The sequence below is a fragment of the Sorangium sp. So ce128 genome, assembly GCF_051525245.1.
Classification (GTDB): domain Bacteria; phylum Myxococcota_A; class Polyangia; order Polyangiales; family Polyangiaceae; genus Sorangium; species Sorangium cellulosum_B.
On sequence record NZ_CP150313.1, the window covers coordinates 11,305,535 to 11,363,205 of the forward strand.

General features: G+C 72.6%; 45 protein-coding genes (1 of these 45 cut by a window edge). 19 read left to right on the forward strand and 26 right to left on the reverse strand.

The window, feature by feature from the left end; all coding sequences use genetic code 11:
- Positions 1 to 299 precede the first annotated feature (299 nt).
- The 3 genes from WME82_RS42885 to WME82_RS42895 form a co-directional block, all read right to left on the reverse strand.
- Positions 300 to 659, reverse strand: coding sequence for a hypothetical protein (locus tag WME82_RS42885; protein WP_438040014.1), 360 nt, complete (start codon positions 657 to 659; stop codon positions 300 to 302).
- 249 nt (positions 660 to 908) lie between these two features.
- Entirely contained in the window at positions 909 to 1,205 is a 297-nt protein-coding gene (locus WME82_RS42890) for a hypothetical protein (RefSeq protein WP_438040015.1), read from the reverse strand.
- A gap of 759 nt (positions 1,206 to 1,964) precedes the next feature.
- Positions 1,965 to 2,555 carry a hypothetical protein gene (locus tag WME82_RS42895; RefSeq protein ID WP_438040016.1) on the reverse strand — a complete coding sequence of 197 codons (591 nt, stop codon included), beginning with the start codon at positions 2,553 to 2,555 and terminating at the stop codon, positions 1,965 to 1,967.
- 199 nt (positions 2,556 to 2,754) lie between these two features.
- Here WME82_RS42895 and WME82_RS42900 point away from each other — a divergent pair, with 199 nt between their 5' ends.
- Entirely contained in the window at positions 2,755 to 4,395 is a 1,641-nt protein-coding gene (locus WME82_RS42900; RefSeq protein ID WP_438040017.1) for a cyclic nucleotide-binding domain-containing protein, read from the forward strand.
- A 97-nt stretch (positions 4,396 to 4,492) separates the two neighbouring features.
- Here WME82_RS42900 and WME82_RS42905 read toward each other — a convergent pair whose 3' ends face one another.
- The 4 genes from WME82_RS42905 to WME82_RS42920 form a co-directional block, all read right to left on the reverse strand.
- A complete protein-coding gene (locus tag WME82_RS42905; protein ID WP_438040018.1) occupies positions 4,493 to 5,212 on the reverse strand; it encodes a hypothetical protein in 720 nt (239 codons plus the stop codon).
- A 108-nt stretch (positions 5,213 to 5,320) separates the two neighbouring features.
- The gene (locus tag WME82_RS42910; RefSeq protein ID WP_438040019.1) at positions 5,321 to 6,325 is read right to left on the reverse strand and encodes a hypothetical protein; all 1,005 of its coding nucleotides are present in this window, start codon (positions 6,323 to 6,325) and stop codon (positions 5,321 to 5,323) included.
- A 10-nt stretch (positions 6,326 to 6,335) separates the two neighbouring features.
- Entirely contained in the window at positions 6,336 to 7,439 is a 1,104-nt protein-coding gene (locus WME82_RS42915; RefSeq protein ID WP_437854236.1) for a M50 family metallopeptidase, read from the reverse strand.
- Between the two features lie 196 nt (positions 7,440 to 7,635).
- Complete coding sequence (locus tag WME82_RS42920) at positions 7,636 to 8,202, reverse strand: hypothetical protein (protein ID WP_438040020.1); 567 nt, start codon at positions 8,200 to 8,202, stop codon at positions 7,636 to 7,638.
- A gap of 255 nt (positions 8,203 to 8,457) precedes the next feature.
- Here WME82_RS42920 and WME82_RS42925 point away from each other — a divergent pair, with 255 nt between their 5' ends.
- A complete protein-coding gene (locus WME82_RS42925; RefSeq protein ID WP_438040021.1) occupies positions 8,458 to 10,278 on the forward strand; it encodes a right-handed parallel beta-helix repeat-containing protein in 1,821 nt (606 codons plus the stop codon).
- A 1,037-nt stretch (positions 10,279 to 11,315) separates the two neighbouring features.
- Here the strand turns inward: WME82_RS42925 and WME82_RS42930 are convergent.
- Positions 11,316 to 12,929, reverse strand: coding sequence for an SBBP repeat-containing protein (locus WME82_RS42930; RefSeq protein WP_438040022.1), 1,614 nt, complete (start codon positions 12,927 to 12,929; stop codon positions 11,316 to 11,318).
- 356 nt (positions 12,930 to 13,285) lie between these two features.
- On the opposite strand from WME82_RS42930, the gene WME82_RS42935 reads away from it, so the two are divergent.
- Together WME82_RS42935 and WME82_RS42940 are read left to right on the forward strand one after the other, a co-directional pair.
- A complete protein-coding gene (locus tag WME82_RS42935) occupies positions 13,286 to 14,365 on the forward strand; it encodes an SUMF1/EgtB/PvdO family nonheme iron enzyme (RefSeq protein ID WP_438040023.1) in 1,080 nt (359 codons plus the stop codon).
- Positions 14,366 to 14,573: 208 nt separating this feature from the next.
- Complete coding sequence (locus WME82_RS42940; RefSeq protein WP_438040024.1) at positions 14,574 to 15,611, forward strand: M28 family peptidase; 1,038 nt, start codon at positions 14,574 to 14,576, stop codon at positions 15,609 to 15,611.
- A 21-nt stretch (positions 15,612 to 15,632) separates the two neighbouring features.
- Here WME82_RS42940 and WME82_RS42945 read toward each other — a convergent pair whose 3' ends face one another.
- From WME82_RS42945 to gloB, 3 genes are all read right to left on the reverse strand, one after another.
- Complete coding sequence (locus WME82_RS42945) at positions 15,633 to 16,541, reverse strand: NAD(P)-binding domain-containing protein (protein ID WP_438040025.1); 909 nt, start codon at positions 16,539 to 16,541, stop codon at positions 15,633 to 15,635.
- A 32-nt stretch (positions 16,542 to 16,573) separates the two neighbouring features.
- Positions 16,574 to 18,364 (reverse strand): 1-acyl-sn-glycerol-3-phosphate acyltransferase, encoded by a 1,791-nt coding sequence (locus tag WME82_RS42950; protein ID WP_437913506.1) that lies wholly within the window; start codon positions 18,362 to 18,364, stop codon positions 16,574 to 16,576.
- A 66-nt stretch (positions 18,365 to 18,430) separates the two neighbouring features.
- Positions 18,431 to 19,186: a hydroxyacylglutathione hydrolase gene (gloB, locus tag WME82_RS42955; protein WP_437742305.1), complete on the reverse strand. Its 756-nt coding sequence runs from the start codon at positions 19,184 to 19,186 to the stop codon at positions 18,431 to 18,433.
- 195 nt (positions 19,187 to 19,381) lie between these two features.
- Here gloB and WME82_RS42960 point away from each other — a divergent pair, with 195 nt between their 5' ends.
- Positions 19,382 to 20,386, forward strand: a complete 1,005-nt coding sequence (locus WME82_RS42960) for a hypothetical protein (protein WP_438040026.1) — start codon at positions 19,382 to 19,384, stop codon at positions 20,384 to 20,386.
- A 103-nt stretch (positions 20,387 to 20,489) separates the two neighbouring features.
- The gene (locus tag WME82_RS42965; protein WP_437748112.1) at positions 20,490 to 21,644 is read left to right on the forward strand and encodes a bifunctional methionine sulfoxide reductase B/A protein; all 1,155 of its coding nucleotides are present in this window, start codon (positions 20,490 to 20,492) and stop codon (positions 21,642 to 21,644) included.
- 76 nt (positions 21,645 to 21,720) lie between these two features.
- On the opposite strand, the gene lpdA is transcribed toward WME82_RS42965, so the two are convergent.
- The 6 genes from lpdA to WME82_RS42995 form a co-directional block, all read right to left on the reverse strand.
- A complete protein-coding gene (gene lpdA / locus WME82_RS42970; protein ID WP_437742307.1) occupies positions 21,721 to 23,127 on the reverse strand; it encodes a dihydrolipoyl dehydrogenase in 1,407 nt (468 codons plus the stop codon).
- Positions 23,128 to 23,288: 161 nt separating this feature from the next.
- A complete protein-coding gene (locus tag WME82_RS42975; RefSeq protein WP_438040027.1) occupies positions 23,289 to 24,482 on the reverse strand; it encodes a thiamine pyrophosphate-dependent dehydrogenase E1 component subunit alpha in 1,194 nt (397 codons plus the stop codon).
- Positions 24,483 to 24,596: 114 nt separating this feature from the next.
- The gene (locus WME82_RS42980) at positions 24,597 to 24,872 is read right to left on the reverse strand and encodes a hypothetical protein (RefSeq protein ID WP_012240611.1); all 276 of its coding nucleotides are present in this window, start codon (positions 24,870 to 24,872) and stop codon (positions 24,597 to 24,599) included.
- 129 nt (positions 24,873 to 25,001) lie between these two features.
- Complete coding sequence (locus WME82_RS42985) at positions 25,002 to 25,613, reverse strand: DUF4149 domain-containing protein (RefSeq protein ID WP_438040028.1); 612 nt, start codon at positions 25,611 to 25,613, stop codon at positions 25,002 to 25,004.
- Complete coding sequence (locus tag WME82_RS42990; RefSeq protein WP_438040029.1) at positions 25,610 to 26,566, reverse strand: HEAT repeat domain-containing protein; 957 nt, start codon at positions 26,564 to 26,566, stop codon at positions 25,610 to 25,612. Before WME82_RS42990 ends, WME82_RS42985 begins: the two co-directional genes overlap by 4 nt.
- A 125-nt stretch (positions 26,567 to 26,691) precedes the next feature.
- The gene (locus WME82_RS42995; protein WP_438040030.1) at positions 26,692 to 27,444 is read right to left on the reverse strand and encodes a hypothetical protein; all 753 of its coding nucleotides are present in this window, start codon (positions 27,442 to 27,444) and stop codon (positions 26,692 to 26,694) included.
- 168 nt (positions 27,445 to 27,612) lie between these two features.
- Here WME82_RS42995 and WME82_RS43000 point away from each other — a divergent pair, with 168 nt between their 5' ends.
- The 4 genes from WME82_RS43000 to WME82_RS43015 all read left to right on the forward strand — a co-directional run bounded on the left by WME82_RS43000 (position 27,613) and on the right by WME82_RS43015 (position 32,068).
- Positions 27,613 to 27,918, forward strand: coding sequence for a YfhL family 4Fe-4S dicluster ferredoxin (locus tag WME82_RS43000; RefSeq protein WP_012240614.1), 306 nt, complete (start codon positions 27,613 to 27,615; stop codon positions 27,916 to 27,918).
- Positions 27,919 to 28,033: 115 nt separating this feature from the next.
- Positions 28,034 to 28,780, forward strand: a complete 747-nt coding sequence (locus WME82_RS43005; RefSeq protein ID WP_438040031.1) for a hypothetical protein — start codon at positions 28,034 to 28,036, stop codon at positions 28,778 to 28,780.
- A 218-nt stretch (positions 28,781 to 28,998) separates the two neighbouring features.
- Entirely contained in the window at positions 28,999 to 29,979 is a 981-nt protein-coding gene (locus WME82_RS43010; protein ID WP_438040032.1) for a hypothetical protein, read from the forward strand.
- 22 nt (positions 29,980 to 30,001) lie between these two features.
- Positions 30,002 to 32,068, forward strand: a complete 2,067-nt coding sequence (locus WME82_RS43015; RefSeq protein WP_437854260.1) for a protein kinase domain-containing protein — start codon at positions 30,002 to 30,004, stop codon at positions 32,066 to 32,068.
- Between the two features lie 78 nt (positions 32,069 to 32,146).
- On the opposite strand, the gene WME82_RS43020 is transcribed toward WME82_RS43015, so the two are convergent.
- Positions 32,147 to 32,482 (reverse strand): hypothetical protein, encoded by a 336-nt coding sequence (locus WME82_RS43020; RefSeq protein WP_437742315.1) that lies wholly within the window; start codon positions 32,480 to 32,482, stop codon positions 32,147 to 32,149.
- A gap of 188 nt (positions 32,483 to 32,670) precedes the next feature.
- On the opposite strand from WME82_RS43020, the gene hutU reads away from it, so the two are divergent.
- Positions 32,671 to 34,344 (forward strand): urocanate hydratase, encoded by a 1,674-nt coding sequence (hutU, locus tag WME82_RS43025; RefSeq protein ID WP_437854262.1) that lies wholly within the window; start codon positions 32,671 to 32,673, stop codon positions 34,342 to 34,344.
- On the opposite strand, the gene WME82_RS43030 is transcribed toward hutU, so the two are convergent.
- A complete protein-coding gene (locus WME82_RS43030) occupies positions 34,259 to 35,209 on the reverse strand; it encodes a deoxyribonuclease IV (protein ID WP_438040033.1) in 951 nt (316 codons plus the stop codon). The genes hutU and WME82_RS43030 overlap by 86 nt on opposite strands.
- Positions 35,210 to 35,511: 302 nt before the next feature.
- Here WME82_RS43030 and WME82_RS43035 point away from each other — a divergent pair, with 302 nt between their 5' ends.
- Together WME82_RS43035 and WME82_RS43040 are read left to right on the forward strand one after the other, a co-directional pair.
- The gene (locus WME82_RS43035) at positions 35,512 to 40,086 is read left to right on the forward strand and encodes an AMP-binding protein (RefSeq protein ID WP_438040034.1); all 4,575 of its coding nucleotides are present in this window, start codon (positions 35,512 to 35,514) and stop codon (positions 40,084 to 40,086) included.
- A complete protein-coding gene (locus tag WME82_RS43040) occupies positions 40,083 to 41,084 on the forward strand; it encodes an NAD-dependent epimerase/dehydratase family protein (protein WP_438040035.1) in 1,002 nt (333 codons plus the stop codon). The genes WME82_RS43035 and WME82_RS43040 overlap by 4 nt, the downstream gene beginning before the upstream one ends.
- Positions 41,085 to 41,135: 51 nt before the next feature.
- Here the strand turns inward: WME82_RS43040 and WME82_RS43045 are convergent, their stop codons facing one another.
- Positions 41,136 to 42,056: a DUF2267 domain-containing protein gene (locus WME82_RS43045; RefSeq protein WP_438040036.1), complete on the reverse strand. Its 921-nt coding sequence runs from the start codon at positions 42,054 to 42,056 to the stop codon at positions 41,136 to 41,138.
- Between the two features lie 193 nt (positions 42,057 to 42,249).
- Positions 42,250 to 46,359, reverse strand: coding sequence for a transglutaminase domain-containing protein (locus WME82_RS43050; RefSeq protein ID WP_438040037.1), 4,110 nt, complete (start codon positions 46,357 to 46,359; stop codon positions 42,250 to 42,252).
- A gap of 150 nt (positions 46,360 to 46,509) precedes the next feature.
- On the opposite strand from WME82_RS43050, the gene WME82_RS43055 reads away from it, so the two are divergent.
- From WME82_RS43055 to WME82_RS43080, 6 genes are all read left to right on the forward strand, one after another.
- Positions 46,510 to 46,953, forward strand: a complete 444-nt coding sequence (locus WME82_RS43055) for a hypothetical protein (protein WP_438040038.1) — start codon at positions 46,510 to 46,512, stop codon at positions 46,951 to 46,953.
- Positions 46,954 to 47,045: 92 nt separating this feature from the next.
- Entirely contained in the window at positions 47,046 to 47,477 is a 432-nt protein-coding gene (locus tag WME82_RS43060) for a hemerythrin domain-containing protein (RefSeq protein WP_438040039.1), read from the forward strand.
- 55 nt (positions 47,478 to 47,532) lie between these two features.
- On the forward strand, positions 47,533 to 50,241 hold the full coding sequence (locus WME82_RS43065; protein WP_438040040.1) for a protein kinase domain-containing protein: 2,709 nt from the start codon (positions 47,533 to 47,535) through the stop codon (positions 50,239 to 50,241).
- A gap of 3 nt (positions 50,242 to 50,244) precedes the next feature.
- A complete protein-coding gene (locus WME82_RS43070) occupies positions 50,245 to 50,988 on the forward strand; it encodes a class I SAM-dependent methyltransferase (RefSeq protein ID WP_437546645.1) in 744 nt (247 codons plus the stop codon).
- Positions 50,985 to 52,034 carry a lysylphosphatidylglycerol synthase domain-containing protein gene (locus WME82_RS43075; protein ID WP_438040041.1) on the forward strand — a complete coding sequence of 350 codons (1,050 nt, stop codon included), beginning with the start codon at positions 50,985 to 50,987 and terminating at the stop codon, positions 52,032 to 52,034. The genes WME82_RS43070 and WME82_RS43075 overlap by 4 nt, the downstream gene beginning before the upstream one ends.
- Positions 52,035 to 52,049: 15 nt before the next feature.
- The gene (locus WME82_RS43080; RefSeq protein WP_438040042.1) at positions 52,050 to 54,617 is read left to right on the forward strand and encodes a hypothetical protein; all 2,568 of its coding nucleotides are present in this window, start codon (positions 52,050 to 52,052) and stop codon (positions 54,615 to 54,617) included.
- Between the two features lie 61 nt (positions 54,618 to 54,678).
- Here the strand turns inward: WME82_RS43080 and WME82_RS43085 are convergent, their stop codons facing one another.
- The 5 genes from WME82_RS43085 to WME82_RS43105 form a co-directional block, all read right to left on the reverse strand.
- Positions 54,679 to 55,722 (reverse strand): glycosyltransferase family 2 protein, encoded by a 1,044-nt coding sequence (locus WME82_RS43085; protein WP_437742327.1) that lies wholly within the window; start codon positions 55,720 to 55,722, stop codon positions 54,679 to 54,681.
- A gap of 257 nt (positions 55,723 to 55,979) precedes the next feature.
- Positions 55,980 to 56,225, reverse strand: a complete 246-nt coding sequence (locus tag WME82_RS43090; protein WP_044967022.1) for a hypothetical protein — start codon at positions 56,223 to 56,225, stop codon at positions 55,980 to 55,982.
- A gap of 285 nt (positions 56,226 to 56,510) precedes the next feature.
- Positions 56,511 to 56,819: an NADH-quinone oxidoreductase subunit NuoK gene (gene nuoK / locus WME82_RS43095; RefSeq protein WP_012240633.1), complete on the reverse strand. Its 309-nt coding sequence runs from the start codon at positions 56,817 to 56,819 to the stop codon at positions 56,511 to 56,513.
- A gap of 3 nt (positions 56,820 to 56,822) precedes the next feature.
- On the reverse strand, positions 56,823 to 57,338 hold the full coding sequence (locus WME82_RS43100) for an NADH-quinone oxidoreductase subunit J family protein (RefSeq protein WP_012240634.1): 516 nt from the start codon (positions 57,336 to 57,338) through the stop codon (positions 56,823 to 56,825).
- A gap of 144 nt (positions 57,339 to 57,482) precedes the next feature.
- Positions 57,483 to 57,671 carry the end of a NuoI/complex I 23 kDa subunit family protein gene (locus tag WME82_RS43105; protein WP_437854284.1) on the reverse strand. The gene runs 444 nt beyond the window's last position, so 189 of the gene's 633 nt are visible here — the last part of the coding sequence; its start codon lies off the right edge, out of view; its stop codon occupies positions 57,483 to 57,485.

Below are 57,671 nucleotides of genomic sequence, written 5' to 3' on the forward strand. Positions count from 1 at the left end.
TGGATCCGCGTTCGCGTCGCGAATGTGTGCCAGCACCGGGTTCTGACGGGCACCTGACGGGCACCTGACGGGCAACGATGGCGAGGTGAGCGCTAAAAGCGACATCCGTACCGTAATTTGTACGTGCCGTAGCGAGCGCGGCTAAGCTCCTGGGTGGCGCGGCTTTCCGCGCCGCGGGGCTCGCGCGACGCCCGATCCGGGACGTCGGCTCGCTCGGTACCATGGGGTAAACGGCCGCAGTGGGGCCTGTGATAGGTGGTGTTGCTCATGGCGAACCGCGTGGTCGCCCTCCCCGAACCTCACCCGAATGACGATGAAGATGTCGTGTGGGGGATCTCCACGGCAAGCGCGCTGTGGGCGCGCGGCGAGCGGCGCGACGCTATCGTGTGGCTGCGACGCGCGGCCGACGCCGCCGGGTCGGCCGGGCAGCCGTTCCGCGCCTCGGAGCTCGGGCTGTGCGTGACGGCGCTCGAGGAGGTCATGGCCTCGGAGGTCGGGCAGCCGAGCGATCCCGATCTCCTGGAGACCATCGACAGCGAAGGCGACGCGCCGCCCCCGTCCTCTGACGAGGCGCCGCCGTCGGACGAGCAGACCTGGCGCCGCCGCATGTCGCTCACCCAGGAGCTGCGCGCCTCGATGCCCTCGATCGAGATCGACATGTTCGAACCGCTCTCGCAGCCGGAGCTGGCGGCCGAAGCAGAGCGACTGACGGGGTCGTCCCGGCCGTCGCCGCCGCTCAGCCCGGGCGCAGAGGGCGGGCAGGGCGCCGGAGCACGACCGATCGCGCCGTTCCCCCCCGCGCCGCCCGGCCATGCGCAAGGCAGCACGTCGCCCCCCACGCCGCCGATGGCGCAGCGGCCGACGCAGCAGCCTCCCGGCGGTGCCTTCCCGCAGGCTGCGCCGCCCGTTCAGCCGCCGTCGCCGCCCTTCGCGCCGGCGGCTCCACCTGCCGTGTCGCGCTCGCAGCCGCCGCCCTTCGCGCCGGCGGCTCCGCCCGTGTCGCGCTCGCAGCCGCCGCCCTTCGCGCCGGCGGCTCCGCCTGCCGTGTCGCGCTCGCAGCCGCCGCCCTTCGCGCCGGCGGCTCCGCCTGCCGTGTCGCGCTCACAGCCGCCGCCCGCCGCGTACCCGCAGCGGCTCGACCCACCGCACGCGCAACCGCTGGCGCCGTCGGCCGCGCCCTCCGCACCGCCGACGGCTGCGCCCAACGTCCAGGCCGGCGCGATGTACCGGAGTCAGCCACCGCCGGCGGCTGCGCTGCCCGCCCCCATGGCGAACGCCATTCCGCCGCTGCCTCCCGCGCCGGGGGTTCCGTCGTTCCGGCAGCAGCTCACCACGGACCCGCTTCTGGTGACAGCGCAGGTGAAGACACCGAGCGCGCGACCGCCCGCCCCGATACCACCGCCGGCCGTACCGCGGGGAGCATCGCGGCGGCCGTCATCGATCCCCCCTCGCCCTGCCTCCGTGCCCACGCCGCAGGAGCTGCAGTCTGCCCTACCTCCATCGCCGGAGCGCGGCCGGTCCGACCCCGCGATGAGCCCCCTGCAGCCCCCGCGCCCCGCCGGGATACGCTCCATGAGCGAGCCACCGCCCGCGGCACCGCGACCTCCGTCGGCGCTTCCGGCGGTACCTCTACCTGCTCCACCGCTGCCGAGCCTCATCGCGGAGCCGCAGCCGCCGGCGACAGGAGGCGCCGCGCCCGCGTCGCGCCCGCCGTCGTTCAGACCTCCGCCAGCGCCGCATCCGGCGTCCCTCGGACTTCCGCCAGCGCCGCCCCCGCCGTCGTTCGGGCCTCCACCCGCGTCGCACCCGCCGTCGTTCGGACCTCCGCCAGCGCCGCCTCCGCCGTCGTTCGGGCCTCCACCCGCGCCGCCTCCGCCCACGTTCGGGTCTCCACCCGCGTCGCACCCGCCGCCTTTTGCGCCCCCGCGCCCGCAGCCTGCGGCAGTTCCGCATCCGCCGTCTTTTCAACCTCCGCGCCCGCAGCCTCCGCCTCCGCCCGCCGTGCCGACACCCGCTGCGCCGTCAGCTGGCGTGCTTGCACACCCGCAGGTGCTCCCCCCGCCGGTGTCGCCGCCGTCTTTCGCGCCGCCGCAGCCGCCGATCAGCACGCCGCCACACCCGCAGGCTCTGCCTCCCCCGACGCCGCCGCCGCCCACGCTGACCTCCGCGACACCGCCGCCCGGCGCGCTTCCGCCGCCCGCTGCGCCGCCGCTGGCCTCGTCGATGCCGGTCGCGCCGCCTGCTGCGCCTCCCGATGCGCCCTCGGGGGCCGCCGCGCCACCGCCATCACCTGCCGTGCCGCCGCTCGCCGCGCCGCCGCCATCGCCTGCTGCGCCACCGCTGTCTGTCTCGGCGTCCGCCACGCCATCACCCGCCGGCCCGCCGCCCGCCGCGCCATCGCCGGCGTCCGTGCCGCCGCCCGCGCAGCCCGCCGCGCCATCGTTGCCGGTATCCGCCGCACCTCTGGCCGCAGCGGCTTCGCTCCAGACATCGGCGTCGCACCAGGCCCCGAGCCCTCCAGCCCCCGCCGACGAGCACGCGCCCAGCGACGACATCGGCGAGATCGTCGTCGAGGCTGAGGCCCCGACGCCCACCCCTGCCCGCACAGGCACGGCCGCGCCCGCACAGGGAGCGATCAGCTCCAAACGCAGGCCGCGCGAGCCGATCCTCGACCCCTGGTCCGAGGACGCGGAGCCAGCCGCGCCGCCGCGGCCTCCCCAGGAGATCATCACGTCGAACGGCGACACGTACCTCGTGGCCCGCAGGCATCCCTCGACGCCACAGCCGGGCGACGAAGAGGAAGACGAGGTCATCACCTCGGCAGCGCCGCTCGATCTGACGCTCAAGCGGAAGCCGATCTCCGCGCGACCTCCCGCGCCCCCGACGCCTGCGGCGGCGCGCGCCCGCCCGGCGACGCCCACCGGAAACGAACCCCCAGGACACCTCGGGGCCTCGGCCGACAGCGTTCCCGCGAAGGGCACCGCAAATTCCGCGAGCGACGGCGCAAACATCGAGCCCCCTGCGAGCGCAGACGCGTCGCCCGCGGAGTCGACGATCGAGGGGACGATCGTCATCGAGCTCTCTGACAGCGACCTCGAAGCGCCGATGTCGAGCCGGCTCGCCACCCCTCCGCCTTCGCCACAGGCAGCGGAGCAGGACGACGACCTGCAGACGACGGCCACCCCGTCCCGCGGCGAGCCCGCGCCCCACGGCGCCGAGGTCCAGGCGCCGCGCCCGCGCGCGCTCGATGAAGCCTCGGGCGAGCCCGCGCCGGAACCCGTGGAAGAGCTGCTCGACGACGCGGACCTCGCGCTCGTCGAGGAGCCCCCGGCCCAGGCGCCCGCCGCCGCGCCGCGGCCTGCGTCCGCCACCGACGCCCGCGCGCCGGCCTCGGTCGAGGCCCTCCCCGATCTCGGCGCGGCGCCGCGCGTGGATGCGCCCGCAGTCGAGGGGCGGCGGTCGGCCGCAGGCGAGAGCGCCGACCTCGCCGCGATGGCGCTCGACGCGCCGCCCAGCGCGCCACCGGAGACGGAGGCGCTCGCGGCCCTCGACCTCGCACCGGAGATCGCGCCGGATCTGCCGCGGCCCGGCGCGGCCAGCGCCGCGCCAGCCGCCAACGCCGCGGCCCTCACCGGCCGCGACCTGGAGCAGATCGAGGCGTTCGCGGACCTGCCCGAGGAGATGCACGACGAGCTCGCGCTCGCAGCGCGCGTGGAAGACCTCTCGTCCGACGAGGAGCTCACCGTCGACGGGGCGGCGCTGGTCCTGCGCGGGAACCCCGCCGTGTGCGCGAACATCGTCGATATCCCCGCCGAGCGCGCCGCGACGCGGACGCTCGTGCCGTCCCGAGGGACGCTCGAGGAAGGCATCCCCCTGCGCGTCGTCGCCGGCGCGGACGGCGCGCGGGTGGCGATCTGGGACCAGGCGACCATCGATCACGCGCTCCGCAGCTGCCCCTGGGTGCTCGACGAGCTGCGCACCGTCGCAGACCGGATCCAGTCGCTCGCAGGCGCCACGATGGGGCCGCTGGGCGAGCTCGAAGATGCGCTGCTGCGCCGCGTCCTCGGTCGGCTCCGGCTGCGCGGCCTGGCGCCCGGCGAGCACCTCGTCCACGCCGGCAACCCCATCCCCGGGCTCGTGATCATCGGCGCCGGCGCGCTGGAGCTGGTCGCGGAGCGATCGCAGGAGATCGCAGGCACCGCGAGGCCCGGCGAGCTCCTGTTCGCCTCGGAGCTGCTCGGAGGCCAGCCGGCGCCGTCGATCGCTCGCGCCGCCGGGGGCGGCGCGCTCGTGCTCCTCGCCGACCACCCCACGCTGCGCGAGCTGTTCGAGAGCACGCCCGAGCTGCTCTCCATCCTGGCGCAGTCGGTCTCGATGAACGCTCAGCGCGGCTGAGGCGGCGCGCGGAGCCAAGGCCGCGCGGGGCTCGGCTGGCTCCGCGCGTCAGCGAGCCCTGGCGGAATGCCCGGCGGGCGGAGCTAGAGCTGGCCGCCTAGAGCTCGCCGCTCTTCGGCCGCAGCGGCCGCGCGGCCCCCTGCTCCAGCTCGGCAGGATCGATGGGCTCCGCTTCCTCGTTGACCTGCCAGACGAGCTCGCTGTTGCCCTGCGCCCCGGCGAAGCGGAGCCCGAACCACCTCGCGCTCGGCGAGATCGTCGGCTTCCCGTCCGCGGTCGCGCGCGGGAAGCGGATGCGGAACGCCTGGCGCCACACCGTGTTGTACGGGAAGTAGGTCCGCTCGAGCGCGTTCGGCTTGGCGATCGCGACGATCTCCTCGGGCGCCGTCTCGTTCCCGGTGTCGTCGATCAGCCGCACGATCCACGCGCTGTTCGGCGTCGAGAGGTCGTTGTACTTGCGCTCGCCCCCGAAGATCGCGACGAAGAACTGATGGCGCTGGCGCGTCTCCTCGAGCGTCTTCTCGAGCAGCTTCTGCCGCTGCTCGATCGTGAGCCGGTAGTCCTGCGCGTAGCGGACCACGTAGGCCCAGCGGAAGTCCCACGACTCGAAGGTCGCGGTGGCGGTGAGGAAGTTGTCGAGCTCGGAGAGCGCGAACAGGTGCTCCGTGCGCGTCCAGCTGCGCAGCACGTTCTCGTAGTCCGTCGCGACGTACTCGCGAGGCCCCTCGTTCAGGCTCACGAGCTGGGTCGAGCAGCCGGCCGGGCCGAGTAGCGCCGCGAGAACCAGACCGCGCCGGAGCCATCCTGCGTTGACCACGCGGCCAGGGTACCGAGCGCCCGCGCTGGATGCACGCACACTCGAAGCCGATCCCGCGCCTTCGGCGCCTTCGGCCAGAAGCGCGCCCGGCGAGCGCGCCCGCCGCGCTCACGGGGGAGCCCGTGGAGCGCCTGTCGGGAAGGTGAACCCGACGCTGAACCGCGCGGCGTAATACGAGGCGACGTCGCCGCGCAGCGGGGTCGTGACCGGCAAGAGCACGCTCAGCGCCGGCTGCACGTTCGACAGGATGAAGCGGACGCTCGGCGAGACCGCGAACGTCGCGCGCCGGTCGTCCAGCACGTCCTGGGTCAGCTGGTAGACCTCCCACAGCTCCAGGCCCACCCCGACCGGCCTCGCGATCCGGTAGCCGAAGTAGAACGCCGTGTGCGCCGTGATGTCGGTGCGGCGCTCCCCGGACCGCGGGCCGCGCACGAGCAGCGACCAGTCGAGGCCCTGCCTGAGCTGGAAGATGAACGGCCCGGTGATGTGCCGCATGTCGAACCAGGGGCGGAACGTGAGCGTGAGCTCCCGGAAGCGCGTCTCGTCCCACGGCCGCACCACGCGCGCCGTCCGGAGCACCTCGGCCTGGTCGCGCGAGACGTCGCGCGGGACCGGGAGCACGACGCCGAAGCCTCCGCCGGAGGCGAGCCCGCGCACGCTCGACCAGACGCCGCGCCCGTACAGCTCGGGGCTCCCGAGCAGGATCGACCGCTCGACCCCCGGGACGCTCGCCGCGGCGCTGTCATGCACCGCGCCGACGAACCACTTGCGCGGGACGAGCGGCACCTCCATCTCGCCGTGCGAGTACCAGGCGAAGGCGAGCTTGCCGCCCGCCCGGCTCGCCGCGTCCGGCTCGATCACGGCCGCCGTGTACTCGAAGGTGAAGGTCGGATCGCGCAGCGTGAGCCCGGGGAGCGTCGGGGGCGCGGGGACGTCGAAGACGGCCTCGTCTTCCTCGTCGGACCATGCGCCCGGCGCCGCGGCCAGCGCGGACGCCGGCCGCGCGCACGGCCAGAGCAAGAGCAGCCGCAGGCAGCGCAGCAGGAGCCGCATCACCGCGCGGGCGAGGCGCCCGTCGGGCGCCGGAACCCGCGCGGGCGGCCTCGTCGCCACGCAGGGAGGGCTACTTCGACCCGAGGCCGAAGTCGTTCGCGGTGACGTAGAGCATCAGCCCGAGCAGCATGAACACGCCGACCAGGTGGATGTGCGCCTCGACGCGCGCGTTCGGCCGGCGCCGCGTGGCGGCCTCGTAAAACAGGAACATCAGGCGGCCGCCGTCCAGGGCGGGGAACGGGATCAGGTTGAACGCGCCGAGGTAGGCCGAGAGCACCCCGAGGAACTCGAGCCCGTGCGGCAAGCCGCGCTTGGCCGCGTGCGCGGTCTCCCCGATCATCCGCGCCGGGCCCCCGAGCTCGCCCTCGATCTTGCCCGTGAGGACCTGGCCGAGCCCGACGACGAGGTCCTGCACGACCTTCGGCGGCATCTTCAGCGCGAGCAGCGCGGCCTCACTCGCGGTCACCGGCACCCGCTGGACCGGCCCGACGGGGATCACGCCGATCTTGCCCGAGCCGCTCTCGTTGGCAGGCGTGACCTTGGCCGAGACGCGCTCGCCCGCGCGCTCCACCACGAGGTCGAGCGGACGGCCGGGGCTCTTGGAGATGATCTCCGCCATCTTCTCCCAGTCGTGGACCGGGGTCCCGTCGATCTCGACGATGCGGTCGCCGTCCTTCAGGCTGGCCGCCGCCGGCATCCCGGCGACCACGCCGATGTCGGTCAGGCGGTGGGGCTTGCCGCCCACCATCAGGCTCGCGAAGAAGAGGACCGACGCGAACAGGTAATTGGCGAGCGGACCGGCGAAGATCGCGGCGATCCGGCCCATCAGGCTCGCGTTCGCGTAGCTGCCCTTGTCCTCGGGATCGACCTCCTCGAGGGGGTTCATCCCCGCGATCTGCACGTACGCCAGGAAGGGGATCATGGCGACCTGGAACACGGTGGGGCCGTGCTTCACCGGGTCGTGGCGAAAGAGCCGCACGCGGACCTTGTCCGCGGCGGTCGTGAACCAGTAGTACCCGTCCTTCGGGACAACCTTGAAGAAGGTGGGGCCGAAGCCGATCGAGAACTTCAAGACGCGCATGCCGTAAGCGCGCGCGGCCAGGAAGTGCCCTCCCTCGTGGACCACCATCAGCAGGGCGAGACCGAGGATGCCTACGAAATACCAGCCGACCATCTCCGGCTAGTCTAACCAGGGCGGGCCCTGTCCGCACGTGCCCGATGTCCGCGCCGTACGCCCGCCCCGGCGAGATGCCGCCCGCGGCGGAGGCCGTGCGCTCCCGCCGGCCCCGGATGCGCCAGGAGAGCGCGACAGCAGGGCGGCGACCGGGGCGGCTCAGCCCGCCAGAGGGCCAGAGCCGGCGGGGAGCGGCTCAGCCGACGAAGAACGAGACGCCGACGCTGAAGAAGGGATAACCGATCCGCATCGTGAGCGACATGTTGTCGTTGAAGTGGTAGCGGCCGCCGACCATGGTGACGAAGTCGAGCCACACGTCGTTGTAGAACCCGTCGGTACGGACGACAGCGCCGAGATCGGCGAACGCGCTCCACTGATCGGTGAAGAAGAAGTTCCACTGCATGGTGACCGGACTCCAGATGGTGAAGTCGCGGCGGCAGTACCTGCAGTTGGTGAGATCCAGCCCGAACGAGATGGCGACAGTGTTGTTGAGCTTCGGGATGAACGCCGGGTCGGCGAGCTCGATGCTCGCCCTGAAGCCGACGCCGAACTCGGGGTCGCCGAAGCCGTTGTAGCGCCCGGGCCCGTACCGCCGCAGGCCGTAGTCGCGGTGCATGAAGACGAAGTCCCCGTGCGGCTCGAGCTCGGCGAAGTAGCGGGGGTGATCGTTCGGATTCTTGATGTTCGCCTGCGCTTCGGGCGCGAGCGTGAGGAGGGTGGCGCCGGCTAGAGCGACGCTCACGAGCGAGGGCAGCGCTTTCATGAGCTCTTCGTACCAAAGGAAGGGCAGCGACGGAAGCAAACGGGCACGTGTCGGCTGCATGACGGCCGCCGCTGGAAGGAGATGTCGCACCTCGCTCGGCGCGCTGTGCGCGGCGCGAGCCGAGCGCGCGCGGGCCCTGGCCGAGGCGCGCGCTCGTCTGGCTGAAGCGCGCGCTTTGGGGTAAGCCGGGGTAGCCGAGCCGAGCGCCGCACGCGCGGCGCACCTCGGAGGGGCGGCCTTCCCCGGAGTGTCGAGATGAGAGGATCGACAAGCGTCATCCAGCTGGCCCGTGGCTGCGCGCGCATCGGCGGCGCGCTCGTCGCGGTCGCCGCGCTCGCCTGCAGCGGCACGATCCAGGTCGCGGGGCCGCCGCCCGAGGAGGCGGCGCCCCCGCCGGCGCAGGCGAAGAAGCCGCCCGCGCCGGCGAAGGCCCCCGAGGCGCCAGAGCCGCCGGCGCCCACGGCGGTCGAGCCGTTCGTGACCACGCGGGACTCCGACGAGTGGGTGCGCCAGACGCTGAAGCTGCAGGCGCGCTACGAGCGCGTCCTCGTCGTCGGCGCGCCGGCCCCCGCCGCGATCCGCGTGGCCGCGCTCGATCTGAACGCGCGCGGCGCTGCGGCCGAGCCGCGGGAGCTCCCTGTCACAGGCGCGTTCGCGACGCTCCAGGAGGCGGCGGACGCGGCGCGCGGCGGCGATCTCATCGCCGTGTTGCCCGGGACGTACGCGGGGTTCTCGGTTGGCGACAAGCCGAGCGCCGGTCAGGAGCGGTACATCCATTTCAAGGCGATGGGGAGCCCGGGCGAGGTCGTGATCAGCCGGGGGTGCGCCGCTGACCCGAACTGGATGATTTACCTGAAGGCAGCGCACCACGTGGTGATCGATGGCTTCAACATCGCCGGGAGCAGCGAGCCGGGCGCGCCGCGCGCGGGCACGCCGCGCGCGGGCATCATGGTGGACGGCGCGTTCGGAGAGACCGGCAGGCTCGCGCACCACATCGCCATCGTCGGCAACTTCTCTCATCACCATCACACGTGGGGGTTCCACTCCACCGACAGCCACACGGTCCTCCTGCAGGACAACCTGTTCGCCCTCTCCGGGCGCGAGCACGGCGCTTATGCGTCCGACGGCTCGGACAACTACGTGGTTCGTCGCAACGTGTTCTTCGGCAACAACGCGGGCGGGTTCCAGGCGAACCTCGATCCGGAGGCGTCGCTCGAGGAGGTGATGAAGCACCCCTCGTTCCGGAGCTATCCGCCGATGGAGCCGACCCGCGCCTGGGCCGCGGGGTTGATGAAGCTCGCGACGGACAGGTTCGGCGAGCACGGGTTTCCGGACGGCCGCGGCGTCAACTTCATCATCGAGCAGAACGTGATGAACGGCAACGGTCGCATCGGCGGTGGGGCGATCAACCTCGCCGGGCTGTCGGATTCGCTGATCCAGAACAACCTCGTTTACGCCAACCTCGCCCACGGGATCGCGCAGTGGGACAACGCGAACCCGTTCGACCGGGCCTACGTGGAGCCCGGTCCGCGCGCTCCGGAGCAGGTGAGCGGCCCGGAGGCGCTCCCGCTGTGGGGCTGCCGCAACAACCTCATCCGCAACAATACCGTGATCATGAACGCGAGCGGCCGGGCCGCGCTCCAGTGCGGCAACGGGAGCTGGGGCTGCCGGCTGCGGAACAACATCTTCGTCAACGACGCCGCGTCGTCGATCGAGGTGCTGAGCACGGGCATCTACCGGTTCGACGCGGGCAACAACGTGGTGACCCAGGTGAGCTACGGCGGGATGCCGGACGGCCTGAAGCGCCTGGCGGCGGCGCTGCCGGAGACGCGGGCGATCACGGGCATCACGCGCGCGCGGCTCGCCGCGGAGGTGGTGCGCGCGGGCGAGGAGCCGTGGGTGATCTTCGAGCGGGGCTGGTGGAAGCTGAACCCGAGCCGCCCGGATTTCAGGCCGAAGCGGTCGTCGAAGATGCTGCTCGGGCAGGGCGACCCGCGCGAGGTGCCCCCGCGGGATCTGCTCGGCGTGGAGCGCAAAGGCGCGGAGCTCGGGGCCCTGTCGCCGGGGCCGGGCTGAGGGAAGGCGGCGGCGAGGGATCGTCGAACACGGCGTGGCGTGCCGGGCGCGGCCACGGCGCGGAGGGCGACGCCGGGGCCGGCTTCGGGTGGACGACGCCGGAGCCGGGAGCTTGTCACGGGGATGCGCGCGTTCGGGCATGGGTTCCTCGGCGAAAAACCTTGCCGGGGGAATGAAGCAGGCGAACGATCCCGCGCCGTTGGGGCAATCACGTGGAACACCCGCGGCGTGCCCAAGGAGAACGGCGATGCGCAGCAGGACTTCTTCTTTGGTGTTCGTATTCTGTCTCGCGGCGGGCGCCGCGTTCGCAGCGTGCTCGGGCGAGACGACGGAGAACCCCGGCGGCGACGGGGGAAGCGGAACGAGCGGCAGCGCGGGAACGACGAGCAGCACGACGGGGGCGAGCACCAGCTCGACGACGGCCGCGACGTCGAGCGGAGCCGGCGGGGACGGTGGAGGCGGCAGCGACGGCGGCGCCACGGTGTGCGATCAGGCTTGCGACAAGGCAGAACAATGCGGCTTTCCCGTGTGCGACGCCCTTCCGTTCGACTGCGCAGATCCAGCAGCGGAGTGCGGCGCGCAGTGCGTGGTCGACGCGACATGCGAGCAGCTCCAGTCGCTGGAGGGGGACACTGTCGATCCGGAGCTCGCCGGCTGCCTGAGTGAGTGCCAGGGCGACGAAGGGGGCAGTGCCTTGGAGTGCCTGAGCTGCTCGACACGAAACGGCTGCATGGATGCCTGCACAGACGACACTGGGTGTCTGCTCTGGCTTGTTTGCGCGCGGGGGTGCATGACAGACGACCCTCGCCCCGAGTGCTTCAGAAGCTGCGATGCGGCTGCCGCAAACGGCCCGGGCGGTGAGGGCGTCGAGGCTCTCTACCGCGCTGTCTATGAGTGTACCTGCACTAGCTGCGCGGACACGTGCGAAACCATCGCAGACCCATGCAGCCCGTGAGTTGAGAAGCCTCACCAGCGCACAGATCGATCGCCACTCGCCGCCTGCGGCCGCCAGGCACCTCGCAATGATCTTGGGCGCCTCACGGGCTGAAACTTGCGACGAAGACATCCCCATCGCCCTGCGGGGTCATCACCCCGGCACCGAAATCAATCCTTCCATCCGCAGCGCCGGCAATCAGTAGCTCACCGCGACCGCTGAGCACGCTCGCCATCGCGCTCACGCCGTCCTCCCCCATCAAACCGAAGGTCCTGGTCCAGAGAGGCTCACCTTCGAGCCCGACCCTCACGAGCACCAGATCTCTCTCGGATTTCGCGCGAAGCAGCTCGTCGCCCAACTCCACACTTTCGGCCAAGCTGCCAACGATCAACACGTCACTCGCGGACTCGGCCAAGAGCCCCTCGACACTCAGGGCCGCATCAAAGACTCGGCCCCACTCGTAAACATTCGAGGTCGTATATTTCAGCAAGGCGTTCGCACGGTCATTCGTGACGATCTCTCCACCACCAAAATCAACCGTCCCTTGGAACCCTACCGCGATCGCTGCACCACCCAGCCTATCTACAGCGACGGACCACAGTACGTCGTCATCGGGGCCTCCCAGAATCCTCGCCCAGCTCACGAGGCCGCGGCTCGTGAGCTTCACCAGGAATACATCCGCACCACCGGCGGACGTGTAGGAGAGGTCACCCAGAACCAGCTCGTCATAAAAGGTCCCCGCGAGGATGATATTGCCAGCAGCGTCGACCATCACGCCTCGGGCAATCTGTGCATTCTCACCACCCCAAACCCGAACCCAGCCGCTCTCATCGTCGACTGAACCATCAGAAGACCGCAACCTGGCAACAAATGTTTCTTCCCGGTCGGTCTCGTTGGAAACAACGTGATCATCATCGAATCGAATTGTCCCGCAGAAGTGCCCCACGAGCACCATGTCCCCATCTGGAAGAAATTTTATTCCCGCCACGGTGCTCGGCACGATTCCGCACATCTTTCCGCCCAGCGGTTTTCGCCACAGCAACCGCCCATCCGGGTCGTACTTGTGCAGTACCATGTTCATCGAGCTCAGGTCATCCTCGAGCTCCAAGCTCACGGCAAGGGTATCCCCCTGGGGATTGATCGTGAACGTGTACAATGTCTCAACTTTGACATCGCCAACCTGTCGACTCCAGACGTACTCTCCCGAAGCAGAGAATTTGGCCAGGAACGCGTCTCTGTCTCCGGCAGCGATGAGCACATCCTCTCCGAACGACATCGCTCCCTCGAAGTTGCCGCCAACATAAATGTTGTCCGCCGAGTCCACTGCGACGGCACTGACCATCTCCTCCTCGGCCCCGCCGATGAGCCTCGTCCACCGGACGCAGTCCTTCCCGTCGCAGTCCTCGTCGTCCGTGCTCGCGCACGTCTCTGCCGCGGGCGTCACCTCGCCCTGACACACCTCGTACCCGGAGCCGTCCTTCTTGCACGCCTGCGTCCCAGACTGGCAGATCCCGACGCCCCTCGTCCCCGCGGGGCCGGAGTAGCACTTGGCTACGCTCTCGGGCTCGCACGTGGAGCCTCCGCCTGTCCCCGTCAGCGTCGTGCCGTCCGCGGGTGCTGCATCCTCGAAGTCGTCGAGGCCGAGCACCAGCCCACAACCGGATACGGCCATGATGCCGGCACCTGCGAGGCATCGGAGCGATGTGCGCATTCTCATGCGCGCCATCGTAGAGCGAGAACCGCGGGGCGTCAGCCTTAACGCTTCTCGCGGACCGTTGCGTCGAGGCGAGACCACCACGCCGCCGTTCGAGCACGACAGGCTCCTTGACTTCGAGGCTTCGCTTCTCCCCTCGGCGTGACCTCACTTACCGCGACGCGAGCCCACGGGAGCGGCGCGGCAGCGCTGGCACGCGTGGCGAAAAAGAGCGTGCCGCAATCCCACCCAGCCGCGCGCGGGACGCGTGTACACTCCGCCCCGTGCCGTCCGCGCCGTCCCGCGATCGCCTCCGGGCTCGCTTGTCGAAGAGATCCTCGCTACCCCGACGTCGCCCGTCACGCCCCGCAGGTTCAGCCTTGCTCGCCGCCCTGGTATGGCTCATGGCGTGCTCCGTTCCAAACGACGGCGGCACCAGCCCGGCGAAGAAAGCGGATGCCCCCGCCGAACCTCACACGACGCCCGCCGTCGAGGGGACGGCTCGCGCCGCGGCGTCCGCGCTCACGGCGCCAGCATCTGCCGGCAGCGCGCACACCGACTCAGGCATCCTCAGCGGCTCAGCCTCCGGTCCCACGTCCACCGCGGTCAGCCCGGGCGTCGCCCCAGCAGAGACGCCCCCGCTCGGCTCGACCGGCGCCCCGCCGCTCGCCCCTCCCGCCCCGCCGCCCGGCCCCTGCCCCGCCGACATGGCCCTCGTCGGCGGCTTCTGCATCGATCGCTACGAGGCGCACCTGGTCATCGACGCCGGCGGAGAGCTCGCCGTCCACCCGCACTTCAAGCGCCCCGAGCCGGGCGTCCGGTACCTCGCTCGCAGCGCGGCCGGCGTCTTTCCGCAGGCGTACATCAGCCGCGTCGAGGCCAAGGCCGCCTGCGTCGCCGCCGGCAAGCGCCTCTGCACGCGGCGGGAATGGCAGCGCGCCTGCCGCGGCAACGGCGCCCACCGCTACCCCTACGGCCCGCGCGGCGAGCGCGGGCGGTGCAACACCGGCAAACCCCACCTCCTGCGGGAGGTCTTCGGCGAGCACCCGCCGGGCGGGTGGAGCTACGAACGACACTTCAACAGCCCCGACCTCGACCAGAAACCAGGCTTCCTGGCGAGGAGCGGCGAACACGCCGGCTGCGCCAGCGAGCTCGGCGTCCACGACATGGTCGGGAACCTGCACGAGTGGGTCGGCGACATGGTCGATGACGAGCTCGTGATGCGGATGAGCACCGAAGGCGTCGAGCGCCGCGATCAGCCGTGGCACGAGGGAAACGGCGTGTTCATGGGCGGCTTCTTCAGCACGACCAGCGAGCTCGGCCCCGGCTGCTACTTCACCACCATCGCCCACGAGCCGACCTATCACGACTACTCCACGGGATTCCGCTGCTGCGACAGCGTCGAGCCGCCCGCCGCTCCGGCGGCGACCGACGCGAGACGGCGAGACGGCGGCGGCTGACAGCGCGGCCGGCCACGACGCGCAGCTCGGCGCCGAGGTCCCCGGCACCAGCAGGCCCCGGCGAGCTCGCCCGCGGCGCGATCCCAGCGACGCTGCGCCCGAGGACGGCTGCGGCGCGCTCATCACGGGCAGCCATCTCGGAGGATCGCCCGTCGATTCCTGCCCGCGCCAGGAACAGAGCACCTCCGCCAGATGTCCTGCCCTCTCGATGACCACGAGCGCAGCGACGACCCTGGAAGACGCTCGCGCGATCACAAGGCTTCGCCCCCGCTACGGCCGGTGGGCCGCGGCAGCCGCGGCGCTGCTCCTCGCCGGCCTCGCGGCCATTGGAGCCTGCGTCAGCCAGCCCCTCGTGGCGGCGCTCCCGCCGGCCGCTCCGGCGCTCTCCGCGGATCCCGCACGCATGGAGCGCGACGTCCGGAGGCTCGTGGAGGAGTTCCGCCCGCGGGGCCACCAGCAGATCGCGCAGCTGGACCGCGCCGCGGCGTACCTGCGCGACGAGCTCAGCGCCGCCGGAGGACGCGTGACCGAGCAGCTCTACGATGTCGAGGGACAGACGTATCGCAACGTGCTCGCCCGGTTCGGCCCGGATTCGTCGACGCGCGTCGTGGTCGGCGCCCACTACGACGCGGCGGACGACTTGCCCGGCGCCGACGACAACGCGAGCGGCGTGGCAGGGCTGCTCGAGCTGGGGCGGATGCTCGGCCGCGCGCCCCTCCGCGGCGACGTCGAGCTCGCGGCGTTCACGCTGGAGGAGCCGCCCTATTTCCGGTCTGCGCACATGGGCAGCGCCCATCACGCGAATGCGATGCAAGCAGCAGGCGTGAAGGTCCGGGCGATGATCAGCCTGGAGATGATCGGATATTTCACCGACGAAGAGGACAGTCAGGCGTTCCCGCTGGCGCCGCTCTCCATGCTGTATCCCACGAAGGGGAACTTCGTGGCCGTGATCGGCAACCTGGAGGGGCTCTCGCTCGTTCGCACCGTCAAGGGGGCGATGCGCGGCGCGACCGATCTGCCCGCCTATTCCCTGAGCGCTCCGGCGCTCGTTCAGGGCGTGGACTGGTCCGACCACCGGAGCTACTGGGAAGCGGGTTATCCAGCGGTCATGATCACGGACACGGCGTTTCTGCGCAACCGGCGTTACCACACCGACAAGGACACGCCGGATACGCTCGACTACGCGCGCGCTGCAAAGGTCGTCACCGGCGTGGCCCAGGCCGTCCTCGCGCTCGCGAACGAGTGAGCGCGCTGCCGTCGCCATGCCTCACGCCGCGAACATCCGATCGAGCACCGCCCTCGGCGCGCCGCCCTTCAGGGTCGCCTCGAGCGCCTCGAACACCCCCGCATCCACCTTCCGCGCCTTCGCGAACGCCACGACGCGCGGGATCAGCGGGATCGCCTCCACCCGCAGCCTGGCCTCCGCGACCGCCTCGTCGAGCGTCCGCCCGCGCGCGAGCGCCTTGCCGAGCACCACCTCGGGGCGGCTCTCGAGCCGGATCGAGGCGAGCAGGTCGCCGTAGCCGCCGAGCCCCAGCATCGTCCGCTCCTCCGCGCCCGCCGCGGCCGCGACGCGGGCCGCGCTGTCGACCGCCCTCGAGATCAGCGCGGCGAGCAACCCGGGCCCGGCGCCCGCCTGCTCGGCGAAGCCGACGCCGACGGCGAGGCAGCCGACCAGCGCCGACGCCCACTCCAGGCCCTGGAGATCGGGCGTCGTGTAGACGTGGAGCGCGTCCGACTGGAACGCCGCGGTCACGGCGGCGTGGACCTCCGGGAAGCGCGAGCCGCACACCATCGCCGAGGGGCGGCCCTCCCGGAGCTCGTCTTCCTGCACCGGGCCGCCCAGCGCGCCCACCCGGCGCGCCGGGGTCTCCTCACGCACCAGATCCGAGACGGTCTTCAGCGCCTCGCCCTCGAGGCCGCGCACGCCGTGGATCACGAGGTGCGAGCCGTCCATGTGATCGCCGAGCGAGCGCAGCGCCGTCCGGGCCGCGTTCGACGGCACCGCGATCACCAGCAGCCGCGCCCGGGCGACCTCCGCGTGGTCCCGCACGATCCGCGGGCCGCCTTTGATCTGCGGCTGCTCGCGGCGGGAGTACAGGAGGACCTCCGCGCCGGTGCGGCTGGCCGCGAGCGCCAGCGCCACGCCCCAGAAACCGCCGCCGATGACCCCCACCGAAGGCGCCGGAAGCGCGCTCCCCGGGGCGCTCACTGGCCACCCCCGGCGCCGTTCATCGAGCCCACGTGCGCGTCCGCAGCGCCCGCGCGGGACGAGGCCGGTGAGGACGACGAAGCGGACGAGGCCGAGCCCCGCGGCTCTTCCAGGGGCGGCGGCGACGAGGCGGGCTCGAGCGGCGGGAGCGGCGGCTGGACCTGCAGGCCGGAAGGGACGCCCGGCGGGGCGATGACGTCCCACGCCACCCCGTGGGCGGCGAGGCGGTTCTGGTAGTAGAAGAGCAGGTTGGTGTCGCAGATCGCGATGCCGTCGGGCCGCGAGTCGAGCACCGGCGACGAGTGGTAGCCCGCGAAGGCGCGCAGCGCGCGCTCGACGATGTCCCCGCCCGAGCCGAGCCGGACGTCCTCGCCCAGCACGATGCACCCCCGCTGCTCGAGCGCGCGCAGCCGATCGCAGAGGGCCACGACGTCGGCCGCGAGGTCGTCGCGCGGCACCGTGAGCACGTCGCGCTGCCGGAGCACCGTGAAGAGATCCGCGGCGGGCGCCTGGCTGCGGAGCCGGGCGAAGCTCGCCGCCGCGACGACGTGCGTCGCCATCACGACCGTGTCGCGCGCGTACGCCCGGCAGATCTCCTCGCCGAGCTCGCGCGCGTACTGGGCGTCGCGCGCCGCGTCGATGACCGCCTTGCCGCCCTGATCCTTCACGTAGCTCGCCGGATCGACCTCGCGACCGCGGGCGTCGAACGAGCGGCCGAGCTCGTCGACCCGGTTGCCGAACGGATCGAGCGGGTCGGAGAAGCGGATGACCACCGCCGCGTTCATCGCGAGCAGCTTGCGCAGGAACGAGGCGATCCGGCCGATGCGGCTCGACTCGTCGTCCTCGATGATGAAGCGGCCCTTGCCGGCCTCGGAGAGGAAATCGGCGATCAGCGTCTCGGCCTCGAGCGTGATGAGGTAGTTGATCGTGGCCGGGACGAAGAAGACGCGGCGCTCGCGGCCGCTCTGCAGCGTCCGCGTGTAGGCCTCGAACGCGCTGCCGACCAGGCCCAGCTTGAGCTTCCGCTCGATGCCGCCCGAGCGAGACCGCGTGCCCCCCGGGAAGAACAGCGAGTGGTAGCCGCGCTCCAGGAGCACGCCCGAGTACGTCTTCAGCACGTCCTTGTAGAGGTTGTGCCGGATGCGCCGGTCGACGCGGTAGGCGCCGAGGTTGTGCATGAAGAACGAGAGGACCGGGTTCGTGAACAGGTTCTTGCCGGCGCCGTACGTGGCGGGCGGCAGGCCGGCGCGCTCGAGGGCATAGCCGAACACGATCGAGTCCATGTTCGACAGGTGGGTCGGGACGTAGACGGCCGTGCCGCGCTGCACGAGCGAGCGGAGCTTCGCGAGCGGGCCCTCCACGAGCACCCGGTCGGCCAGGAGCTCGAGGCTGACGAGCTTGAGCGGGTCGCGGACCACGGTCATGAGCTTCCGCGGCGCGAGCAGCGCGCTCACGACCGGCGGCAGGAGCCGCGACGACAGCTGGTAGACGCGCCGGTCGAAGTTCCCCGCGATGTCCCACGCGTACTCCTCCGACAGCTCGCGCAGGCGGCGGCGGCGCTCGGCGTCGTGCATGCGGCCGAGCGAGCGGGCGAGCCGCTGCCACTCGGCGAGCTCGCGGATGTCCTGCGGCTTCCGGGACCCCTCGAGCCGCTTCGCCTCCTGATACGCCGCCTCGTTCATGGCGAGCAGCGGATCCCTCGTGGAGCCGACGACCCGGTCGACCACGGTGCGCACGATCTCGTCGCGCGCGTCGTTGAACCCGAAGATGGGAGCGCGGGAGTCCATGGGCCTAGTCGTATAGAAATCGGACGGCGGGCGCGAGCGGAATACGGCCGCGCGCGACGCCGAAAGTCAGCGGTAATCGTCCTTCGCGCGACGCACGGCGGCGAACACGTCGGACGGCGCGGCCCCCGGGAAGCGCGCCTGCAAACGCGGCTCGCCGCAGCGCAGGAACGGGTTCGTCGCGAGCTCGTCGGCCATCGTGCTCCCGACCGTGGGCTCGCCGCGCTCGCGCGCCGCGCGGGCGGCCGCGAGCTTCCTGCGGACAGCCTCGTTCTCGGGTTCGACCGCCTCGGCGAAACGGAGGTTGTTCACGGTGTACTCATGACCGCAGAAGACGCGCGTATGCGCCGGGAGCGCGGCGAGCTTGGAGAGCGAGGCGTGCATCACCTCCGGCGTCCCCTCGAACATACGGCCACATCCGGCGATGAAGAGCGTGTCTCCTGTGAACACAACGTCCTCGACGCAATACGAGACGGCGCCGAGCGTGTGGCCGGGGACGTGCAACGGCTGGAGCGTGAGGCCGGCGACCTGGACCGGCGTGCCCTCCTCGACCCGCTCCGTCTGCGCGGGAACGCGCCCGACGTCGCTCGAGTGCGCATAGACCGGGAGGTCGCCGTAACGCTCGCGGAGCGCCTCGTTGCCGCCGACGTGATCGTGGTGGTGGTGCGTGTTGACGATGGCGACCAGACTGAGCTTCTCGCGCTCGAGCGCCGCGATGATCGGCTGGGCCTCCGAGGGATCGATGACGATCGCCTCGCGCCGCCCGTCCGCGGCCACGAGGTACGCGTAGTTGTCGCTGAGGCAGGGCACGGGGAGGATGCGCATGAGGCGTCGACTATAGCGGCGCCCCCGGCGAGAGCCGGGGAAAAGGTGCGCGCGGCGCGCGTGGATCGCGCATGAGCTCGAGAAAGTTTGAGAATTTTGCGACCGAACCGGCAAGTGGTCCCGAGCGGGACGGCGGGCGGCCTGGCGGAGATCCGCGCGGTGACGCGGGCGCCATGGTGTGGCAGAGGGGCCGGCATGACGTCCGCCGAGTCCACCGTCCGCTACCGCATCGGCGTCGATGAGAACGGGCTGGGCCCGCGGCTCGGTCCGATGGTGGTGACGGCGGTCCTCACGCGCGTCACGGAGGCGGGCTGGCAGGTCGCCGGCCGCGCCCCTCGCGGCGCCCTCGCCCAGCGGCTCGGCGACTCGAAGCAGCTCGTGGCGCACGGGGATGTCTCGCTCGGCGAGGCCTGGGCTCGCGCGCTGGTCGCGCGCGGCTGCGGCCGCGCGGGGACGGCCAGCGGCGCGTCGTCGGTGGACGAGCTGCTCCACGCCGTCGCGCTCGACGATCGCCCCGCGCTCCGCGCGCTCTGCCCGGGCCACGTCGAGGAGCAGTGCTGGTCGGCGGAGGGCGAGGCGTTCACCGCATCTGACGAGCTGCTCGGCGCGATCGGCAAGGACCTCGACAAGCTCTCGGAGAAGGGGGTCGAGGTCGTCGCCGTGCGCTCGGTGCTGCTCTGCGCGAAGCGGATGAACGACGGGGCGCGCGCCGGGAAGAACAGGTTCGTGCTCGATCTCCACGCGATGGAGCGCCTCGTCCTGGAGCTCCGCGGCCTCGCCGGCGCGGAGGTCTTCGCGGTGTGCGGCAAGGTCGGTGGCTTCGGCAAGTATGGCTCCGTGTTCGGCCCGCTCGCGGGGAGGATGCACGCCGTGCTCGAGGAGGGCCGCGCCCGCAGCGCCTACCGCTTCCCCGGCCTCGGCGAGATCGCGTTCGTCCGCGATAGCGACGCCTCGGATCTGTGCGTCGCGATGGCGTCGATGGTGGGCAAGTACGTCCGCGAGGCGCTCATGGAGCGGGTCGCGCGCCACTACCAGCGCGCGGTCCCGGGCCTGCACGGGGCGAGCGGCTACTACGATCCGGTCACGTCGGCGTTCATCGGGGCGACCCGCCTCGTCCGCCGCGCGCGCGAGATCCCCGCCGAGTGCTTCGAGCGGGGCGCCGGCGAGAGCGACGCCTCGCTAGAGAGCGGCGGCCCGTAGCGCTGAGACCGGCGCCGCGCGGGCCGCGCTCGCCGGGCGAAACCAGCGGCGCCGCGGGGCGTAGGAGGGTTAGGTGCGCTACCCTCGACAGGCCAGGTGGATGATGAAACGGCTCCGCGCTGCTGGTCTTCTCTTCGCGCTCGTCCTCATTGCGTGCGCCGCCGTGTTCGCGTGCTTTCGCGCCGGCGATGCAGGGAGGGCGAGCAAGGTGATTCCGGGGTCCAAGGAGGCTGTGACGATGTCGGACAGAAGCTATCGCAAACCGTCGGATGAGGAGCTGCGCAAGCAGCTCACGCCGCTCGCATACGAGGTCACCCAGCGCGACGCGACCGAGCCGCCGTTCCGCAACGCTTTCTGGGACAACCACGAGGCGGGCCTCTACGTGGATGTCGCGAGCGGCGAGCCGCTCTTCACGTCGCTCGACAAGTTCGACTCGGGCACCGGCTGGCCGAGCTTCACGCGCCCCGTCGAGCCGGAGCGCGTCGTGGAGCGCTCGGACAGGGGCCACGGGATGGTCCGAACGGAGGTGCGCTCCAAGGCCGGCAACTCGCACCTCGGGCACGTCTTCGAGGACGGGCCCGCGCCCGACGGGCTGCGCTACTGCATCAACTCCGCGTCTCTCCGGTTCATCCCGCTGGCTCGCCTCGAGGCGGAGGGTTACGGCGCCTATCGGGCGCTGTTCGAGGGTCGCGGCGGCGCGCCTCGGGAGCAAGCGAGCGCGAACGCCTGCGCCGTGCCGGCGCCGGGGGAGGCGCCTGGTTGCCAGACGACGCTGGAGACGGCCGTCCTGGCGGGCGGCTGCTTCTGGGGGATGGAAGAGCTCCTCCGGCAGATCCCCGGTGTCCTCGAGACGGAGGTCGGTTATGCCGGCGGCCGGACGAAGGCGCCGACCTATGAAGACGTGAAGACCGGCTCGACCGGCCACGCCGAGTCGGTGCGCATCGTCTTCGATCCCGCGAAGCTGTCCTATGCCGAGCTGCTCGAGAAGTGGTTCTTCCGCATGCACGATCCGACGACGCGGAACCGCCAGGGCAACGACGTCGGTACGCAGTACCGCTCAACGATCTTCGTCACGACGCCCGAGCAGCGCCGCATCGCCGAGGAGGTGAAGGCGCGCGTCGACAAGAGCGGCAAGTGGCGCGCGCCGCTCGTCACCGAGATCGTGGAGGCCGGGCCGTTCACGCGCGCCGAGGAGTACCACCAGAAGTACCTGGAGAAGTACCCGGCCGGGTATACGTGCCATTTCATGCGCGATTGATGACGGCGGTGGCCCGCGCCGTCGACTCGATGGTTTCGTCGACGGCGCAGGCTGGTGATGATCGAGAGCGGGCGGATCAGCGATTGGCGATGTGGATCGCGGCGCCCATGGCGTGGGCGGCGGCTTCCATCAGCGACTCGCCGAGGGTCGGGTGGGGGTGGATCGTGAGCGAGAGATCCTCGAGGAAGGCCGCCATCTCGAGCGAGAGGGACGCCTCGCTGATCATGGTGCTGGCCTCCGGCCCGACGATGTGGACGCCGAGCACCTGCTTCGTCTTCTTGTCGGCGACGATCTTCACGAAGCCCTCGGTCTCGTTCATGGCCATGGCCTTGCCGAGCACCGAGAACGGGAACTTGCCGATGCTGACCTCGAGGCCCTTCGCCTTCGCCTCCGCCTCGGTGAGCCCCACCGTGGCGATCTCCGGATCGGTGAAGATCGCGCCCGGGATCGCGACCCAGTCCTTCTCGGCCTTGTGCCCCGCGATGACCTCGGCGGCGATCTCGCCCTCCTTCGTCGCCTTGTGCGCGAGCAGGGGCGGCCCGCTGACGTCGCCGATGGCGTAGATCGACGGCACGTTGGTGCGGCAGAACTTGTCCGTGGGGACGAACCCGCGCTGATCGACCGTCACGCCGACCTTCTCGAGGCCGAGGCCCTTGCTGCTCGGCCGCATGCCGACGGCGACGAGCACGGTGTCGACGACGATCGTCTGCTCCTTGCCGTCGGACTGGATCTTCACCCCGACCGAGCCGTCCTTCTGCTTCTCGTACCCGAGCGCCTTGGCGTTCTTGTGGATCGTGCCGCCGCGCTTCAGGATCTTGCGCTCGACGATCTTGGTGCAGTCGGGGTCGACGCCCGTGAGCAGCTCCGGCAGCGCCTCGACGACGATGAGCTCGGCGCCGAACGCCTGGTAGACCATGCCGAGCTCGAGGCCGATGACGCCGCCGCCGATCACCATCAGCCGCTTCGGGACGCGGCGCAGGCTGACCGCCTCCTTCGCGCCGATGATCGTGTCGCCGTCGAACTTGAACGTCGGGATCTCGATGGTCGTCGAGCCGGTCGCGATCACGATCGCCTTGGTCGCCTCGAACTGCTCCACCGAGCCGTCCGCCCGCGTCACGTCCACGCGCTTCGGCCCCACGACCGTGGCGGTGCCGTTCACGACGTCGGCGCCGTTGCCCTTGAGCAGCGATCCGACGCCGCCGGTGAGCTTCTTGACGATGCCTTCCTTCCAGTCCTGCATCTTGTTGGCGTCGAGCTCGACGCCGCTGACCTTGATGCCCATCGCGGCGCCGGCCTGCGACTTCTCGTAGAGGTGGGCGGCGGAGATCAACGCCTTGGAGGGGATACACCCCCAGTTGAGGCAGACGCCGCCGACGTTCTCCTTCTCGATGCAGAGCACCTTCAGCTTGAGCTGAGCGAGCCGGATGGCGCAGGGGTAACCGCCGGGGCCGGCTCCGATCACGATTGCGTCGTAGGTCTTCATCCTTGTCCTTTTGTGCGCTTCGAAGACTGGAACTAGGGGCGCCGGGGTTCGTCAGGCAAGCCCCTCGCCGACAGCCCTGAGGCCGCGCCCGCGAACGCGAGCCGTCCCTGGGTGCCCGGGGCTTACACGACCTCGCAGCGAGGGGAAATCCCTCCCCGAGGTCAGCGCCCGCCGCCGTGCGGCGGCGCTTTCGGGGAGCGCAGGAGCTCTGCGCGCTGGTCGCGCAGGTGCCAGGGCAGCTCCGCGTAGACGTCGTCGAACAGCGTCTCTCGGGCAGGCGGGCCCATCGCCTCGACCTCGGCGACGGCGGCGGCGATCTCGGCGTTGAGCTCCGCCTCGAGGGAGGACTCCGCGGCGTCGTCGAGGAGCCCGCGGCCGGCGAGGTGGCGCCCGAGGCGCAGCAGCGGGTCGCGCTGCGTCCAGCGATCGACCTCCTCCTGCGACCGGTAGCGGCTCGGGTCGTCGCTCGAGGAGTGCGCGCCGACGCGGTAGGTGAGCGCCTCGATGAAGCTGGGGCCGCCGCCGCCACGAGCCCGCGCGACCGCCTCGGAGACGGCGCGGTAGACGGCGATGACGTCGTTGCCGTCGACACGCACCGACGGCACGCCGTAGGCGCGCCCCTTGATGGCGATCGTGCTCGAGGACGTCTGCCGGTCCGTCGGCACGCTGATGGCCCAGTGGTTGTTCTGGCAGATCATGACGCACGGCGCCTTGAAGACCGCCGCGAAGTTCATCGCGCTGTGGAAATCGGGCTCGCTCGTCGCGCCGTCGCCCATGAACCCCACCACCACGGTGCTGTCGCGCCGCAGCTTCGCGGCCCACGCGGCGCCGACCGCCTGCGGGAGCTGCGGGCCGATGCAGCTCGACCAGGACACCTGGTTCACCTGCCGCCCGCTCATGTGCGACGGCATCTGGCGCCCCTGGAGGAGGTCGCCCGAGTTGCCGAACACCTGGGCAACATAGGTGCGGAGCGGGAAGCCGCGCACCAGCATCATCACGCTCTCGCGCAGCGCGGGGAAGATCCAGTCCGTGGGCTCGACCGCGAGCGCCGTGGCGATCGGCGTCGCCTCCTGGCCGGTGCACGCGCCGTAGAAGCCGACCCGCCCCTGCCGCTGGAGCAGGAGCATGCGCGCGTCGAGCAGCCTGAGGCGCTTGATCTCGCGGTACGCGCGCAGCAGCAGCGCGTCGCTCAGGCAGGGGTCGGTCGCGGGATCCAGGGATCCATCGTCCCGGAGGACGCTGAGCAAGCCCTCGTCGGCCCCCTCCCCTGGTCGGGGCGTGGGCGCGTGAGGTGGAGGGGCGTCGGCGGCGGACCTCGCCGAGGCGCCGGGCGGCGTGGCTTCCAGCTCGCTCATGACCGGACCATACCGCGAAATGACCGCGCTCGCGGCCCCTTCGGCCCGCGGGGACGCCCCTCGCGCCCCCGCGGCGCGCCGGAGCGAAGCGGCTCACATCGCTCACGCACGAGCTCAGCCGAGCAGGACGCGGAACATCCGCTTGCTGTCCGAGAGGTAGTAGTAAGCGGCGCGGTCCGCGTCGCCCATCAGATCGAGGATGGCGCGCTCCATCTGATCGGGGCTCAGCGTGTTGGACACTTCCCACGTGTCGGGCGTGACCTCGTCGCCCTGCCACGGTCCGGCGCAGAGCGCGACGAGGCGCGACCGGTTCGCCTCGTCGGCGATCGAGAAGGTGAGGATGTAATCGTGGTTGACGAAGCCGCTATAGAGCTTGTTGTCACGCGGCATCGGATCTCTCCGTGTCGTGGGCGCGATGCGCGGCGGCGCGCGCGCGCCGATCGCGCCCCGCGGAGCCTCGATCGTCGCGCGCGCGCCCACGCCCGAGGCGACGGCGCAGGTGGGGCGCCCCCGGCGTCCTCACCGCGGGCCGGGCGGCAGCGGGGCGGCCGCCTCATCGTCGTCGTCCTGCTCGGGGCGGCGCGCGCCGAGCGTGAAGACGTGCAAGAGGACCAGGCTCGCGCCGAGGAACACCTCGGACTTGCTCACGAGCTCGGCGCGGCGATGGACGCGCTCGAGCTCCATGCCGAGCTCCCCCTCGCCGCGCCGGACGCCCTCGCGGTGGAGCGCCGCGATGCGTGGGGTGAGCGCCAGGCCGACGTACGCGGCGCACCCGGCCAACACCATGGCGACGACCCGGCGCACGCGCGCCGCGCGGCCGGCGCCCTGGCGGTACGCGGCCCAGGTGCGCGCCACCTCGGCGCCGAGGAGGATCACCGCGGCGCCGAGCGCGAATTGATCGAAGCGCGTGAACGCCGCGCTCATCGCGTCACCGGAGAAGGGGGCCGGGGCGAGCCGGAAGACGAACGGGGCAGCGCAGGCGCCCAGCGCCACGATACCGCCGACCCAGGCCCCCGCCGCGAGCGCGGCCACGCTCGCGGCCACGCGATCGATGAGGGAGCGGCGCGACGCGGCGCGCTCTTCGGGGCTCGGGGCGAGGTCCGCCTCGCTGAACTGGGCTCCATCGTTCATGCATCCACCTCGGCAGCGAGGGCGGCGAGCGCCTCTTCGACGGCCCCCTGATCGGCCTTCCGCTCGTCTCCCCGCATCGCCGCGATCGCGGCGCGGGCGGCCGAGAGGCGGGCGCGACCGGCGGCCGCGACGGCGAGCGTGCGCTTGTGGCGGTCCCACGCGCCGAGCTCGCCGAGGATGTCGCGGATGGCCCGCTCGTGGCCCATCCGCGCGAGCGCGACGCGCGCGTGCCAGCGCAGCGGATCGCGGCCGAAGCCGAGCCTCAGCCCGAACGCGCGCCGCTCCAGGGCGCTCCGGGAAGCGGCGAGGCCGAGCTCGCCGCAGAGCTCGATGGCCGCGGCCTCGTCCTCGCGATCGACCCCGTGGAGCTTTCCTCCCACGATCTCGGCGAGCACGGGGTGGCCCACCGGATCGCCGAAGCGCGCGGTGACGACCGCCGCCGCTGCCCGGACGAGCGGGGACGCGTGGCCGAGCAGCGCGCGGGCCCGCGCCATGCCCGACGGAGGCAGCTCGCCGCTGGATTCCCCCAGCTCCTCGAACATCCGCAGCGCGATGTGGCAGACGAGCGGGTCGTCGTCGTGGGTGGCCTGCATGACGGCCTCGATCGCGTCGGCCTGCTGGGCGCAGACGCGCGGGAACGCGATCACCGCCTGGAACCGCACCTCGGGCCGCTCGTCCGAGAGGGCGCGCCGGAGCCGGCCCGTGGCCCGCATGTCGCCGATCTCACCGAGCGCCGTGATCGCCATCTGCCGGACGTAGGGATCCACGTCCTCGACGGCGAGGAGCAGGGCCGGGAGCGCCTCGACGGCCTTCGTGTCGGCGAGGGCGATGGCCGCCGCCGCGCGGACCGCCGCGTGCTCATCGACGCGGAGCGCGCCCTCGATCGCGCGCACGACCTGCTCCCGTGCCGTCGCGGCATACGGGACGAGGTCGTTCACGGCCTCCGCGCGCACGGCGGGCTTCTGCGAAGCGACGTCGCGCAGCGCAGCCTCGAGCGTCCTTTTCGCGGGGGCCGGTCCGAACACGCGGCCAACGCTAGCACGGTCGATGCGCAAAGCCGGGCCGCACCGAGCGGCGCTCAGCCGCCGCCGGAGCCGCCAGCGCCGCCAGCGCCGCCCGAGCCGCCACCTTCGCCGCCCGAGCCGCCACCTTCGCCGCCCGAGCCGCCGCCGCCTTCGCCACCCGAACCGCCGCCAGCGCCGCCCGAGCCGCCACCTTCGCCACCCGAGCCGCCGCCTTCGCCACCCGCGCCACCGCCGCCTCCCGCGCCCGAGGCCGTGTACGTGGGCCATTCCTCCGGAACTCCCGGCTGTTCAGGAGCGGCCCTGCACACCCCAGGCTCGCTCTCGGCGTCGCCCGGCGGCTCGCTCGACGCAGACGGCGGGTTCGGCAGGCAGGCCCTCGATCCTTCCGGCGTGGCGTCGACGATCGCGGCGTTGCGTTCGCCCGGCGCTATCGTTGCGGCACCCTGGATGTTGCCCAGCGCGACGCACGAGTAGCCGCTGCGGCAGTCATCGTCCTCATCGCAGGTGGCCATGCAGAAGGTCCGCTCGAAGCGCGGCCAGCGGACGTTCTCGAGCTCGCTGCACGCCGGATCGATCACCGGGTTGAACGCGACACAGACGCTGCTCCCGGAGCAGCTGTCCGGCTCGCAGTTGAAGACCGTGCAGTAGCCGCCAGGCTGCGTCCCATCGCAGAGGAGCTGCTGCTCTGCCTGCACGCAATCGAGCGACGAGGTGCACGGATCGCCGATCTGGGGGCCACATCCGGCGAGCAGCGAGGATGCGCCAAGGAAGGCGAGCAGGAGGGCGGGCTCGGTGAGGCGGAGCATCGAGGAGGCCGCTTAGTACCGGCAGGGGCGCCCGCGCGCAAGCGTGGGCCCACGACGCCCACGACGCCGTCCCGGAACCGGCGCTGGCTTCCGCCCGAATTGACACCTTGCGGTCAGGCCTCTACAAACGAGCGGACCGGGGTGACCCCGGAGAACGAAGCGAAGGCCATGGCGACTTACATCACCGAAGACTGCATCAACTGCGGCGCCTGCGAGCCGGAATGCCCGAACGAAGCCATCAGCGAGGGCGACGAGATCTACGTGATCGATCCGGAGCTCTGCACCGAATGCGTCGGCTTCTATGACCACGAAGCGTGCCAGGCCGTATGCCCGGTCGAGTGCTGCCTGCCCAACCCGCAGATCGTGGAGACCGAGGAAGTCCTCATCGCGCGCGCCGTCCGGCTGCACCCCGACGATGGGGAGCTGAAGAAGCGGGCCGCCGCCAACGATTACCCCTCGCGCTTCCGCAAGTAGCGCGCCGCTTCGCGCACCATCGCGTCGCCTCTCCGGCCGCGCTTCCCATGCCTCCGTCGGCACCGTCGGTTCAATGCGGCGCCCGGGTCACACCGTGATCCGGCGCTGGGCCGCAGTGGTTCTCGCGGGTGCCTGCGCGGGCTGCCATGGCAGCGGTCCGCTGCTCCACCCGGCCCACGTCCTCCGTCCCGGCGCCGTGCGCCTCGGCGGCGGCCTGTCGGGTGACATGGTCGTCGCCGGAGCGGCGGACGCAGGGGCGAGCGCCACAGGCCCGGCGACGGCGGAGGGCGCCGCGCGGCGAAAGCTCTCCGAGATCACCGTGTCGCCCGGCGTCGCGCCCTGGGCCAGCGCCCGCGTCGGGATCGAGGGCGAGAACGAAGCGGGGCTGACGTACACGGGGCGAGCCATCCGGCTCGACGGGCGCCACGCATTCCCGCTCGGCGACGCGGCCCTGTCGATCGGCCTCGGCGCCTCGGCGTTGCTCGCGGGCGGGCCGGGCCCCAGCGCAGAAGGGATCGACGTCCACGGCGCAGGGCTCGACGTCCCTCTCCTGCTCGGCTTCCGGTCGGACGCGGATCTCTACGCGCTCTGGTTCGGTCCCCGGCTCGGCTTCGAGCTCCTCGGCGGCGACGTGCGGCTGCCCGCCGCCGGAGCGGCGCTCCGAGGACCGCTCGTCGACGCGTCGGGCCAGCATCTCCAGCTCGGGTTCGTGCTGGGCATCCGCGCGGGCTTCCGCCATGTGCACGTCGCGGTCGAGGCCACCGCGACCTACCACCACGCCGAGGGCGAGATCGCCGGCAAGCCGGTCGCCATCGATCAGGGCACCGTCGCCCCGGGCGGCGGCCTCACGGTCACCTTCTGACACGGTCGAAACAAACGCAACGACGTTGCAACGTCGGCAAACGCCACGTTCGGAGCGTTCCCAGACGTGACCAAACGTAACAAGGCGTGACAAGCCGCGGCAAAGCGCAGCAAAACGTAGCAAAACGTGGCAAAACGTAATGGGCCGGATTCCCTGCCATTTTCGGTGGCAAGCACAGGCGCTTGCCCGGCCGGAGGACCCGTCTTAGACTCGGATCTATGCGTCCCCACGGCGCCCTCGCCGCTTCATGCCTGCTCGCCGGTGCAGCTCTCGTCGGCTGTTCGGCGCCTGTCGCGGGCGACGCGACGGAGGTCAACGGGGTGGTCACCCAGGGGGTCGTGCGCGTCGAGCGCGCGATCAACCTGAGCCGGGACGCCGCCGTGGCCGCCACCCCCGGTGAGCTCGACGAGGCCGCGCAGCCGAGCGCGGGCGCCGAGGGGGCGGGGGCGGTCACGAACGTGCTGGCGAAGTTCATGCGGCTCTCGTCCGCGATGGATCCCGAGCTCGCCGAGGGGGCCGTCGGGAAGCCGTTCGTCCTCCCCTCCGCCGGCAGCTGCATGGTCCTCTCGCCCGCCGCCGACGACGAGGCGAGCAGCTTCAGCTCGCTCAGCCCGATCGAGCTCCTCGACGCGGGCGACGTGACGATGAAGACCGAGAGCACCGAGATGCCGCTCGCCGCCCGCGCGTTCCCGGACGTGGGCGCCCTGGTCTTCGGCGTGTTCTACACGTCGCGCGACGCCACCAGCGATCTGCCTGCGCCGGCGCGGTACGTGTTCGAGAGCTCCGGCTCGGGGCAGCTCGACCGGTTCGCGTTCGAGGCCGATGCCCCCGCGGGTCCCGAGGAGGTGCGCATCGGCGACGCCGATCTGGCCGACGGCGTCGATCTCGACGCAGGGGTCGGCGCGGTCGTGCAGTGGCGCGCGGACGAGGGCGGCGAGGCCGGCCGGGCGCGGGACATCATCTACGTCGACGTGACCTCGGCTCACGGCGCGACCGTGCGGTGCGCGTTCAAGGACACCGGGCGAGGCGTGATCCCGGGCTCCTTGCTGGATCCCTCGACGCTCGGGCCTCTGCCGGCGAACGCGACGCTCGCCGTGCACCGGACGCGGCAGGTGCCGTTCAACACCTCGGGGATCGACCTCGGCGAGGTGCGCTTCGACCTCTCCGTGAACGGCCGGGCGCGCATCGCCGCGCGCTGACGGCGCTCCGACCGACATCGGCGTGGCGTACGAGGATCTGCGACGTCGCGCGGCCGAGCTCGCCGCGATCGGGCAGCGCGATCGCGGCACCGCGCTCCTCGCGGCGGCCGGAGATCACGCGGGCGCCTCCGAGCTGCTCGAGCGCGTCTGCGACTTCGCCGGCGCGGCCCGGGAGGCGCTGGCAGCCGGGGACCCGGCCCGCGCCGCGCTGATGGCCGCGCTCGGCGGCGACGAGGCGCTCGCGCGCGAGGCGCTCGAGCGGATCGCCGCCACGTCGCCCCGGGACGCCGCGCTGCGCGTCGCCGCCGACCTCGCGGCGCGCGGGTTCTCGCGCCACGCGGGCGCGCTGTTCGCGGCGCTCGGCGCTCACGCGGCGGCCGCGGAGGCGTTCACCGCGGCCCACGACGCGTGCCGCGCCGCCGAGAGCTTCGAGCTCGCCGGCCGCCCCGCCGACGGCGCGCGGGTGCTCGAGGCCGCGCTCCGCCGCCGCCCGGGCGACGCGGCGGCGTGGCTCGCGCTGGGTGAGCTGCTCGCGCGCCACGGCCGCACGGAGGCCGCCGTGCGCGCGCTGCAGCAGCTGCCGCCCGCCGCCGCCGAGCGGGCCCGCGCGCTGCCGCTGCTCGGCCGCTGCCTGAGCGAGCTCGGGCTCGAGGACGCCGCGCGGACCGTCCGCGACGAGCTCGCCCGGCTCGAGCCGCCCGGCCAGGAGGCGCTCTCGTCGCGAGGCGCCGCTCCCGGCAGCGCCGCCGCGGGACCTCCTCCCGCGGGCCCCGCGCCCGTCGGGCCGCTCCTCTTCGGGCGCTACGAGACCCTGCGCGAGGTCACGGCCACGCCCCACGCGCGCGTGGTGGAGGCGCGCGACCGGATCACGGCGGAGCGCGTCGCCGTGAAGATCTTCGCGGGCGCGGCGTTCGGAGCGGGCCGCGACGCGCTCCTCCGGTTCGAGCGCGAGGCGCGCGCCCTCGCCCAGCTCCGGCACCCGAACGTCGTCGCGCTCCGCGCGTACCACCCCGAAGGGCCGGCGATGGTGCTCGCCTGGATGACGGGCGGGTCTTTGATCGAGCGGCTGCGGGGGGATCCGGTCACGCCCGCGCGCGCCGTCGAGATCGCGGGCGCGCTCCTGTCCGCGCTCGGCGAGGCGCACCGCCTCGGCATCCTCCACCGCGACGTGAAGCCGAGCAACGTGCTCTTCGACGAGATCGGGACGGCTCACCTCGCGGATTTCGGCGCGGCGCACCTCGGGGATCTCTCGTCCACCGCCACGGCGGGCGCGATCGGGACGTTCGCGTACATGTCGCCGGAGCAGCGCATGGGCCGGCCGGCGACGCTGGCGAGCGATCTGTACGGCGTCGGCGCGGTGCTCGCCGAGCTGCTCACCGGAGAGCCGCCCGCCCCCGCCGTGCGCGGGCGGCTCGATCCCGCGCCGAGCGAGGTCCATCCGGACCTCACGGCGGCCCACGACGCGGCCGTGGCGGCGCTGCTCGCGGAGGACCCCGCCGCGCGGCCGGGCGACGCGTTCGAGGCGCGGCGCGCGATCACCGCGATGGCCTGGCCAGAGCGCCCGCGGCCGCGGCGGTCGCGCGCGAGCGGCCGGCCCCGATCGAGCGACGCGCCGCCCGCCACGGCGGCGCGGCTCGCGGCGACCCTGGAGGTCGGCGACGGCCGGGACACGGAGGGGCGCTGGCACGACGCCTGGATCGATCGCGACGTCCTCGTGCTGCAGCTCGACGACGCGACCCTCGCCCGGGCCCGGGCCTTCGCGCGCGCCGGCCACGCGGCCTTGACGTCCGTCCTCCGGGTCGATCTCGCCAGCGGCGAGGTCTGGGTGGCGCTGCCCCAGGGCCGCGCGCTCGCCGACGAGGCGCGCGCGCTGACCAGGGCCCAGCGCGCGCGCCTCGGCGAGGCCATCGCGGCGCTCCACGCGGCCGGAGGCGCGCACGGGTGCATCGACAGCCAGCACCTCTACGTCCACGACGGCGAGCTCACGCTGGCCTACCCGCGCGAGGCTCCCGGCGACGTGGAGGAGCTTGCGGCGCGGGATCTCGCGGCGCTCCAGGAGCTCGACAGGAACGCGCTGGACGAGCTCTAGCTCGATGAACCAGGGCGGAGGCGGCGCCACACGCGAGGCCCGCGATGCGCGGGCGCGGGGGGGGTCCGGAGCGCCGGCTCAGTTCGGCGGAGACGGGGCGGGCGGCGGCGGCGAGATGCGCCCGCCGGGCGAGGTGCAGGCGCCCCCGTATTCGTCGCGCTTGGTGATGTCGTAGCAGCAGTAACCGTCGTCGTACTCGGGCTCGCTGTCGACCGACTCGACCTCGCCGCCGCACGAGTCGCTTCCGAAATAGGCGAGCGCCTCTTCCTGGGAGGGGCATGCCCCTTCGATCTCGGTCCATTCGAAGCACCCGACCTTGTCGCACCCCGTGGTCGCGAGGGTGAGCGCCAGGGCTGCGAGCTGGAGGGCCCGGACCGGACAACGCGCGAGGGCCGAACGGATCGTCGAGATCATGGATTCTCCCGGACACACGGGCGCTGCGCGCGCCCCGAGCAAGCATACTCCGGTTCGGACGAAGCCGGCTGCCCCGGAGAGGGTCGAGCAGGCTCGCGTCGCGCGGCGGCGTGCGCCTCGCCTCGCCGCGCGGCGCGGCGGACGCCGCGCCTTCTGGTCGATCAGGACCGGGTGGAGTACACGACAGCATGACGACCGGAGAGCAGGGGGCCCGGGTGGTGCGCGCGCCGCGGGGAAGCGAGCGGAGCTGCAAGGGGTGGATCCAGGAGGCCGCGCTCCGGATGCTCCACAACAACCTCGATCCGGAGGTCGCGGAGCGCCCCGACGATCTCGTGGTCTACGGCGGCACCGGGAAGGCGGCGCGATCGTGGGAGGCGTTCGACGTGATCGTCCGCGAGCTCCGGGAGCTCGCGGACGACGAGACGCTCCTCGTGCAGTCGGGCAAGGCGGTGGGCCGCTTCCGCACGCACCCGGACGCTCCCCGCGTGCTGCTCGCCAACTCGAACCTCGTGGGCCGGTGGGCGACGTGGGACGAGTTCCGCCGGCTCGAGGCGCTCGGCCTGACGATGTACGGGCAGATGACCGCGGGCTCCTGGATCTACATCGGCTCACAGGGGATCGTTCAGGGCACCTTCGAGACGTTCGTCGCCGCGCGGAAGGCGCACGCGGCGCGCGCCCCGGGCGGCGGGCGCTGGGTGCTCACCGCGGGGCTCGGCGGCATGGGCGGCGCGCAGCCGCTCGCCGCGACCATGGCGGGCATGGCCTGCCTCGGCGTCGAGATCGACCCGGCGCGCATCGAGAAGCGGCTCCGCACCCGCTACGTCGACGAGCGCATCGACGATCTCGACCGCGCCCTCGACGCCGTCCTCGAGAGCGTCCAGCGCGGGGCGCCGCGCTCGATCGCCCTCTGCGGCAACGCCGCCGACGTCTACCCGGAGCTCGTGCGCCGCGGCGTCACGCCCGACCTCGTCACCGAGCAGACCGCGGCGCACGATCCGCTCGTCGGCTACGTCCCGCCGGGGCTCACGCTCGAGCAGGCGGCCGAGCTCCGCGCCCGCGATCCCGGGGTGTACGTCGCGCGCGCGAAGGCGGGGATGCGGAGGGAGGTCGAGGCGATGCTCGCGATGCAGCGGCGCGGCGCCGAGGTCTTCGACTACGGCAACAACATCCGCACCTGCGCGATGGAGGCGGGCGCCGAGGACGCGTTCGCGATCCCCGGCTTCGTGCCGGCGTACGTGCGGGAGCTGTTCTGCCAGGGCAAGGGCCCGTTCCGGTGGGTCGCGCTCTCGGGCGATCCCGAGGACATCCTCGCCACCGACCGCGCGGTGCTCGAGGCGGTCCCGGGCGACGCCGATCTCCGCCGCTGGATCGAGCTCGCGGAGCAGAAGATCGCGTTCCAGGGGCTCCCGTCGCGGATCTGCTGGCTCGGCTATGGCGATCGCGCGAAGGTCGGGCTCGCCTTCAACGAGCTCGTCCGGGCCGGCCGGGTGAAGGCGCCGATCGTGATCGGGCGCGACCACCTCGACTGCGGGTCGGTCGCGTCGCCGTTCCGGGAGACGGAGGCGATGAAGGACGGCTCCGACGCGATCGCCGACTGGGCGATCCTCAACGCGCTCGCGAACACGGCGGGCGGCGCGTCGTGGGTGAGCTTCCACCACGGCGGCGGCGTCGGGATCGGCAACTCGCTGCACGCCGGGATGGTGATCGTCGCCGACGGCACCGAGGCCGCTCGGCAGAGGCTCGAGCGGGTGCTCACCATCGATCCGGGGATGGGGATCATCCGACACGCCGACGCGGGCTACGAGACGGCGTGCCGCGTGGCGGAGGAGAAGGGCGTCCGGGTGCCGCACCGGGCAGGGTGACCGGCTCCGCCGCGCCCTCGAGGGCGCGCAGCCGCGCGATCTCCTCCATGTAGCCGCGCCGCTCCTTCGCGAGCGGCGGCAGCTCGATCACCGCCGGCACGCGCGCGAGCCGCGCGTCGTTCGCGAGGCGCCAGAACGGCGCGAGCCCCATCTCCCCGTCGCCGACGCGCTCGTGCCGATCGACCCGCTGGCCGAGCCCCGCCTTCGAGTCGTTCACGTGCATGCACCGCAGCCGATCCAGCCCGAGTAGCCGGCCGAAATCGCTCCAGAACCGCTCGTAGCCGGCCTCGCTCCGGAGGTCGTGCCCCGCCGCGAAGGCGTGCTGCGTGTCGATGCAGACCCCGAGCCGCGACCCCTCCGGCCCGGCGCGCTCGATCATCGCGGCGACCTGATCGACGCGGTGGCCGAGGGTCGACCCCTGCCCGGCCGTGTTCTCGATGCACAGCTGCGCGCGGAGCCCCTTCCCGCGAGAGAGCACGATCGACAGGCTCTCGCCGATGCGGTCGAGGCCGACCTCCTCGCCGAGGCTGCGGGGCGCGCCCGGATGGAACACCACGAAGTCGATCCCGAGCGCGTCGCACCGCGCGAGCTCCTGGAACAGCGCTTCCCGCGAGCGCTCGAGGATCGCGGCGTCGTCGGCGCACAGGTTGATGAGGTAGCTCGCGTGGGCGAGCGTCCGGCCCGCGCCGGCCCAGGCCGCGCGCGCGGCGCGAAACGCGGCGATCTGCTCCGCGCTCAGCGCCGGCTCCCGCCACTGGCCCGAGACCTTGGTGAAGATCTGCACCGCCTCGCAGCGGTCCTCCCCCGCCAGCGCGATCGCGCGGTGAAGGCCGCCAGCCACGGACTCGTGCGCGCCGAAGATCATGGGCCGCACTGCTTGGGGCGCTTCCCCGCCGCCGGCAAGGCATTGCCCCGAGCCCACCCGATCTGCCACGGCCCCCGTCATCCGCGCGCCACCGCGCGCCCTCGCGCGCTCTCACGCGCTCTCACGTATGAAGGCAACGCCCGGGCCGCCTCGTCCGTCCCCTGCGACGACGCCGATTCCGCGAGCAAATCGAGCAAACCGCATGCCGGAAGGGCGCGAACCCCGGTTCGCGGCACCTCACCCTTGACGCGTTCCTGCCCAGGCGCGAATTGAGCGGCCTTCCTGGAGTCTCGATGAGCCATATGGGTGTTACGAACGGGGCCGGCGCCGGAGAGGCAGTGCCGGGGTCGCCGGGTGGGGCCAAGGGCGAGGAAACCGCGGCGGCCCCGCCGCTGGTGCCGTCGCACGTGCTCTCGGGCAAGCGGCTCGTGGTGGTCGGAGGGACCGGCTTCCTCGGCAAGGTCTGGCTGGCCATGCTGCTCGCGAGGTTCCCGGAGATCGCCCACATCTACCTGCTCGTCCGGGCCAAGGAGAACCAGTCGCCGGAGGAGCGCTTCTGGTCGCAGATCGTGACCTCGCCGGTCTTCGACCCGATCCGCGAGCAGTACCCCGGGCCCGCCTTCGAGGAGTACCTGCGGCAGAAGATCACGCCCATGAACGGCAACGTCGGCCTGCCGCTGCTCGGGCTGGGCGACCGCGTGGGGGAGCTCACGGGCACGATCGCCGCGGTCGTGAACGTGGCCGGCGTCGTCGACTTCAACCCGCCGCTCGACGAGGCGCTCGAGGTCAACGCGTTCGGCATCAGCAACCTCGTCGAGCTCGCGCGGACCCTCGGGGCCAAGGTGATGCACACGAGCACCTGCTTCGTCGCAGGCTACCGCTCCGGGCTCATCGAGGAGAACCACCCGGCCGAGATCCCCTTCCCCCGCGCCGCGGGCGAGACGTGGTTCGGCGCCGCCTGCCCGAAGCGGACCCTCGATCGGTCGCACTGGGATCCGCAGCGCGAGATCAGCGAGTGCCTCGACCTCGTGCAGCAGGCGCGCCAGCGGTGCGAGGACGCCTTCCGGCAGAGCGCCTTCCTCGACGAGGCCAAGGCCAACCTGGCCGCGCGCAGCGAGCCGTGCCGGGGCAGCGCGCTCGAGAACGAGCTCGCCAGGGTGAAGCGCAAGTTCATCAAGGACCGGCTCATCGAGGCCGGCAAGGAGCGCGCGCTCTTCTGGGGGTGGACCAACATCTACACCTACACGAAGAGCATCGGCGAGCAGGTCCTCGCGAGCTCCGGGCTGCCCTTCACCATCGTCCGCCCCGCCGTCGTCGAGACCGCCGTCGAGTTCCCGTTCACCGGCTGGAACGAGGGGATCAACACCTCGGCGCCGTACCTCTACCTCGCCTCGAAGGGGCAGGTGCAGTTCCCGGGCGACCACGACGTGCGGCTCGACCTCATCCCGGTCGACATGACCGCGAGCGGCATGATCGCCTCGCTCTGCGAGCTCATCGAGGGCCGCGCGCCCGCGGTGTACCAGTACGGATCGACAGACACGAACGGCTGCCGGGTGACGCGCTACCTGGAGCTCGCCGGGCTCTACAAGCGGCGGCAGGTGTTCGAGGGGAAGAAGACCTCGCTCTTCGACGTCGTGTCGTCCCGCTTCGAGCCGCGCGGGCTGACCCGGCAGCAGTACGGCGCGCACGGCGCGCGGGCCATCGAGGGCGCCCTCCGCGGCCTCGGCGGCCTGCTCAAGACGGCGAGCGTCGGCCCCGCCGCGGCCCTCCTCAAGCCGGCGGCGGCCGCGCTCGAGAACGCCGCCAGGACCGAGCAGAAGACGGCCACGCTCCTCGAGGTCTTCATGCCGTTCGTCGCGGAGGGCGACTGGATCTACTCCTGCGCCAACACGCGCGCGGCGATGGCCCGCATGCCCCCCGAGGAGCGGGCGCGCTTCGTCTGGGCGCCCGAGAAGATCGACTGGCGCGACTACATCTGGAACGTCCACCTCCCCGGCCTGGAGAAGTGGGCCTTCCCGCTCATGGAGGAGATGCTCCGCCGGGAGATCAAGCCGCTCCGGCCCTACGACAGCCTGGTCGACCTGCTCGACGAGGTCGCCGAGCGCTTCGATCACGCGCTCTCGGTGCAGCGGTTCGAGCAGGACGGGCTCTCGCGCACGAGCTACCGCGAGCTCCGCGACGCGGCCTGCATGACCGCCGCGCGCCTCGCCGCGCTCGGCGTCCGCCGCGGCGATCGCGTGGCGCTCTCCGGCGCGAACCAGCCGGCGTGGCCCGTCGCCTACTTCGGCATCCTCCGCGCAGGCGCTGTCGCCGTCCCGATCGATCCCGGGCTCGACGCGAAGGCGTTCGCGGACGTCCTCCGCTCGTCGACAGCGAAGGTCGTCCTCTGGGACAGCGGCGTGGAGCAGAAGCTCGGCGCCGACGTGCGCGCGGCGCTGCCGAACCTGGTCGCCTTCGACATGGTCGGGTTCGCCGAGGGCCAGGTGCCCGACCTGGGCCCGGCGTCCGGCGACGGGCTCGCGGCCCCGGACGTGCGCGTGGGCAGCCAGGACGTCGCGAGCGTCGTCTACACGAGCGGCACGACCGGGGAGCCGAAGGGCGTGCTGCTCACGCACGGCAACTTCACGGCGCTCCTGGCCTCGCTGGCGCCGCTGTTCCCGCTCAAGGCGAGCGACCGCGTGCTCAGCGTGCTGCCGCTCCACCAGACCTTCGAGGTCACCTGCGGCCTGCTCCTGCCGCTGTCGCAGGGCGCGCGGATCATCTACCTCGACGAGGTCTCGGCCGATCGGGTGAGCGACGGGCTGAAGAAGGCGCGCGTCACGGCGATGGTCGGCGTGCCCGCGCTCTGGCAGATGCTGGAGCGCCAGATCGTCGCCAGGGTGAAGGAGCAGGGGCCCGCCGCGGCCACCGCGTTCAGCTGGGCCATGGAGCTGAACCGCATGCTCGGCAAGCGCCTGGGCCTGAACGCGGGGCGCCTCTTCTTCGGCAGCATCCACGACGCGCTCGGCGGCAACGTCCGCTTCCTCATCTCGGGCGGCGCGGCGCTCCCCAGGGACACGGCCGCCGTGTTCAAGGGGCTCGGCCTGCCGCTCGCCGAGGGCTACGGCCTGACCGAGGCGGCGCCGCTCCTGACCGTCACCAAGCCCTCGCCGGCGGCGAGCCCGGGGAACGTCGGCAAGCCGATCCCCGGGGTGAAGATCAAGATCGCGAACCCGGACGCGAACGGCGTCGGCGAGGTGCTCGCGCGCGGCCCCAACGTCATGAAGGGCTACGCCGACGACCCGGAGGCGACCCAGGCGGCCCTCGACGCGGACGGGTGGCTCCGCACGGGCGATCTCGGCAAGCTCGACAAGCAAGGGCGGCTCGTCCTCGTCGGCCGGCAGAGCGAGGTCATCAGCGCGGCGAAGGGCGAGAACCTGTACCCGGCCGACATCGAGCGAATGCTCGGCAAGGTCGAGCACGTCAAGGAGCTCGCCATCGTCGGGATCGACAACGGCCGCGGCGGCGAGCAGGTCGCCTGCCTCGCCGTCCCCACGGCGCCGGGCGCGAAGGGCGGCGAGGGCGACGCGGCGCTCGCGCGGGCCACGCAGCACGAGCGCGCGCTCGACGCGCTCCGGACGGCGATCCAGGCGCTGCCCAAGCCGTGCCACCCCATGGCCGTCCACCTCGACGACGCCGACCTGCCCCGCACCGCGTCCGGTCAGGTGAAGCGCTCCGAGGTGAAGGCGATCGTCACGCGCCTCGCCGCCGAGGCCGGCGCGGGCGCGGCGGCCGTCGCGCAAGACGCCGGCGCGGCGACCGCAGAGCCGAAGGCGCACGGCATGGGCGACGAGCCGATCCACATCCCCCGCCCGGTGGCCGACTTCGCCAAGCACTGGATGAACAAGGTCCAGTCCGGCTTCTACGGGAACGTCATGAGCCCGAAGGTCTACGGGCGCGCGTTCATCCCGCACAACCGCAACACGATCGTCGTCTCGAACCACGCGAGCCACCTCGACATGGGCCTCGTGAAGTTCGCGCTGGGCAGCTACGGAGACGGCCTCGTCTCGCTGGCCGCCCAGGATTACTTCTTCGAGGGCAACCGCTGGCGGCGCGCCTACTTCGAGAACCTCACGAACCTCGCGCCCTTCGACCGCAAGGGCGGCCTCCGCACGGCGCTGCGCCAGACCGGCGACATCCTGGATCGCGGGCGGACCGTGCTCCTCTTCCCGGAGGGCACGCGCAGCCCCGACGGCGGCATCCTCGAGTTCAAGCCGGCGATCGGGCACCTCGCGCTCACGCACAACGTCGACATCCTGCCCCTCTACCTGGGCGGCACCTTCGAGGCGCTCCCCAAGGGGCGCACCGTCCCGATCCGCCGCGACCTCGTCGCGCGCATCGGGCCGCCGCTCGCGATCGGCGACCTCCGGCGGCTCACCGCCGGGATGAAGTACGCGGTGGCCTGCCGCAAGGTCGCGGAGCTCACGCAGCTCGCCGTCATCAAGCTCAAGGAGGGCGGCGCCCTGGATCTGAGCCGGGTCGAGAGCATCGATCAGGCCGCCACCACCACCAAGGAGCACCCGCTCACGGTCCTGTTCCGCGAGCTCGAGTCGAAATACGTGGCGGGGCGGGTCACCCAGCCGATCACCTACTACGTGACGCTCGGCACGGAGGACGAGGCGAAGTGGACGCTGCGGATCGACGCGGCCAGCTGCGAGGCGCGGATCGGTAAGCCAAGCCAGCAAGCGGACTGTGTCCTCAAGACCACGCCCGAGATATTCACCAAGATCGTCCGCGAGGCCTACACACCGAGCCCGATGGAGTTCATGACGGGCCTCGTGAAATCGAACGACATCTCCCTCCTGCAGACCTTCCAGAAGGTTTTCGACCTCGCATGAGCCGCTATCTCGTCACCGGCGCGACCGGTTTCCTGGGATCGCACCTCGTCACGGCGCTCCGTGGGGGTGGCCATGACGTGGTGGCGCTCTGCCGGGCAGAGGCGCCCGCGCTCGCCGCGCAGGGCGTGGAGCTTCGCCGCGGAGACATCCTCGACGCGGCGTCGGTGCGCGGCGCCGCCGAGGGCTGCGACGGGGTCTTCCACTGCGCCGGGCGCGTCTCGCGGCGCCGCGAGGACGCCGAGGCGCTCTACCGGACGCACGTCGAGGGGACCAAGATCACCCTCGACGCCTGCCGCGACGCCGGGGTGAAGCGCGCGGTGATCGCGAGCACGAGCGGCGTCGTCGCGGTCAGCAAGGACCCGGGCGACGTCCGCGACGAGACGGCGGCGACGCCGATCGACCTCATCGCCGGCTGGCCCTACTACCGCTCGAAGCTGTACGCCGAGCGCGCGGCGTTCGATCGCAGCGGGCCCGGCTTCGAGGTCCTCGCCGTCAACCCGAGCATCCTGCTCGGCCCGGGCGACGTCCACGGCGCCTCGACCGGGGACATCGTGAGCTTCCTCGAGCGCCGGCTCCCCTTCACCCCCGCGGGCGGCCTCTCCTTCGTCGACGCCCGCGACGCGGCCCAAGGCATGGCGCTGGCGATGGGCAAGGGCCGCCCGGGCGAGCGCTACCTGCTCGGCGCCGCCAACATGAGCCTGGAGGTCTTCTTCCGCCGCCTCGCGCGCATCTCGGGCGTCCCGGCCCCCGCCCTGCGGCTGCCGCGGAGCATCACGCTCGCGAAGGCGGGCGCGCACCTCATCGAGCAGGCGCGGAAGCGGCTGCCGTTCGATCTGCCGGTCGATCCGGTGTCGGCCGAGATGGGCCAGCACTTCTGGTACCTCGACGCGACGAAGGCCCGGCGCGAGCTCGGCTGGACGCCGCGCGACCCGCTCGAGACCCTCGCGGACACCATCGCCGATCTGCGCGCCCGCGGCGTGGTCTGGCCGCAAGCGTAGACGGCGCGCGGCGCGCGCGGCGCGGCCTCGTCGCGCCGGGCCGATCCCGGCTCAGATGGCCCGGCGAAGCGGGGTCGGCGGGAACAGGTCCTTCATGTCGAGCGGGAGCTGACCGCGGAACCCCTCGATCTCCCCCGCGGACACGCTGTCCGCGACGGCCTCGCAGATCGCCTGCAGCACGAAGCCGGCGGCCTCGCGGTCCATGCGCAGCTCGCGCGCGACGTCGGCCTCGATGGTCGCCGTCGTGATGCGCTTGTCCGGCCCGTCGAGGAACGGCTCGAGCGACGGGTGGAGCTTCGAGGGCAGCTGCGCGACGAGGTGCCGCGCCTCCTGGGGCGTCACCCTGCGGCAGAGGCAGCCGAGGACGATCTGCAGCGCGAGCTCCGCGCGGTCGCGCTGCTGGAGGCCGCTGTGGCGCTCGACGGCGTGGATCAGCCGGCCATAGGCGCTGTCAGCGCGCGCCTTGCGCCGGGTGAGGGCGCGCACGCGGCCGTGCGAGCGCTCCGGGCGCGCGGTCCCCTCGGGGTGCAGCGCGCCTTCCGGCTTGAACCGGGCGGCCACCTCGAGCTGCGCCTTCACGACGGAGCCGGCGGCCTCCGCGTCGATGACTCCATCGGCGAGCAGATCGTCGAGGGTCACGAGGCCGACGGGCCGCCCTTGCTCGGTCACCGGCACGCGCCGACACGCATGATCGCGCATGGTGCGCACGGCGTCGTCGATCGACGCGTCGAGCTCGAGCGTCGCGATCTCGTCGGACATGATGTCGCGCAGCATCGTGCTGCGCGCGTCGAGGTCGCCTGCCACGATCTCCAGCGCGATATCGCGGTCGGTCACGATGCCGGCGAGGCGCTGGCCGTCGTGGACCAGGACCGCGCCGACGTGGTTGTCCATCATCGCCCTCACGGCGTCATAAGCGGTCGAGCGCGGGCTAAGAACGATCATTCGCGGGCGTCGATACTCTTCGAGCGACATGGCGAGTCCCTCCCCTGGGCAGCGCGTTCGGGGTTGTGCGTGCGTACGCCAGGGCGCGGCTAGCCAGAACGGTACCAACCGAGGCGGCGCGCGTGGCCGGCGGGTGGACGCGGCGCGCGGGATCGCCGATCGCCGCCGCGAGCGGACGAGCAAGAGCCTGGCGCGCCGCCAGCGCGAGGGGCGAAGCCGCTCGTCAGCGGCTCGCGCCGCGCGCCTGCGGCGACGCACCGGAGCCGCCCGCCTCGGTGCCCAGCGCGCTGCGCGCCTGCTTGCTCGCAGGCGCGACCGGCGCGAGCCGCACCATCCGGTGCAGGAGCCCGTCGACCCGCTGCAGCCAGCCGCGCCAGGCGGCGTACTGCGCCACCGGGATGGTCGACTGATCGAGGATCACGCGCTCCTTCACCACCACGGCGTTCTTGCCGGGCACCTTCGCGAAGGAGATCGTCGCCCGCCCGAACGCGCCGCCGTTCTCGTCGCCGCCCGGCGGGAGCTCGGCGAACGCGTACCCGGGGGGGGCGGTGATCGTGATCGTCCGGTTGTGGTGCCGCGGCGCGAAGCTCGGCGGCAGGACCACCGGCAGCGTGCGCTTCACGAGCGGCGCGAGCTGCGACGTCATCGTGGACGCGCCCGAGAGCGGCACGGAGAGCTCCGCGCCCTCGCGGCGGGCGAGCCCCTCGGAGCGCGCCTCGTACTCGAGCGTCGCCGCCCCGTGCGGGAGATCGGCCTGGAACGCCACCTTGGGCTTCACGTCGACCGTCGGGAACCAGCCGTACGCGAGGTACTGCTCGACCCACTGCGCGCGCGCGTCGGCCTCCGCCAGGTTCGACCGGAGCTCGAACGCCGCGTCGCCGATGTGCCGCTCCTTCGCCGCGAGCTCGCCCGCGCCGGAGGGGAGCAGCGCGATCGTCCACGCGGCGTCGACGCCGTGATCGGCGGGCGAGCTCGCCGGCGTCTCCACGATCTTCGGCGGCCCCTCGTCGACGAACAGCGCCAGCGTGCGCGCGTCCATCGCCGGCAGCGGCCCCAGGCGGCTCTGCGGGCTCGTCGCGTCGAGCCACAGGCCCGGCGCGCCGCCCGCGCCCGGGAGGTACGCGATGCCGTGATCGAACACCGGGATCGCCGCCACCTCGCTCCGGAGCAGCGAGGGCTGGCCCGTGTAGCGCGTCTGCACCAGCACCTCCGTCGCCTCGATGCCGATCGACTTGAGCAGCGTGATGAGCAGCATCGCCTTGTCGTCGCAGTCGCCCTGGCGCCGCGCCAGGAGCTCCTGGGGGCGGTTCGGCAGCCACCACTCGCCCGACACGAAGTTCACGTACCGGATGTCGTCCGCCACGAAGTCGAAGAGCGCCCGCAGCTTCGCCTCGCGCGTGGCCTTGCCCTTGGTGAGCTCCGCGGCGAGCCGGCGGACCTGATCGTCGGGCTCCATGAAGCCGGCGACCGCGCCCCGGTACCACTCCCGGAAGTCGTGCCAGCCGTGGAACGTCGAGCCCACGACGACCGGCAGCACCTCCGCGAGGTGTGGGGCGAGCGGCTCCTCGGGCACCTCGGGCGGGTCGTCCCAGATGTACCGCGTCACCTGGCGGCCGTCCTTCTCGGACCTGAGCACCCGCTCGGCCTTGCCGTTCAGTACGTCGATCGCCAGGGGGTCGCTCGCCGGCGAGTCGACGACGACCTCGTTGTAGAGGATCGGCCGCGTGTCGGTCGAGCCGACGTAGTCGATGAAATAGAACGGCGCGTCGCCCCGGCGGCCGACGGGGCCCCGGGTCCACGAGCGCACCGCGACCTCCACCACGTCCCCCGCCTTGAGCTCGGGCCAGCGCACGAACGGCTTCTGCCCGCCCGCGCCCTGCTCGTCCGGCTGCGCCACCGTGCCGTCCTTGCGGTGGACCCGCGCGAGCAGGAGCTCCGTGTCCTCCCCCTCGGCGGGGATGTCGCGCTCGTAGAGATCCTGATCGGTGCGCGGCTCGATGACGATCTCGCGCGCGTAGTGCATGAGCTGCGAGACGCGCTTGTCCGGGTGGTACGTCACGACGCGCACCCAGTGGAGCTGCCGGTCGGCCACCTCCCCCTTCTTCGCCGGGGTATGCCGTGCGCGCGAGATGAAGACGCCGGGCGCGACGAGGTGCTGCTCGTCGCGCATGCGCTGCCGGCCCGGCGCGCCGGCCGAGCCCTCGCCGAGGCGGAGCGCGAGCTCGGCCTTGAGGTACGGATCGCCGGGCGTGAGGTCGCGCGCCCGCGCGAGCGCGGCCGTGGCCACGCGCGACGCGGCGGCCGTCGGCCGCGCGCCCCCGCCGCCCTCCCGGACCGCGGCGAGCGCCTGGAACGCGGCGGGCTGGTTCGGCGCGACCTGCGTCGCGTACGACAGCACCTCGCGCGCCCACGCGACGCGGCCCGCGTCGTGGAGCGCGCGGCCGATCCGGATGACGTCCTCGGCCGACGTCTGCTGCGCGAGCGCCCCGGCGGCCGCCACCTCGAGCGCGGCGCCGCCGTCGGGCTCGAACGCGAGCACGTAGGGCGCGCCCCGCGACTCGGGCGCGATCTCGGCGAGCCGGCGCGCGGCCCGCAGCTCGAGCGCCGGGTCCAGCCGGGCCGCGGCCGCGATCTCCTGCCAGACGACGACCGGCGTCCGGTCCTTCTGCTCGCGCTCGACCGCGAGCAGCTCCTCGAGCCCGGCCCGCGTGAGCCCCGCCGTCGCGAGCTTCTTCTTGACGAGCGCCCTGAGGACGCGCGCCTCTGGATCGCGCGCCGAGCGCAGCGGCTCCTCGCGCAGCGCGGCCGCGGCCCAGTCGACCCGCTCCGAGGCGAGGTGGGCGGCGACCAGCCGGCGCTGCGCGAACGCCGCGGTGGCCCGGTCCTTCTCGGCGAGGCCCCGGGCGCGCGCGGCCTCGAGCCAGCCGCTGCGGTTCGCGCCGAACGGCGACACCCACCCCGCCAGCGCGAGCGCGTCAGCGGAGATCCCGGGCGATCGCGTCACGCGGTCGAGCAGCCCGGGCGCGCGGGGCGACCGCTGGTCGTCGGCGCCCCCGAGCGTGCGCGCCACGACGGCCGTGAGGGTCTGATCGAGCGACTGCGACGCGCCCGCGTCGAGCGCCCTGTCGAGCGCCGTCGCGACGGCGGTCGCGGGGCGCGCGCCCGGGGGCGGGGCCGGCGGCAGCTTGAGCGGCGTGAGGTCCGACGAGGTCGCGAGCGCCACGGGCCGGCGGTCCTCGTCGGTGAAGCGCACGCGGACGCGCCCCTCGTCGGCGATGGCCCCGGTGCACACCTTGAGGGCGAGCAGGTGATCGCCGGCGGGCGCCTCGATGCGCGCGGCGATGCGGTCGAGCACGAGGCGCTCGTGCGCCGCCTCGCTCGCGGCGACGTCGGCGCCGTCCCACAGGAGCCGCACGGCGCCGGTCGCGGCGACGTGGGCGAGCATCGGCTTGCGATCGAGCGCGGCCGGGACGGTCACGCGCGAGGCGAGGTACGTGCAGGTCTCGGTGCGCGGATGGATGTAAAGATCGAGCGGCACGCCGCGCGCCGTCGACGCGGCGGGCAGCACCCTGCGCCACGCGACGTCGTACACCCCCCAGGCGTAGCGGGCGCTCATGTCCGAGAAGCGCTGGCCTTCGCCCTCGGGCCCCTCGCGGAGCGCGAGCCCGCCGCCCGAGTTGTCCTGGAACGGGCCGAGGACGGCGAACGCCTTGACGAGCCCGGACGGGTCCGGGGGCGCGTCGTACGAGACGGCGCGCGCGCCCGGCCACGTCGCCGCCGGCGGCTCCGGGGCGAGCGAGGCGGCGAGCCAGCGCGCCTCATCGGCGAGCGGCGAGGAGGACGCCCCGATCTGCGCGAGGCCTTCCCGGGCGCGGCCCTGCGCGGCGCGGTCCGCGAGCGCCGCCGCGATCACGAGCCCGGCGAACGCGTCGTCGCCGCCCCGCCGCGCCCGGACCAGCGCCGCGCCGAGCATCTCGTCGGGCGTCGCGGCGGTCCACCGCAGCGCCAGCACGATGGGCGCGCGCTTCTCGGACGCAGGCGCGCTGCCCGCCGCGGGCGCGCTCGCGCCCGCCTTCGCGCTCCCGGCTCGCGGCGCCGGCGCGCTGCCCGCCGCGGGAGCGTCCGCCCCCGCCTTCGCGCCCCCGGCTCGCGGCGCCGGCGCGCTGCCCGCCGTCGTGCCTCCCGGACGCGGCGACTGTGCGTTGCCCGCCCCGGGCGCGGCGATCGCGAGCAGCGCGGCGAGCCACCCGCCCCCGCGGAGCGCGCGGGCGCGCGCGCGTCGATCTCGTCCTCGTCGATCCCGTCGATCTCCCCCCGGCGAGCTGCGCTCCATCGAACCTCGCTTCCCGGCCACGGCATAGCGCGGGCCCGATCGCGGCGCGAGCGCGGCGATCACGCGCGGGTGCAGCCGCGCCGCGCGCGCCGCACCCGCGCGCCGTGCGCGAACTTGGCCGGCGAGCCCGCGGCCCCCTACCGTGCGCGCATGCGCCGCGCTTCACGATGGCTGCTCTCGGCGGTGATGGCCCTGACCACGCTCACGGCCTCGCCAGCATCGACCTTCGCCCGCGACACCAAGGTCGAATGGAAGAGCGTCGACGTACCCGCGGGCGAGGGCCAGGCCCAGCGGGCTCGAGCGCTGCGCGGCATGCTCTCCAGCGCCGCGAAGAAGGCGGACTTCGGCACGGCGAAATCGGTCGTGCTGAGCGCGCGTGTCGTCGAGTTCACCTCGGCCACGCGGGGCGACGTCCACCGCGTGAGCTGCACCGTCGTCGGCCGCGTCGTCGGCGGCCCCACCGCCCGCTCGCGCATCTCGTTCGGCGGCAGGCCGAGCGAGCGACAGGCGCTGGAGAAGCAGGTGCTCGCCATGGTCGCGAACGGCGTCGTCGGCCGGCTCGCCGCGATCGTCCGCGCCCGCGCGCATGACTGACGCGCACGACGGAGCCGACCTGCTCCACCGCGGGATCGCGCCGCGCTCCGCTCGACCCTCCACGGGATCTGGACTACGACGGCCCGCACCTCATGGAACTGGACCGGATGGTGAGCGAGCTCTTCCAGGAGGAAGAGCTCGCTCGCGACACGGCGAAGAAGCTGATCGAGCTGGCGCAGCGCTCCACGGACGAGGCGAGCGCCGAGCGCGCGAGCCTGCTCGCGTTCCTGCGTGGACCGATGGAGCGACACATGCGCTACGAAGAGACCGCCCTGTTCCCGCATTTCCAGGCGCGCGGGCTCGCCGAGGAGGTCCAGGTGGCGCTGAAGCAGCACGCCGCCGTGCGTGAAGCGACCGACGCCCTGGCGGGCGTTGCGCAGGGCGACGACGTCGCGCGGGCCATCGTCGATGTCGCCCGGCTGCTCCTGCACCATACAAATTTCGAGGGCGACTACATTTATCCAGAGCTCACCCACGACGAATGGCGCGAGCTGATGAAGGAAACCGTTCCGCAGGGCATCTGAGGTGGTACGCATGAACTCGACACGGATGTTGTCCTCGACGTAGGCTTTTGCCGCCGTGTCTATCGCAGCTGGTCAGGTGCTGAGCGAGCGCTACCGCCTCATCCGACCCGTGGGGCAGGGCGCGCAAGCCGCGGTGTGGGTCGCAGAGCACCTGGCGCTCGGCACCCATGTCGCGGTCAAGCTCATCGATCTGGAGCTCGCGAAGCAGGAGGACGCGCGCGAGCGGTTCCGCCGCGAGGCGACGGCCGCCGCGCAGCTGCGCAGCGCGCACGTCGTGCAGATCATCGATCACGGCATCGACGGGGAGCAGCCGTTCATCGTGATGGAGCTGCTCGAGGGCGAGGACCTCTTCGATCGGCTCGCGCGCCGGCACCGCCTCTCGCTCCAGGAGACGTCGAAGATCGTGACGCAGGTCGCGCGCGCGCTCACCCGCGCGCACGGGGCCGGCATCGTTCACCGCGACCTCAAGCCGGAGAATTTTTTCCTCTGCGCGAACGAGGACGACGAGATCGTCAAGATCCTCGACTTCGGCATCGCCAAGGTGAAGGGGCAGGGGAAGCGGGTCGCCCAGCGCACCAGCGTCGGCACGCTCATGGGCACGCCGCACTACATGAGCCCGGAGCAGGTGAAGGGGCTCCGGGAGGTCGACTACCGCGCGGATCTCTGGGCGCTCGGCGTGATCGCTTACCAGTGCGTGACGGGCGAGCTCCCGTTCGACAGCGAGGGGGTCGGCGACCTGCTGATCAAGATCTCGCTCGGCGAGATCCCGGTCCCGTCGAGGGCGAACCCGGAGCTGCCGCCGAGCTTCGACGGGTGGTTCGCGCGCGCCTGCGACCGCGACCCGTCGCGGCGCTTCAGCAGCGCGCGCGATCTCGCGGAGTCGCTCGCCCGCGTCGCCGACCTGTCGACCGAGGCCCCGAGCAGCATCCGATCGCCGCAGCCGCCGCCGCTGCCGCCCCGGGCCTCGCCGACGCGCCCGCCGGCGGCCCCGCCGCGGCCGGCGACAGGCTCGGTGATCCCGAAGGCGCCGCCGCTCCCCCGGGTGGCCGACCCCACGGGCGCCGCCTCGACGCGATCGCCCGAGCGAGGATCGGGCGAGCCGCCGGCGGACATGGCGGCCGCTCCGTCGTCGGCCAGGCCGAGCGCGAGGATCCCCGCGGTGCCAGGCGAGCGGCCGCAGACGCCGCCGCGGCTCACCGAGCGGCCGCCGCTCAGCGAGCGCTCGCCGCTGTCGTCTCGGCTCGGCGAGCGGCCTCTCGCACCGCCGCGGGCCACCGAGCGACCTCCGGCGCCGCCTCGGCCCACGGCGCGGCCTCAGACGCCGTCGCTGGCGCAGATCGGCGAGCCATCACCGGGCTCGTCCGAGCTCGGCGAAAGGCCGCCGCTGAGCCAGCGGCCGCCGCTCTCGGCTCGGCCCGGCGATCGACCTCCGGCGCCGCCGCAGCACAGCGAAGGCGCATCGCAGAAGCCGCCGGTCGCTGCCGAAACGCTGGTCGCCACCGGGACGCCGGTCGCTGCGGGGACACCGGTCGTCACCGGGACGCCGGTCTCCGCGCAGCCGAGCAGCGTATCGTCCGCGACGACAGACGACGTCGACGCCCCGCCAGGCGCGCCTGGACCGGCGCTGGCGCCCAGCGACACGTTCCGGAAGGCCGCCGACAGCGCGTCCTCGCTCGTCGACGTCGACATCGACGAGTTCGAAGAGGACGTGATCGATACCGACGTGGACGAGCCCTGGACGGCGCCGGCCGCATCCGCGGCGCGCGCTCCGCGCGCAGACGCAACGCCGGCCGCAGCCCAGGCGCCGGCCGAGCCCTCAGCCCAGGCGCCGGCCGAGCCCGCGGCCCAGGCGACGGCCGAGCCCGCGGCCAACGTGCCGACCGAGACCGCGGCCCAGGCGCCGGCCGAGCCCGCGGCCAACGTGCCTGCCGAGCCCGCGATGGCTGCGCCCCAGAGCGGCGTACCCGTCGCGCCAGGCGCCACGGCCGAGCCGCCGCTCTCCTCGCCGACGCCACGCGCGCTCTCGCCACAAGAGGCCGATCCGCACGCGATCGCCCCCGAGCGCGAGGTGCCGCCGAGCCAGGACCCGTCGTCGGAGAAGCTCCGCGACAACGTCAGGCGGGCGGTCGCCGGGGCGGTCACGGCTGCCGCGCCCCCCGCCTCGCTGCGCGAGCCGCCCCCACTCGATCCGCCGCTCGCTCCTCGGGCTCGCCCGTTGCCCTCCGGCCAGTCGCCGGACCAATGGATGAAGGGGTCCAGCGTGAGCGGGGTGGCGCACGAGGCGCGCGAGAGCGTGCTTCCGGAGTTCGACCCCGGCTCACGTCGGCGCCGACGCGCCCGCTTGGCAGCCCTCGCGCTGGTGGCCCTGGCCGGCGTCGCCGCGTGGCAGGTGGTCCGCTCGCAGCGCCTGCCGCAGACCACGCCGGCGGCCGAGAGCGAGGCCCCGCCGCCGCCCGCCGTCACGGCAGAGCCCGCACCGCCGCAGGAGCCCGCGCCCCAGCCGACCGTCACGGCGAAGGCCGTGGAAACGGCCACGGCCACGTCCGCGCAGCCGTCGGCCAGGGCCTCCGCGACGACGCCGCCGCGGAAGCGGCGCCCGCCGCCGCCACCGCCGAAGAAGTCGCGGAGAGAGCCGGCCAAGGTGGACGACCTGACGATCGAGATCCCGACTCCTCCGGAGCCCGAGGCGGAACCGACCTCACCAGCAGAGTCGCCGCCCCCGGCCGGATCGCCCCAGGGCGATCCGGCCCCGCATGCAGAGTGAAGCGTGGAAACGACTGCATATCAGCAATACTCCGAAGAATCCGGCGACTGGTTGAGGAAGGGGAGGGCCCGGCTGCTGGCCCATCTGGTGCGCGAGTTCGGCCCGGAACGGCGGCCGCTCGAGCTGCTGGAGGTCGGCGCCGGGGTCGGCCAGAACCTGAGTGTCCTCGCGGAGTTCGGGGCCGTCGACGCAAACGAGGTGAGCCCTCTCGGACAGGAGGCCATCGCGAAGGCCGGCGCGGCGAGGACGCTCTACGGCACATCCATCCCGTTCCAGCTCGACCGACGCTATGACGTGATCTGCGCGCTCGATGTCATCGAGCACATCGAGGACGACCGCGCCGCTCTCCGGTGGATCCATGACCACCTGAGCCCTGGCGGGATCTTCGTCGCCACGGTGCCCGCGTATCCGTGGCTGTTCAGCGACCACGACCGCGCATTGCAGCATTTCCGCCGGTACACGGCTGGCAGCTTCCGCGCCGCGCTGCCGGCCGAGCTCCACGTGGAAGCTTGCGCCTACTTCAACCAGCTCCTCTTCCCTGCCGCGGTCGGCTCGCGCGCCGTCTGGAGCGCCGCGCGCAAGCTGCGCCCTCGCAAGACCAGCATGAAGCAGCCCTCACCGAAGTCGGGCCTCGCTTCCTCCGCGCTCGAAGCCGTCCTCGGTGCCGAGGTCGACCTCATCGCGCGCGGCTACCGGCCGAGCTTCGGCCTGTCGGTCTTCTGCGTGGCGAAGCGCTGGGCCGCATGAAGGACAGATCCGCGTCGCTCGCCGATCTCCCCAGCACCCCGCCCACCGGCGCCCCGCCTGCCCCCCCGAGGATCTCGGCGGATCCGCCCGAGCCCGCGCCCAGCCCGCCGCAGCGGATCGGAGGCCCGCTCGCCAGGGTGCGCACGGCGCTGCGCCCGATCATGGTCGTCGCCGCTGCCCTGTTCATCGGGCTCGCCGCGCGGGACCTCGCTCACAGGTGGGAGAGCGGCGCGCCGATCGACATCCGTCCCGCGTTCGTGGCGCTCTCGGTGCTGCCCCTCGCGCTCGGCCTCGTCGTGCTGGGGCTCGCCTGGGCCTTCATCCTGGAAGAGCTGACCGGCCGGCCCATCCCTCGCTGGCCGGCGATCGCGCTGCACATCGAGTCGCAGGCGGCGCGGTACATCCCCGGCAAGGTCGGCGTGCCGCTGTTCCGCATGCTGGGCGCGTCGCGCATCGGGGCGACCAGCGCGGAGGTGGGGTCGTCCTTCGCGATCGAGTTCACCAGCTTCATCGCGGTCGGCGCCATGGTGGGGTTCGGCCTGCTCGCGGCGGGCGGCGAGCAGTTTGCGGGCGCGAACGCGCTCATCGGTCGATGGAGGCTGCCCGTGCTCCTCGCCCTGGGCGCGGTCCTCGTCGCGCTGATGACCGTGGATCGTACCCGCGCGCCCGAGCGCGTGCGCAAGCTCCTCGCGCCCGAGGGGCGCGGGCCGCTCATGCCGGTGCGATTGCCGCTCGTGCACGCGGTGTACTCGCTGACCTGGGCCGCGCACGGCGCGTGCGCCGCGCTCGCCGTCGGCGCGACGCCGGGCGCGGCGCTCGGCGGCTCGGGCCTGTTCGTGCTGGCGCCCATCGCCGGTTTCCTCGCGATGGCCACGCCGGGCGGCATCGGCGTGCGCGAGGCGCTGATCTCCGTGGGCCTCGCCCCCGCCGTCGGACCCGCCGCGGCGCTGGGCGCCGCCCTCATCTCGCGCGCCACCTCGCTCGCCGTGGACGTCGGCGGCTTGCTCATCGCGCGGCTGCTTTGCCGACGCGCCCCGCCTCGCTAGGATGCGCCCCCTCTCATGCTGGCCCGCCTGCGTGTTGCCCTGAACTCCGACTCCCCCCTGGCCCGCTTCTGTGCCGCCCTGAGCTCCGGCTCGCCCCGGGAAAGGCTGCTGCGCAACGTCTTCGCGGCCGTCGCATGCCTCACGGGCCTCGTCGGCTACGCGCTCGTGGTCCACGCGCACATTCCAGTCCAGCACTGGCTCCTGTGGCGGCTCGCGCCACTCTGGGGCTATTCGCTGCTGTTCCTGCTCTCCAGCCTCGGCATCGGCCTCGTGCTGTTGCGCCGGGTGCTCCGCCTCGCGCACTTGCCGCCGGTCGAAGAGGGCCTGTTCGGCATGACGCTCGGCAGCATCGCCTTCGTGTTCGGCATGTACCTCGCGGGCGTGGTCGGCTGGATCCGCCCCTGGTACGGGCTCGTGATGCCGGCGGCCCTCTTCGCGGGCGGCCTCCTGGAGCTGCCACGCTGGCTATCGCGGTTGAAGCACGATCTCGACGCCTCGACGACGCCGAAAGGGACGATGCGCTGGCTGTGGCTCACGGCCACGGGCGTCGGCGCCCTGTGCCTCGTGCTCCTCTACCTGTTGTCGCTGACCCCGGATTCCATCAGCTTCGACGCGACCTGGTATCACCTGCCGATCGGGCAGGACTATGCGCGCGCCGGCCGCATCGTGCCGTTCTACGGCGACGTGAACCGCTCGTTCCCCCACTTCGCGAGCATGCTCTACGCGTGGGGTTTCAGCGTCCCCGGGATGCTCGTGGAGCAACGGTGGATGATGGCGCTCCACCTGGAGTTCGTGTTCGTCCTGGGAAAGGTGGTCGGCGTCGCGGCGCTGGCGCGGTACCTGCTCCAGGGCGAACGCGTCCCTGGCCTCTGGGCGGCTTTCTTCCTGTTCCCGTCGCTGTTCGTCCAGGACCAGAACCCCGGCGGTTCGGCGGACCATTTCCTGGGCTTCTTCGCGGCGCCGGTCCTGCTCGCGTCCATGCGCTTCGCGGAGCGCTTCGACAGGCGGTATGCCGTCCTGCTCGGCGCGTCGCTCGGGGGCGCGATGCTGGTGAAGTACCAGGCGGTCTATCACCTGGCCATGGCGGCGGCGGTCGTCGTGCCGCGCGCCGCGTACCTGCTCGCGCGCGCGGCCTCCCGCGCCCTGAAGAAGCGCAGGCGGCCGCTGCTCTCGGCGCGCCGCGTCCTCGTGGCGGGGCTCATCGCGTCGGGCGTGGCGCTCGGCACGGCCGCGCCGCACCTGATCAAGAACACCATCTACCATAACAACCCCGTTTATCCGTTGGCCCAGCGCGTGTTCACGCGGTCGTACCCGCAGCACGCGCGCTCCGCGGAGTTCATGGAGAAGGCGTATCCCAACGCGCCTTACCTGCCCAAGGGGAAGGGGCTAGAGCGGCAGCTCATCGCGGCCAGCAACTTCTTCACGTTCTCGTTCTCCCCGCACTACTCGTTCACTCGCTACGTCCCCTCGATGGGCTCGCTCTTCACGCTGCTCCTGCCGATGCTGCTGGTCATCCGCGGCCGTCGCAGGCCGGCGCTCGCGGCCTGGGCGACGTTCGCCGGCGTCTGGATGTGGAGCAACACGTACACCGCGGACCGGTACCTGCAGGGCATGCTCGCGGTGCCGATCGCCGCCGCCGCGGCGCTGCTCGTCCGCACATGGCAGCTCGGGACCATCGCGCGGCTCGGCCTCGTGCCGCTCGTGGTGTTCCAGATCGTGTGGAGCGGCGATGTGCCCTTCTACTCCGGCCCCCGCCGGCTGGAGAGCGCGCTCTCGCTGATCCGCTCCACCTACGAGAAGCGATGGAGCGACGCGCAGCGGTTCAAATTTCGCGCGGATCACCGCGCGATCAACCAGGCTACCCCGCCCGACGCGCGCATCCTCGCGCGCAACTACCGCACGACGCTCGGTATCGAGCGCGAGATCATCTTCGATATCCAGGCCTGGCAATCGCTCATTTTCTACGAGCCCGTGCGAGGGCCGGCCGAGCTCTACGCGCATTACCGGAGCGTCGGCGTCACCCACATCCTGTACCCGCCGAACCAGCGCCCGCCGGACACGCTCCAGGCCGCCGTGCTGTTCAACGAGCTCGTGCACCGCTACGCGACGGAGAAACGCCGCTTCGGCAGCCTTCAGCTCGTGACCATGCCGAAGGAGCCGCCGCCGGCCGACGAGCTGCCTTATCAGGTGCTCGCGCTCGGCGCGCCGGGCTACACGGACGGGCTCTATCCGGTCGAGGCGCTCCACATCCTCCCCAAGCTCCAGCCGCCCAAGGGCCAGGAGCCCAAGCCCGCACGGGCGTGGCCCAGGGATACGAACGCGCAGGCCGCGCTCCTCGACGCCGCGGAGGCGGTGGTGCTCGGCAAGAACGCCGCGCGGGGCAGCCGGAACGTGAAGCTGGACGGCGTGTTCTTCGCGGCGGAGCGCTTCAAGAACTACACGGTCTACCTGCGGCAGCAGCGCGACGCCTCCCGGGCGGAGCCGCCGCCCGAGCCTCCGGCCGCGGGCACGCCGCCCGGACCCGAGCCGACCGACCCTGTGGCTCCCGCGGAGGACGTCGATCCGGAGGACCCGGACGGCTGAGCCCCGGCCCGGGGCTACGAGCGCTGTTCGACCAGCGGCCCGGTCCAGGGGACCGGGCTCTTCACCTCGCGCTCGCTCGCGCCGGTTGCACCTGCTGGTTGTGCCACGGCTTCGCGCCCGTGGACTGGATCCCCTCCAGCCTGAGGGCCGGCTCCCGCTCGGCGAGCTCGGTCTCGATCCGGCGCACGCGCATCAGCACCTCCTCGACGAGGCGGCGGTTCGTCGCGATGAGCTCCGCGAGCAGCGCCACGGCCACCAGGATGCACGCCATCACGACGGCGCCCGTACCGACGATGAGCGACTGGATATAACCGCTGTAGTCCGGATTCCGCAGGTAGAAGTAGAGGAACCGGACGCCGAGCGCGAAGCCGAACACGAGCAGCACCGTCGCGACCCAGCCCACGAGCTGCACAGGGCGGTACATCGCATAAGCCCGGAACATGACGGGACCGGCGCGGCGCAGGTAGTCGGGGATCGAACGGAAGAGCCGCGACTCGCGCGTCTTCGGGTTGGTCGTGATCTTCACGTTCTCCAGCGCGAGGCCGCGGCGGCCTGCCTGGATCACGGTCTCCAGCGTGTAGGTAAAGCGGTTGTGCACGAAGAGCTGCAGCGCCGCCTTCCGGCTCACCGCGCGGAAGCCGCTCGGCGAGTCGGCCACCTCCGTGGCGGACAGGCGCCGGATGAGCCGCGAGCCCCACCGCTGCAAGACCTTCTTGAGCGGCGAGAAGTGCTCGATCCTATCTGTCTGCCGATCGCCGATCACCAGGTCGGCCCGGCCGTCGAGGATGGGAGCGACGAGCTTCGGGATCTCCGCGCCGCGATACTGGTTGTCCGCGTCGGTGTTCACGATGATATCGGCGCCGAGCCGCAGGCACGCGTCGATGCCGGCCATGAACCCGGCGGCGAGGCCTCGATTCTTGGCGAAGCGGACGATGTGGTGGATCCCGAGCTGCTCCGCGAGCGAGCTCGTCCCGTCCGTGCTGCCGTCGTCAATGATGAGGACCTCGATCTCGTCCACGCCGTCGATCGACCGCGGCAGGTCCGCGAATGTCTGCGCGAGTGTGTCGCGCTCGTTCAAGCAAGGGATTTGGATGATGAGCTTCACGGGCGATTTCGCGGCGCAGCGTAGCACGACGTGCGTCGAGAAATTCACCTCGGAGCGCAGCGGGCTCCCCCGTGACGCGAGGCTCCAGCGCGGGCTGGAAAGCCGCCCCGCTCGCGCTGAGCGCCGGGCGGCCAGCAGAAACCTGTCCACGCCGCTCCGCCGGTGCCCCGGGGCACCGTACATCGCGGAACTTCACGGAACATCGCGGGACGATGGCCCGCAGCCCTGCGCCGGGCCAGCGGGACCATCGCTCCGCTCTAGTTGAGCAACTTCTTCGAGAGGTGCTTGACCGCCTCCTGCGCCGCGTTTCGCAGCGCGACCTCGACCGCCTTCGAGGACGTGTCGCCTCGCACGAGGATGGCGCAATTGTCCCCTTCAGCCTCGAAGGATGCGAGCGGTAGCTCTGTCGCCGCTGCTGCGGCGCGGATCGGCACCTGCACAGCAAGCGAACCGACCTCGAGCTCCACGAACCCCACCAGCTCCGTCTTGGATAGGTTCTGCATGCCTTCGAACGTGGGTCGCCCGCTGGGGCTTAGCAAGGTCAGGTTTTTCCTGCTTGTCGCTGGGATTGAGCTCCACCTGAAGCGGCAGAGCGCGGGAGCGTCGAGCGCATCGCCTGGTCGGCGGTCGGCGGTCGGCGGTCGACGATCGGCATCGGCGTGGGGCGCGGGCGCGCGACGCGGCGGCCGCCGGTCCGAACGTCGCGCGCGTCACGCGCGTCACGCCGACCGCGCGCGTCACGCGCGTCACGCCGACCGCGCGCTTCCGCACGGATGACCGCTCTCGCGTCAGTTCTTCAGAGAGGTCAGCTGGTCGGCCATGATGCTTCGGTGATTGCGGTAGACCTGAAGCACGATGGCCAGCGCGATCGCCGCCTCGCTCGCCGCGAGGACGATGATGAAGACCGTGAACACCTGGCCAGCCACGCCGCCGGCGACGAAGTGGTCGAACGCGATGAAGTTGAGCGCGGCGGCGTTGAGGATGAGCTCGACGCCGAGGAGGATGCCCACCGCGTTCTTCCGCGTCATGACGGTGAACAGCCCGAGCCCGAAGAGCACCGCGGCGACGGTGAGGTAATGGATGAGACCGACCTCCATCGCCTACTCCCTCTCCCAGGCGCGCCTCACGGCTCGACGCGCGAGCACGACCGCGCCGATCATCGCGGCGAGCAGCACGACCGAGCCGAGCTCGAACGGGAGCAGGTACTCTCCGAGGAACGCGTGCCCGAGCTTGGCTGTGGACGGCATCGCCGGCTTGGCCTCGGCGGGCCAAGGGGTCTGGGTCGCCACCCTGCCGAGCAGGAGCAGCACCGCCGTGACCAGACCGAACGCCACGGCCGGCCCGCCGCGCGGGTTCGAGATCTTCATCTCCGCGATACGGCTCGTGAGCATCACGGCGAAGAGGATGAGCACGAGCGTGCCGCCGACATAGACGAGCACCTGCGTCGCCGCGATGAAATCGGCCGAGAGCGAGACGTACAGCCCGGCGATGCCGAGGAACGTGCCGAGCAAGGCCAGCGCGGAGTGGATGATGTTCCTGGAGAACGCCACGAGCCCGGCCGAGCCGAGCGTCAGCGCGGCAAGCCCGAGGAAGACGAGTGCGCTCAGGGAGGGCATGGGGTGAGGGCCGCGACGTTAGACCGCTGCCCACCGCCCAGCAAGGGCGACCCCCGCGCGTCGCTCGCGGCGCGCTCCTGCGCCGTTCTGCGCCCTTCTGCTCGCCGCGCGCTTTCGCTCAGGCGCCCGCTCCCGCCCCCGCTCCTACCCCCCGCCCGCGGGCTCCGCGCCCTCGGCGCCTTGCTGCTTCTCGCGCTCCTTGCGCCAGATGGCGCGCAGCTCCTCCAGCGCGGCCGGGTTGTCGCGCATGGCGCGCTCCCGGGCCTCCCGGGCGTGCGGCCCGTACTCGCCGACGGGCACCTCGCCGAGGTCCTTCGGCGCCTTGTACAGCGG

What these genes read in the sequence shown, in the direction of transcription:
- WME82_RS42885 (WP_438040014.1), bottom strand. Translation starts at nt 659, where the DNA reads ATGTCGATCTCGATCGAGGGCATCGAGGCGCGCAGCTCCTGGGTGAGC.
- WME82_RS42895 (WP_438040016.1), bottom strand. Translation starts at nt 2,555, where the DNA reads ATGTCGTCGCTGGGCGCGTGCTCGTCGGCGGGGGCTGGAGGGCTCGGG.
- WME82_RS42915 (WP_437854236.1), bottom strand. Translation starts at nt 7,439, where the DNA reads ATGGTCGGCTGGTATTTCGTAGGCATCCTCGGTCTCGCCCTGCTGATG.
- WME82_RS42920 (WP_438040020.1), bottom strand. Translation starts at nt 8,202, where the DNA reads ATGAAAGCGCTGCCCTCGCTCGTGAGCGTCGCTCTAGCCGGCGCCACC.
- WME82_RS42925 (WP_438040021.1), top strand. Translation starts at nt 8,458, where the DNA reads ATGAGAGGATCGACAAGCGTCATCCAGCTGGCCCGTGGCTGCGCGCGC.
- WME82_RS42930 (WP_438040022.1), bottom strand. Translation starts at nt 12,929, where the DNA reads ATGAGAATGCGCACATCGCTCCGATGCCTCGCAGGTGCCGGCATCATG.
- WME82_RS42940 (WP_438040024.1), top strand. Translation starts at nt 14,574, where the DNA reads ATGACCACGAGCGCAGCGACGACCCTGGAAGACGCTCGCGCGATCACA.
- WME82_RS42950 (WP_437913506.1), bottom strand. Translation starts at nt 18,364, where the DNA reads ATGGACTCCCGCGCTCCCATCTTCGGGTTCAACGACGCGCGCGACGAG.
- gloB (WP_437742305.1), bottom strand. Translation starts at nt 19,186, where the DNA reads ATGCGCATCCTCCCCGTGCCCTGCCTCAGCGACAACTACGCGTACCTC.
- WME82_RS42960 (WP_438040026.1), top strand. Translation starts at nt 19,382, where the DNA reads ATGACGTCCGCCGAGTCCACCGTCCGCTACCGCATCGGCGTCGATGAG.
- WME82_RS42965 (WP_437748112.1), top strand. Translation starts at nt 20,490, where the DNA reads ATGAAACGGCTCCGCGCTGCTGGTCTTCTCTTCGCGCTCGTCCTCATT.
- lpdA (WP_437742307.1), bottom strand. Translation starts at nt 23,127, where the DNA reads ATGAAGACCTACGACGCAATCGTGATCGGAGCCGGCCCCGGCGGTTAC.
- WME82_RS42975 (WP_438040027.1), bottom strand. Translation starts at nt 24,482, where the DNA reads ATGAGCGAGCTGGAAGCCACGCCGCCCGGCGCCTCGGCGAGGTCCGCC.
- WME82_RS42980 (WP_012240611.1), bottom strand. Translation starts at nt 24,872, where the DNA reads ATGCCGCGTGACAACAAGCTCTATAGCGGCTTCGTCAACCACGATTAC.
- WME82_RS42985 (WP_438040028.1), bottom strand. Translation starts at nt 25,613, where the DNA reads ATGAACGATGGAGCCCAGTTCAGCGAGGCGGACCTCGCCCCGAGCCCC.
- WME82_RS42995 (WP_438040030.1), bottom strand. Translation starts at nt 27,444, where the DNA reads ATGCTCCGCCTCACCGAGCCCGCCCTCCTGCTCGCCTTCCTTGGCGCA.
- WME82_RS43000 (WP_012240614.1), top strand. Translation starts at nt 27,613, where the DNA reads ATGGCGACTTACATCACCGAAGACTGCATCAACTGCGGCGCCTGCGAG.
- WME82_RS43010 (WP_438040032.1), top strand. Translation starts at nt 28,999, where the DNA reads ATGCGTCCCCACGGCGCCCTCGCCGCTTCATGCCTGCTCGCCGGTGCA.
- WME82_RS43020 (WP_437742315.1), bottom strand. Translation starts at nt 32,482, where the DNA reads ATGATCTCGACGATCCGTTCGGCCCTCGCGCGTTGTCCGGTCCGGGCC.
- hutU (WP_437854262.1), top strand. Translation starts at nt 32,671, where the DNA reads ATGACGACCGGAGAGCAGGGGGCCCGGGTGGTGCGCGCGCCGCGGGGA.
- WME82_RS43030 (WP_438040033.1), bottom strand. Translation starts at nt 35,209, where the DNA reads ATGATCTTCGGCGCGCACGAGTCCGTGGCTGGCGGCCTTCACCGCGCG.
- WME82_RS43035 (WP_438040034.1), top strand. Translation starts at nt 35,512, where the DNA reads ATGGGTGTTACGAACGGGGCCGGCGCCGGAGAGGCAGTGCCGGGGTCG.
- WME82_RS43040 (WP_438040035.1), top strand. Translation starts at nt 40,083, where the DNA reads ATGAGCCGCTATCTCGTCACCGGCGCGACCGGTTTCCTGGGATCGCAC.
- WME82_RS43045 (WP_438040036.1), bottom strand. Translation starts at nt 42,056, where the DNA reads ATGTCGCTCGAAGAGTATCGACGCCCGCGAATGATCGTTCTTAGCCCG.
- WME82_RS43050 (WP_438040037.1), bottom strand. Translation starts at nt 46,359, where the DNA reads ATGGAGCGCAGCTCGCCGGGGGGAGATCGACGGGATCGACGAGGACGA.
- WME82_RS43055 (WP_438040038.1), top strand. Translation starts at nt 46,510, where the DNA reads ATGCGCCGCGCTTCACGATGGCTGCTCTCGGCGGTGATGGCCCTGACC.
- WME82_RS43060 (WP_438040039.1), top strand. Translation starts at nt 47,046, where the DNA reads ATGGAACTGGACCGGATGGTGAGCGAGCTCTTCCAGGAGGAAGAGCTC.
- WME82_RS43075 (WP_438040041.1), top strand. Translation starts at nt 50,985, where the DNA reads ATGAAGGACAGATCCGCGTCGCTCGCCGATCTCCCCAGCACCCCGCCC.
- WME82_RS43080 (WP_438040042.1), top strand. Translation starts at nt 52,050, where the DNA reads ATGCTGGCCCGCCTGCGTGTTGCCCTGAACTCCGACTCCCCCCTGGCC.
- WME82_RS43090 (WP_044967022.1), bottom strand. Translation starts at nt 56,225, where the DNA reads ATGCAGAACCTATCCAAGACGGAGCTGGTGGGGTTCGTGGAGCTCGAG.
- nuoK (WP_012240633.1), bottom strand. Translation starts at nt 56,819, where the DNA reads ATGGAGGTCGGTCTCATCCATTACCTCACCGTCGCCGCGGTGCTCTTC.
- WME82_RS43100 (WP_012240634.1), bottom strand. Translation starts at nt 57,338, where the DNA reads ATGCCCTCCCTGAGCGCACTCGTCTTCCTCGGGCTTGCCGCGCTGACG.